Origin of the sequence: Viridibacillus arvi (assembly GCF_001274945.1) — a bacterium.
Classification (GTDB): Bacteria; Bacillota; Bacilli; order Bacillales_A; family Planococcaceae; genus Viridibacillus; species Viridibacillus arvi.
In genome coordinates this window covers 1,098,312-1,155,982 of the sequence record NZ_LILB01000005.1, presented here as the reverse complement: position 1 = coordinate 1,155,982, position 57,671 = coordinate 1,098,312, and the positions used below count along the sequence as shown (strand labels likewise).

Genomic DNA, 57,671 nt, shown 5'->3' with positions numbered 1-57,671 from the left:
GCTCAAGGAAAAAAAGTAGATGCCGATGGTAACATAATCGGTGGTGCTAGTGCATTAACAGACGATTTAACGGAATTCCAAGCATTTACTGGTTTTGGTGTTTCAGATTTAGTTAATGTTAAAGATGCGAAAAATTTACAGCCAAATCAATTTGGTGCAAAAGCAATTGATGTAGCTCAGTTGAAAAGTGCTGGCGGGAAGATGATTTCTCTTGCCCATTCATATGGCTATCAAGATGGTACAAATACTGTACCAAAAGGTGAATATCCAAGCACTTTACAAGACATAAGTAAACTCGCTAAAGCGTTTGTAAGTGCGTTTAATCAGATTCATAAAGAAGGATATCAATTGAATAGCAATACAAAAGGTGAAGACTTCTTTGCAATTGATGCTGAAGGTAAAGTAACAGTTAAAATCACAGATCCATCACAAATTGCTGCATCTACTGCACCTGGTGAAGAGGGGAACGGTAAATTAGCTATTATTTTATCAAATTTGCAAACAACTTCTTTATCAAACGGTAAAGAAATTGACTTAGGTAATGGAACAAAAGTTACATTGACCTTCACAAAAGATTTAGATGACTTAGAAGGTGCTACAACTCAATCATTCTACCAGGGCCTAATAGGTAAAATAGGAGTAAATGCTAGAGAAGCAGAGAATTCGACAGTTAGCTCAGCAACAAATCAACTAAGCATTAGCAATCGTCGTGCTTCAGTAAGTTCAGTATCTTTGGATGAAGAAATGACAAATATGATCATGTTCCAACAAGCGTACAATGCTTCGGCACGTATGGTAACAGTAGTAGACGAAACATTAGATAAAATAATTAACGGTATGGGCCGTGTAGGGATATAGGAGGCTAATTAAATGCGTATAACACAATCAATGATGTCAAGCAATATGTTACGTAATTTGAGTAACAGTTATAATAAGATGGGCAAATTACAACAACAAATTTCTTCTGGTTCTAAGCTTACACGACCATCTGATGATCCAGTAGCAGCTATTAAAGGGATGGGTTATAGAACAGACTTATCAAAAGTATCTCAATTTACTCGTAATATGAATGAAGTTAACAGCTGGTTGGACTCGACAGATGAATCACTTAGTCAAGTGGGTGAAGCTTTAAAACGTGTACAAGAGCTAGTAACTCAAGCTGCCACTGATACACATACGGATGAGGATCGTCAAAAGATTAAAACTGAAATTGATCAAATACGTCAACAAATCCGTGATGTAGCGAACACACAAAGTGGAGAAAAATATATCTTTAGTGGTACAAAAACTTTAGAGCCTTTATTTTCAGATGCATCTGCGAATGCTGGTGCAACCGATCCACTTCCAACTCTTAATGGGAATAATGAGTCCGTTGATATTGAAGTGTACAACGGTGTGAAATTGGGAGTTAATATAAATGGTAAAGAACTTTTTGCAAATATTGATAAATTAATGCAAGACGTTCAAGTTGCATTAAACGACACAGATGCACTTAATGCTGGTACTACATCTGGTACAGCTATTGGGAACTTATTAGGTGATATTAGTAAGGGTCAAAATTCAATATTGGAATCCCTTGCTCAAGTTGGTGCAAAACAGAACCGTGTAGACATGATGACAGATCGCCTTTCTGCACAAGAATTAAATGTTACAAAACAATTATCTAAAAACGAAGATGTGGATTATGAAAAAGCTATTACACAATTAATAACAGAAGAGTCTATTCACCGCGCATCATTATCAGTAGGTGGTCGTATCATTCAGCCAACTTTAGTAGATTTTCTATAATTAATACTTAGCCAAAAGGCTCTCGCTACTTAGAGCGGGAGCCTTTTTCAAAGGAGTGAGATTACTATGAAACTGGATCAAATTCAAATTCGTACAATAGATGCTAAAGTAGGACTTAACATTATTGATTCTAATCAAATTATTAGGCAACCACGAGCGCAACAACAAATCGAACAGCCTGCAGCTATTTTACAAATAGATTCAGAACCAGCTAAACTACTTGTCGATTCATCTAGAGCATATCGTGATTTGGGGTTATATACAAATCGTGAATCTATTGAAAAATTTGCAAGTGATGGAAGACAAAAGGGCTTAGAAGGTATTGGCAGAAGAGCGAGTCAAGGACGCCAAATGATGAATATAGGTAAAGGAAAAAGTAGTGTTATACCTGATATTGCTAAAAATATAGCAAATCCTCCAGCTAAGGACATCGGAATCACATGGAAACCATCAGTAGGATCTGTGAAAATAAAATACGTTCCTGATCACCTTAATATCAACATTACTCGTCAAGACCCAAGAATAGATGTCCAGATAGGCAAAGTAGTTCATGATTACACACCAGGTGATGTAACTGGCACTATGCTACAATACCCATCAGTAGAAACTACAGTTATTAAAGGAGAATAAAGATGAAAATCGAAACAAAATTTTTAGGCTCTGTTGAAATTGAAGAAGAAAGTATACTTACATTTGAAGAGGGGATTCCTGGGTTTGAGAAATCTACAAAATTTGTCTTATTACCATTAGAAAAAGAATCGCCGTTCGTTATATTACAATCAATCCAACAAGTTGAAGTTGGATTCGTGGTTGCTTTCCCCTTCTTATTTAAAAAAGATTATGCATTTGATATATCAAAATCAGATAAAAAAGCAATACAAGTTAAATCAGAAACTGATATTATTACATACTCGATTGTGACATTAAAAGATCCATTTGAGGATTCAACATTAAATCTATTAGCACCAGTCCTTATTAACATCAAGGAGAAACTAGGAAAACAAATTGTCCTCAATGACAACGAGAAATACGCGCTACGCTATCCAATTGGCGAATTGGAAGGAAGTGTGAAATAATGCTAGTCCTAACTCGTAAAAAGGGAGAATCTATTATGATTGGTGACCAGATTGAGCTAAAGGTACTTTCAGTAGATGGTGATCAAGTCAAGCTAGGAATCGTTGCCCCGAAATCGGTGAAAGTGCACCGCTCAGAGGTTTATCAAGCCATTCAAGAGCAAAATAAAGAAGCGCTGAATATTCCACAATCATTATTAGAACAGCTCTCAAAAAAAACTTTTTAAAAAATCTAAAAAACTATTAAACATTTCTATAAAGGTACGATATAAGTATTGTAAGGCAGAAGGTAAGTGGAAACGAACCATCAGTCGAACACAGTCCACATGGATGTGGAACTAAAAAACAATTTCAAGGAGGAATCTCACAATGAGAATTCAACACAACATTTCAGCTTTAAACACACATCGTAACTTAGGTTTCAACAACGCACAATCATCTAAAAACTTAGAAAAATTATCTTCAGGTTTCAAAATCAACCGCGCTGGTGACGATGCTGCTGGTCTTGCTATCTCTGAAAAAATGCGTGGACAAATCCGCGGTCTTGATATGGCAACTAAAAATGCTCAAGATTCAATCTCTCTAATCCAAACTGCTGAGGGTGCTCTTAATGAAACTCACGCTATCCTACAACGTATGCGCGAATTATCAGTACAATCTGCGAACGATACTAACGTAGGTACAGACCGTGATGCTCTTCAACAAGAAATTACTGCTCTTCAATCAGAAATTACACGTATCTCAACTGATACTGAATTCAATACTCAAAAATTATTAAATGGTACATTCGGAACAGCTGGAACACCTGCAGCATCTGGTGTATCAGCAGTTGCAGCGCAAGGTAAAGTATTCCATATCGGTGCTAACCAAGGTCAAAATATTGAGTTAAGCATCGGTGATATGGGAGCTTCAGCAATTGGCATTAAAAATGTAAATATTAATACACAATCTGGTGCTGATAAAGCAATTACTACTATTGAATCTGCTCTAACTCAAGTTTCTAAACAACGTTCTGCACTAGGTGCTGTTCAAAACCGTCTAGAGCACACTATCAACAACTTAGGTGCAACTTCTGAAAACTTATCTGCTGCTGAATCTCGTATTCGTGATACAGATATGGCGAAAGAAATGATGGAATTCACTAAAAACAACATCTTAACTCAAGCTGCACAATCTATGTTAGCTCAAGCTAACCAACAACCACAAGGCGTTCTTCAATTATTACAATAATTGAGTAACATCTGAAATTAAAACCTCGTTTCTCTTTTACAGAGAACGGGGTTCTTTTGTTTATTCAAAAAATAAATAAATTACAGCCATATTTACATCTTAAAATTAGTTAGAAATTGACGATATGATTGTTGAGGTGGAGAATATGGAACGGACATATAAAATTGAAGAAATAGAAGCAAAAACAGGTCATGCTGTTATAAAAATAGACGGTTATCTTTTACATAGTAAATACAATCCCATTATTGAAGCGCAGAAATATGCTAAAGAACATTATACAATGCACCATTCGCATATAGTATTCGGATATGGTAGTGGTTATTTAATAGATGCACTTTTTGAACAATTAAAATACGGAGAAAAAATATTAATTATAGATCCATTAATCGAGCAAGGAATTATTAAAATCCATGAACGACACAACAAAGAACCTTTCTATTACTGGAATTCAACTAAAGTTGATCCACTTGGTATGTATATATCAGGGATAGCTACTTCTAAAGAATCAAAATTAAAAGTAATTTGTTCATATAATTACGATAAATTATTTCCTAATAACCTAAAATTAACTTTACAATTAATAAAGGACTATCAAGAAAAGAGCATTATTAATGAAAATACAATATTACTATTCGCTAAAAAATGGCAGAAAAATTTAGCGGAAAATACTATTTCCTTGGTGAATGATTATAGTTTAGAAATGATTAAAGGAAAATATAGTAAACCAGTTATAATAGCTTCAGGAGGGCCTTCACTAACCAAACAACTCCCGCTATTAAAAAAAATAAGAAAAAATGCCATCGTTATAGCTGCTGGTTCAACCATTAACTCTTTAATGGCAGCAAATATTGAACCTGATTTTGTTGTTTCCATTGATGGAGGAGAACCAAACTATCGTCATTTTAAGGACTTGGAGTTTAGACATGCAAGATTAATCTATTGTCCATTTAACCATCCAAAAATTCGATATTCCTTTAAGAAAAAAGCTTTCGCATTTATAACAAATCAAGAAGATGAAACTATAGCCTATTTTAATCGTAAGTTTAATTGTCATTTCCCGAAGATAGTTGGTGGTGGTTCAGTAGCCCATTATTCATTAAGTATCGCACAATATATTTCATCAGGTCCAATAGCAATGATTGGACAAGATTTAGCTTATACAGATAATAAGACACATGCATCCAATAATAAACACGAGAAAAAAATTACTGAGCAAGATATTGAAGAGCGTTCAATAATTAAAGCAGATGGATACTTTGGTGATAAAGTATCTACATCAAAAGTTTTATACTCTATGAAAACTACTTTTGAAGAAATGGAAAAGTTATATCCTGCAAAGAACCCAGTGTATAATTGTACAGAAGGTGGGTTGAAAATTAATGGGTATGAACAATTATCATTCCAAGAATTTTATGAAAAATATGCGAATGTGCAAAATGTTCAAGAAAAATTTGGTGTAGAAACCCTAAAAAAGGAAGAAATAGATACTCATATTTTTAATGAAATATTTGAAGATGAACTGACTATTTATAACAAAATTATAAGTAATCTATCAGAAGCTTTATTAATTTTAAAAAAGAATAAGCTAAAAATAGGGTTTGATAAAAAAGTATCTAAAAAACTAGATGTGATTGATGGAAAATTAGCGGAGTTATACCCAGATATACAAATGCAATTTATTGTTGGACCTATTGTATTAGAATCTAGACAATCTTTTTTGGAAAAAGAAAACGAGACAGCTGTAGAAACTTATCAACGTGTATATAGTCAAACTAAAACATTGTATGAAAACCTTTTAGAAGTAACGATAGAGTCAAGAGAAAATATAAATGCGACATTGAAAAAACTAAAAAGCGAGGAGAATTATTCAAAATGACAGAATACGTAGAAGATGTAATAGAAAGTTATAATAGTTATATAGAGGGGATTGGCAAAGGGAGTTTGTTAGTAGCTAAAATGCTAAAAGAAGATCGTACTTTAGAAGCATTTCAAATGATTACCGATTTTTCTGAAGGAGTTACTTGGTTAATCCAAGCTGCAAATTTACTTCGAAAAAACAATGTGCGTGTTGAGCTAGAGATTGCCAAAATGAATGAATTTTTATCAGAAATTAATAGTGGATTAGAAATTCAAGATTATGTATTAGTGGCTGATTTGTTTGAATATGAAATTACTCCATTTTTCGAAGAGTATAGACCAATAGAGAAATCAAAAGCTTAATGAATTGGGTCGTAGAACGAGCGAAGAATAATGTAAATACTATGCAACTGAATGGCATTTACTTGTATAGTAAATATAGACCTAAACAAGAGGTAGACAACTATATAAGAAAGGAAGTAAATGCTCAAACGTGAAATTTTATATTAGTTGGATTAGGGCTAGGTTATCATGCAGAAGCACTATTAATCCAAAGTAAAGAAACTACTATTTATATTGTGATAGCCGATGAAAAAGAATTAGACTTTTGTCATCAATATGGATCATCACATATATTAAAAAATGAGCGTATTCATATTGTTACAAGTAATAAGGGTTTGAAAAGTTTACAGATAGACCAGTTGCAAGTAATTATTCCATTACAATGGTTAAAGGCAATAGGAACCAAACATCCACTGTCGGCTCTGTTAGAAGATATTAAAATTAGGCAAATGTCCTATCGATCCTTTAGTGAAATAATGCAGGAGAATTTTATCGAAAATATTTCTAAAAATCATGCGGATATTGGATTACTTAAAGGAATTGCAAAGGGTTATAAAGGGGCTTTGGTCTCTTCGGGCCCTTCATTAAATGAAACCATTCATTCGTTAAAAAAGGTTAAAGATAACTTTTTTATATTAGCAGTAGTCTCTACTTTGAAAAACCTTATGTGAGAGGGTATTATAAATTATACCTGATGCGGTAATTATTAGTGATCCGTAAGATGCTGTTATTGAACAGATAGAGGGATCTAGCTTTAATGGTATTCTATTCTATTTTATTTAAGTACTGCAAATAAAAAATCAGTCGATATTCACAAGGGTCAAAAGGTAGTTTTGTATCAAGATGGATACCCATTAGCTATTAAAGAAGCAAAAAATAGAAGATTACCATTACTTGATACGGGTGGATCAGTAGCAACTCTAGGGCTTTCTTTGATGGTGTATTTTAATTTTGATTCGTATTATTTATTTGGTCAGGATTTGGGGTTCAGTGGTGAGCATACTCATGCTGAATATTCTACTTCAGGAATAGACGTGAAAAATAATCAGATCCTTAATAAAATTCTTGCAAATAATGGTGAATATATTTATTCGACGCCTAATCTACTAACATACCATAGATGGTTTGAGAGGAAAATTTCTTCTTACAATATAGAAATATATAATACAGCGTATTCGGGGGCTAGAATAATAGGAGTCTCATATATAGGTGAAAATGAATTATTCGAAAAATTCGATAATTTAAAAGTATGTAATTTGAGAAATCAACTGAAAAAATATATGACTCCCGTTTCTAAATAGAAGCGGGTTTTTCTTTATAATTTTTTGATATTGCCGATATAAAGTGTAGTATATATTGTTTTTTAAAAGTGATATAGTAAATAGTAACTATACATATAAAATGAAACGGGATAGGTGACACAACATGAATCAAAACCCACTACAAGGTAAAACTGTACTCGTGACAGGTGGAACAGGCTCTTTTGGTAAGAAATTTATTAAAAGTGCTTTAGCACTAGATGTCAAAAAAATAATAGTTTTCAGCCGTGACGAGTTGAAACAATATGAAATGGCACAAGAATTTACAGATTCACGTATTCGCTTCTTTATCGGTGATGTACGAGATAAAGATCGTTTGTATCGTGCTTTTGACGGTGTTGATATCGTTATTCATGCAGCGGCATTAAAACATGTAGGTGCATGTGAATATAATCCATTTGAAGCAATTAAAACAAATATCCATGGTGCACAAAATATTATCGAAGCAGCTATTGATAAAGGTGTTGATAAAGTAATCGCATTATCGACAGATAAAGCATGTAGTCCTGTTAATTTATATGGTGCGACAAAATTAGCTTCCGATAAATTATTTATTGCAGCTAACGCTTATGTGGGTGAAAAACATACAAAATTCTCTGTAGTTCGTTATGGTAACGTAGTAGGGAGTCGAGGAAGTGTTGTACCTTTCTTCAAAAAAATCCGTGAAACAGGTGTATTACCAGTTACAGATGAACGTATGACACGTTTCTGGATTACATTGGATAAAGGTGTTCAATTTGTTATTGATAATTTAACACGTATGCATGGTGGAGAATTATTTATTCCTAAAATTCCAAGTATGAAAGTAACTGATTTAGCGAAGGCAATTGGACCAGAATGTGAGATTAAATACATAGGTATTCGTCCAGGTGAAAAACTACATGAAGCGATGATTACAGAAGATGATGCTAGACATACAATAGAGTTTGATGACTATTATGTCATCCAACCCGAGTTTTCTTGGTGGTCAAAAGAGTTTTCTGAAGGAAGAAAAACTTTAGATGAAAGCTTCAGTTATACTAGTGATAATAATACAGAATGGCTATCTGTTGAACAATTGAGAGATTTAGTGGAGGTAATGTAGTCATTGATTACATTTTTTCTTTAAGGAGATATATAAGATGAGAGATACATATTTACCATACGGTAAGCAGATGTTAGATGATGCAGATATTGAAGCTGTGGTTAAAGTACTAAAAGGTGATTACTTAACAACTGGTCCAATGATTAATAAATTTGAGGAACGAATTGCTGAATATGTTGGAGCTAAATATGCTGTAGCTTTTACAAATGGAACTGCTGCATTACATGGTGCTTGTTTTGCTGCTGGAATTGGTGAAGGTGATGAAGTTATTACAAGTCCTATTACCTTTGCTGCGAGTGCTAACTGTGTCCTATATCAAGGTGGTACAGTTGTGTTTGCAGATATAGATCAACAATCATATAATATCGATCCACTAGAGATTCAGAAAAAAATTACGCCTAACACGAAAGCAATTATTCCTGTTCATTTCACAGGTCAACCGGTTTATCTTGATGCAATTCATAAATTAGCCAAAGAACATAATCTTGTCATCATTGAAGATGCAGCACATGCTCTGGGTGCTACTTATAAAGGTAAGAAAATTGGGGCTTTAAGCGATATGACGATGTTCAGCTTCCATCCTGTTAAGCATATTACGACAGGTGAAGGCGGAATAATTACGACGAATAGCAAAGAATATTATGAAAAGCTTATGCAATTTCGCTCACACGGGATTACGCGTAATCCGGAGCTATTAACTGAAAATCATGGCCCTTGGTACTATGAAATGCAATTTCTGGGCTATAACTACCGCATGACAGATATACAAGCAGCATTAGGCTACAGTCAATTAGAGAAATTAGATGGCTTTGTTCAAAGACGTAAAGAAATAGTTGCGAATTATAATGAAGTATTTAGAGATATATTAGAGGTGCAGACTCCGTATCAACACCCAGATACAGACTCTAGCTGGCATTTGTATATTTTAAAATTGAATCTGGATACTTTAGCTGTCTCTCGAAAAGTAGTTTTTGAAGAGTTACACAAGCTGAATATTGGTGTTAATGTACATTATATACCTGTTCATACGCTGTCATATTATCAAGAATTAGATTATAAGAAGGGCTCTTTACCAAAATCGGAGCAACTGTATGAAGAAATTATTTCATTACCTTTATTTCCATTAATGCAAGAACAGGATATACAGGATGTAATTGATGCAGTGAAATCCGTAATAAAGAAGGTAAGAAAATGACTGTAACAGCTATAATTCAAGCTAGAATGGGCTCAACACGTTTACCGGGTAAAATTCTAAAAGAGGTAAATGGCAAGCCGTTGTTAGCCTACCAATTAGAAAGAATAGCTCGTGCCAAGTATGTTGATAAGGTTGTGATTGCCACAACAGTAAATCAAAAAGATGATGTGATTGTGGAATTCTGTGATAACAATGATGTGGAGTATTATCGAGGATCGGAGAATGATGTACTGTCACGATATTATGAAGCAGCTGAACTTTATGAAGGTGATAGTATTGTTCGTTTAACTTCTGATTGTCCCATAATTGATCCTGTTATCTTAGATAAGACAATAAAATATTATGACGATAATGATTATGACTATGTATCCAATACAATTGAGAGAACATATCCTAGAGGTTTGGATACCGAGGTTTTTTCTAGAGCAGCTTTGGAGAAGGCCTACAAAGAGGCAACTTTATTAAGAGATAAAGAACATGTCACAGCTTATATGTATTCAAATCCTAAAAACTTCAAGTTAGGGTATATTACGAATGAGCAAGATTATAGTGAATATAGATGGACTGTTGATACAACAGAAGATTTTGAATTGATAGAGCTTATATTAAAAAAATTATATCAAGAAAATAACATGTTTTATATGAACGATGTAATCGAATTATTAAAACAAAATCCAGAATGGGTTGCAATAAATGCCCATATTGAACAAAAGAAATTGTAAGGTGGTCATATGCAAGTATTTATTAGAACAGACGCATCTATTCAAATTGGCTCTGGGCATGTTATGAGATGTTTAACATTGGCGAATCAGTTAAAGCAAAAAAATGTTTCGATAAAATTTATTTGTCGTGAGTTAAAAGGCAATATGATTGAATATATCCGTCAACAAGGTTTTGAAGTCTATACACTTAAAGGAATTGATGTAGTATCTCACTGGGATTGGACAACAGAGCATTGGCTAGAAGATGCCCAAGGCACAAATGATTTTTTGCAAAATGAAAATCAGCTTATAAATTTACTTATTGTTGATCACTATTCACTTGATATGAAATGGGAGGAAAAGATTCGACCATTTGTAAGGGAAATAATGGTCATTGATGATTTGGCTGATAGAAATCATGATTGTGATTTATTGTTGGATCAAAATTATTACGTAAATATGGAAAGTCGCTATAAGGATTTAGTTTCTGAAAAATGTATGCAATTTTTAGGTCCTAACTTTGCATTACTTCGTGATGAGTTTTTAGTTATTGATCCGACTACCATTTTGAGAGACGGCGAGATACATAATATATTTATTTTCTTTGGTGGAACCGACTCCTCGGGTGAAACATTAAAAGCACTTTATGCTATTGAGAGACTATTACATGATGATTTAAAAGTAAATGTAGTTGTAGGGGCATCTAATCCATATAAATCAAAAATTAAAGAATTCTGTGATGGTTACAAGAATATTCAGTTACATTGTCAAATTGATTATATGGCAAATTTAATGTTAGAGGCAGATATTGCAATTGGTGCTGGAGGATCAGCTTCATGGGAAAGAATCTACGTGAAATTACCATCTATTGTTGAAATTGTCGCAGATAATCAAAAAGAATTAACTGAAGCTTTGGAAACTACTAATGCGATTTATTCATTGGGAAAGTATTCAGATGTTAAGGAACATGATATTTATCACCAGTTAAAATTATTACTGATCAATCCTAAGAAAGTTAAAAAAATGGTTGAACAATGTAATTATGTAATGGATTCATCTGTATTACGTGAGAAGAAGTTAGCATCTCAAATACTGAAGGCAATATTTTGAACTCAAAAAATAATGCTTATATAAAAGATATATAGCAGTTGACGTGCTATTAATATTAAATGTGAAATCAGGAATAGATAGGAATTGTTGAAAGCCGGAAATATCAAAAGTTGCATTTGAAAATGCGATTATCAAGATCTAGAGGTGTCATGGTGAAAATTTTATATTTAGGACCTGAATGTATACGCATATTAGAGCATTTGCAAAGTTTTGGGGATGGAGTGTATAGAACTGAAGGGAAATTGACCATTCCCGAATTTATAGAATCTAACTATGATTTTATTATTAGCTATGGTTATAGATATATAATCCCGAGCTCTGTTACAGATCACTACGATAAAAGAATCTTAAATTTACATATATCTTATCTTCCGTGGAATAGAGGTGCAGATCCGAATTTTTGGAGTATTATTGAAGATACTCCAAAGGGGGTTACCATTCACTTTGTAGATGAAGGGTTAGATACTGGAGATATAATAATTCAAAAAAAGATTGAATTAGAGGAAACAGATACTCTACGTACTTCCTATAAAAAATTATCCGATGCTATTGAAAATTTATTTTTAAGCAATTGGAATAAAATAAGAACTGGGGAAGTTATTCCTAAAAAACAAATAGGTGAAGGATCTTTTCATTATTCGAAAAATAAAGAGACCTATGAATATCTTTTGAGTAATGGATGGGATACTTTAATTAGTGAGTTGGAGAGAAGACGATGAAGGACATTAAAATTTTAAATAAAAGTATAGGTTTCAGCAATAAGCCTTTTATTATTGCTGAAATGTCGGGAAATCATAACCAATCGTTAGAAAGAGCTTTAGAAATTGTTGAAGCAGCCGCTAGAGCGGGTGCAGATGCTTTGAAAATACAAACATATACAGCAGATACATTGACATTAAATCTAGATACCCCCGATTTCGTTATCTCTGATCCAGAGAGTTTATGGGGAAATCGAAGTTTATATGATTTATATAATGAAGCTTATACACCTTGGGAATGGCACAAACCCATCTTTGATCGTGCAAAAGAACTAGGAATGATTGCATTTAGTACCCCTTTCGATGATACAGCTGTAGATTTTTTAGAAGAGCTAGATGTCCCACTTTATAAAATTGCATCTTTTGAAAATACGGATTTACCATTAATTAAAAAGGTTGCGTCTACTGGTAAACCAATGATTGTATCTACTGGAATGGCGACGGTAGCTGAATTAGATGACCTAGTACGTACTGCAAAAGAAGCGGGCTGTAATGATTTAATCTTATTAAAATGTACAAGTACATATCCAGCAACTCCTGAAAATACGAATATCTCGACAATCCCTCATATGCGAGAGTTATTTAATGTGCAGGTAGGGTTATCCGACCATACAATGGGGACAGGTGTAGCAGTTGCAAGCGTTGCCTTTGGCGCAACAGTAATTGAAAAGCACTTCACATTATCTCGAGAAGATGGTGGAGTCGATTCAGTATTTTCAATGGAACCAGAGGAAATGAGAGCACTTGTCGTTGAGACAGAACGTGCATGGCAAGCAGTAGGTAACATAACTTATGGTCCCACACAAAAGGAAAAAGCATCTCTCAAATTCCGTCGTTCTATTTATGTTTCTAAAGATATTAAAGCTGGGGAGAAGTTCACAACTAAGAATATTAAAATTGTTCGCCCGGGATATGGTTTAGAACCGAAGTATTTTGATAGAATTTTAGGCAAAGTAGCTACAAAGGAATTTAAAAAGGGTACGCCGGTTACCTTTGAACATATATTTAATGATAGATAATAGCATATTTCAAAAAAATTCATGTCAATGGTAATTAAAAAATAAAAAATTAATTTCTGAATTTTAGAAAGTACTAACCTTCAAGGTGTCATAGATTTATATGGAAAAATCGTATTGATTCTCTAAATAGATAAGAAGTTAGTTATAAAATACTCGAATTATAGCAAATAATAAAGTATTAAATGAATACGTTTAAAGAGTTGGCTATTCGTAAAGCTCAGGCTATAGTACACGAAGCAATGAAGTTATAAATTTGTATGTAATGAATAATTGTTATCTTTTTTAGCAATAATTTTATTTGAATAATGATAGTGGCCTATGTTTACAGAACTATATTTTCTAGCTGAAAATTTTAAAAATTGTAAGTGAGGGCTGATATTAAAATAGTAGTGTAAAGGAAGATAAATAATGATTAAAGAAAAATTAAATAGAATAGAGGGCTTATATGAGAAATATAAATCGGCTCTTGAAAATAATTTAGACTTGGCTATGAATATAACTAGGATCTATGGTGAAAATGTTAAAGATGCAAGATATTTTAGTATGTTGGCAACAATATATTATATGAAGGGAAGTGTCGATAAAGGAATCTCCACAATTAAGGAAGGTTTAGGAACTAACCCTTTTAATGTTGACTTACATATGAATATTGCTTTTTTATATGAAATGGCCCAAAACTATACAAGTGCATTGGAACATTATATGATTTCATCTGAATATTCAGGAAATAAAAATGATAATGAGATTAATGAAAATATCTATAGATTATTAAGAGAAGTATCTATAATTTTGAATGAAAATGAACTATATAATAAACTCCAATTTAAAGTAAAAAAAGCCGACGGTAGGAATTATCCACTAGACGAAAATGGAGAAAGTTTAATAAGGAAAGCATCAGAGAATAACCCTTTTTTAGTTAATTTAACTAGCCAATTTACGAATGTAAATATAGACAATGCTTCTAGATTATTTTTTAAAACGGAATTAGTATCAGGTGAAAAAATTACTTCCGAATTTAAATATACCAATAATAAGCCGTGTATAATACCGATATCATTAATTGAACTCAATACTGAAATTACTGTTATTCAAAATTCCAATACATATGAATTTAATTCTCAAACTTTAAGTATTAATAAATATGAATATTTAAAGTTTAGCCAAACAGGGACAATTATCATTAAAACGAATAACCCGATTTTTGTTGGCAAACCAATTACAGATAGTTTTAAAAATGAAAAACCAAAACTTGTAATGAAACTTTTTATTGATGGTTTATCGTATAAGTTTATTGAAAGTAAGGGCTTTAAAGAACTAATGCCAAATGCATATCAATTCTTTTCAAAAGGATTTATCTCAAAAAATTGTTTTATAAATAGTGAGTGGACTTTACCGAGCAAGGCATCTATTAATACAGGGAATTACGCATCAAGACATAAATTATTGCATCCCGAATTGGTTTATAATTTCGAAAAAAGTAATAAATTATTAGCAGAATACTTTTCTGAAGAAGGTTACTACACGGCAAGATTCGATTCGAATTGGAGAACAACTCCAAGGTTTGGGTATTATAAAGGTGTAGATAAGATAATATATCAAAATTATCTTGGAGGAATGGATTGTAAAGCAGTAATTATGGAGGCTATAGAACATATATCATCTTTCAAAAATACAAATAATTTTATTGCATTATCATTTATGGATTTACATGATGTCGCTGATGAATTCGATCAGCATCTGCATTCTTCTTTGAATACGGATATTTCAATGAAAAAGTCCAAAATTAATAAGGGTGTAACATCAGTATTAACAAATTACGATCCTGTTAAAGTATATAAATACGAAAATGAAATTAAGAGGCTAGATGTTTTTTTAGGTATCCTCCTAGATTATATTCAAAAAAATTATCATGAGGATGAGTATATAGTAATATTACATTCTGATCATGGTCAAACTTTTTTGAGTCCAGAAAATAGTCTGTATCAAGAAGAAAGAATAAAAATTCCATTTATGATGAGGGGGAAAGGTGTACCAAACATAGAAAGTGATGAATTAATTGAAAGTGTAGATATTTTGCCTGCTATTCTTACTCTAACAGGTTTTAATACACCCCAAAATATTGATGGTAAATTACCTAAGTGTTTAGGGGGGAATACAGCTAAAAAACATACATTCATGCAAATAATCCATCCTAATCAACCTTATAGAGCCATAATAACAGATCAACATCACACTTTTATATTGGAATCAATAAATAATGTTAGTAGAGATTTATCTATATTTTTGAATGATTTCACAATTTCATTAGTTAATAAAATTACTAAAAATGAAGAAAAGCAATATTTCGAAGAAAAAATAGAAGAATATGAAAATCTGATATTTGATAATATTTCTACGTTTTTGAAATGGAATTAAAGAATTTAGCATGAGATGGGGACGTAATGAATGGGAAAAATTATAGAATTTACAGGAGAAAAAGAGAATCAAACATATTGGAATCAATTTTATAAAACTGTAAAAATAGATGGAGAGTCTACTTTTTGTTCATTCGTTAAAACATATATTAATAATGAATATATAGTAGTAGATATTGGGTGTGGATCAGGAAGAGATACCAAAGCCTTTGCTATGAATGGAATTGAAGTTTTTGGAATAGACCAATCTGAAGAGGCAATAGAAACTAACACCTTACTTTCCGAAAGTGAAGAGTTAATAAACTTTATAAAAGTAGATGTCTCAAACTTTGCTGAATTAAATAGCTTCTTTGAAGGTATAAAAGAAAAGCGTAGTAATAAAAAATTATTAATATATAGTCGCTTTTTTGTACATTCTATTGAAGAATCTACACAAAAAAATTTAATGAAAGTTCTAGAATCGAGTCTATTAGGCGGAGATTATGTAGCATTAGAATTTAGAACAAAAGAAGATGAAGAACTACATAAAATATTTGATAACCATTATAGAAGATATATCGATTCTGAAAAGTTTGTTGAAGAAATTACTAATGAATACACTTTTATGGAAATTTATTATTATAAAGGGAGGGGATTATCTGTTTTCAAAGATGAAGACCCATATTTAGCAAGAATTATATTTGAAAAAAAGTGATTTAGAATTCCTCTATTTATAGATATTTTTACAACCATGGTCTATTTGCTAAATAAATGTTAATTTTAGAGGGCAAAGTTGTGGTTAGTGGTCATAGATGAATTAATAAAACATAAAATATTTAGTACCAAAGTTAGGCAAAGAATAAAAAATCCTTTAGCAAATTTTGCTAAAGGATTTTTCTTTATTTAAACAAATCCAATACTGCTTGTACATTACGATTCGTATTTTGAATCAGCAATTCGTCGCCTTTTTGAACAATGTTTTGTTTCACTAAATCCATCATCTCAAGCGCTAAGTCTGGATCGCGAATAAGTGATTCAGATTTTTGTAAGCTTTCCTCAGCACGACCAACATTTTCATGATGTGAAGATAATGCATTATAATCCGAGCCAACATTAGCTAAATCTCTTGAAATTCGTTCGAGTGCTTTGTCTATTTTTCCTATTAAAGCATCTGCGTTTTCACGGGTTTCCAAGTTTACATTTTCAAGCCCTAACGCTTTTGTACTCACATCAACTGTATCAATTGCTAATTTTTGCCCGGAATTTGAACCGACCTGGATAAATAATGGGCGAATTTCTCCTAGAATACGTTGTGTGTTGAATTCTAAGTCATCAGCTGTGTCATTGATTGATTCCATTAGTTGGTTAAGCTCTTTTTGAGCTGCACTTCTATCGTCTTCTGTAAGTGTAGCATTTGCGGCCTGAACCGCTAATTCACGGCTACGATGTAAAGCTGTATCAACACCTTGTAAACCAGAATCCGTTACTTCCAAAACAGATAGTCCATCCTGCATATTATGTTGTGCACGAGATAAGCCTTTAATCTGTGAACGCATCGTTTCTGAGATACTGAGTCCAGAAGCATTTAATGCTGCCCTAACAATTTTATCTCCACCTGATAACTTTTCAAGTGTTTTCGTGATTGAAGATTGATTCTTTTGAACACGGTTATTTGCAAAGGTCGTCCATGCCTTATCTTGTATCCTCAATCTATTCACCTCCATGTGAAATATTTGATTCAAATGTAATATCGGCAGAAACTTGTGAAATTTTTAGATTTGCTGAAAGTTTCCTAGATGTCTCCGATAATAACAGTAAGAAATATTGTGCACGTAGGAGGATTGAGTTAAATGCGAATATCGTCACAAACAGCCATGGAGAATTCAACTACTACTGTTGTACCACAAGCTAAGGCATCCGCTGTCGAAGGAAAAGACATGGAGAAAATGATAAAAGTACAACAGCATTCACAACAAGAAGAACAACCAACTAAAGAAACGTTAGAAAGAGCAGTAAATGCCCTTAATGAATTTATGGAGTTTCACAACAAAAGTTCTAAATTTGTGTTACATGATGGGCTAAATCGCTATTTTGTCCAAGTAGTAGACGCTAAAACAGATGAGGTGGTACGTGAAATCCCACCGAAAAAATTGTTAGATGCCTATTACACAATGCAAAAATATTTAGGAATGGTAGTAGATGAAACAATATAAAAAAGATTACTAGGAGGAAATATAAATGGTAAATCGTGTAGGTGGATTAGCATCAGGAATGAATATTGATGCATTAGTAGAAAAGTTAATGACAGCAGAACGTGTACCACTAGACAAATTAAATCAAAAGAAAACAACATATGAGTGGCAACGTGATGCTTATCGCGGTATAAATACAAAAATGAAAACATTTAGTGATTATTTATTTGATAATTTTTTATTATCAAGCAATTTTGTGAAAAACAAAGTTAATGTATCAAATAGTAAGGCTATTTCTGTATCTGCAGGTTCAGGTGCTAGTGGTACTTTAAATATTCAAGGGATAGGGAAATTGGCAACTGCAGCAACTTCGAAAGTTACAACTACTGCTACTCTATCTAAAAATGCGCTCAGTAGTGAAGATAAATTGTCGGATTTTGGTGTGGCAACTTCTGGAGAATTGAAAATTAAGGTTAATGGTGAAGAAAAAACACTAGTATTAAATGAAGGCACAACACTTTCAGATTTGCAAACTACATTAGGATCCGGGGTTTTAAAGGTATCAGGCGGTAAATTAACGTTTGGAAATTCAAACGTAGTAGTGGATGATGCAAATACAAAAAATCAATTAAAGAATTTAGGCGTATCATTTAGCGATACTTTTGATGTTGGTGGTTCAAAAAAAATAGATATAGCTAATACTGCAGACCTTGCTTCTTTAGGGATTAATGGAACTTTGACTTTTAAAGTAGGAGATACTACTAAGTCATTAACTGTTGGTCCTGATAATTCAGATCCAGATACAATTACAACAGTTCAAGATTTAATGAATAAATTAGGCAGTGATTTTAAATTATCCCTGAAGGATGGAAAGTTTTCTTTTGGCAAAAGTGAGATTAGTGTTACAGATGACAATACTAAGGAAGCATTAGAAAAACTTGGTTTTGATGTAGGGAATAAAGTTGCTTCAACAGAGTTAAAGTATGCTACTGGTGGTAGTAAAGGAACTTTAACAGATAAATCTCTTCTAGGAGAGTTAGGGATAACTAACGGTAAATTAGAATTAGAAGTAATTGGTAGTAATGGGAAAATGACTTCTTCAACTGTTTCATATAACGAATCAGATACAATTGAATCATTTATGAAAAAGTTAAATGGTGCAGGATTAACAGCTCTTGTAACAGAGGACGGGAAAATGTCCATCACAGCTAACTCTACTGGACAGGGAATAGATGGGGCAGCAATCCGTATAAAATCTGAAAAAACTGATGAAGAAATTCCGACTGAAAAAGATGCTAACGAGGGGGTACTTAAAAAGTTAGGATTTAGTACAGGTAACGATGGTAAAACGATTGCAGACGGAACTGATTCTGAATATATGGTAAATGGTTTAAAGATGACAAGTAAATCAAATACAGTTACAATTTCTGGTTATTCAGTGACCTTAAACGAAACTTATAATGCTACAGTTGATGGTACGGGTAATATACTATACGGTAGTGAATCTGCAATTTCTGTTTCAGCAGACAAAGACATCGATTCAATGGTAGACAAAATAAAAGAGTTCGTCTCTAAATACAACGAGTTAATCTCAGGAATAAATGATCAATTAAAAGAAACAAAATATCGTGCTTATGCACCATTAACTACTGAACAAAGGAAAGACATGACCGAAAGTGAACAAAAGCTTTGGGATGAAAAGGCTATGAGTGGACTTTTACGAGGCGATTCAATTTTACGTAGTGGTTTAGGTGACATGCGTAATGCTATTTATAGCCAAGTTAATGGTCTTGGCGATAAAGTTATCGACACAATGTTTGAAATGGGGATTACGACTTCAAGTACAATAAGTGACGGAGGAAAGCTAGTAATTAACGAAACAAAATTACGTAAGGCATTAGAGGAAGACCCGGATCGCGTTGTTAAAACATTAACACAAACTGGTAGTAAAACAGATGCTGACGGAGATACACGTGGTATTGTAAAACGCTTACGTGACTCAATGGAGGATTTCACGAAAAACATTGAGAAAAAAGCGGGACGTGCTACAATGACTGACAGCCAATACACAATTGGTAAAAGCTTAATCAGTTTTGAAGACCGTATCACTGCTCTTACAGCGCGCCTAAAAGACGTAGAAACACGCTATTGGAAGCAATTCTCTGCAATGGAGACAGCAATCAACAAAGCAAATTCACAATCGTCAATTTTCGCCCAATTTGGCGGACAATAACTGGTATAATAGTAGTAAACATTTTGAAGGAGTTGTATGATTTTGGCAGCACAATCAGCGCATCAAGCCTATAAACAAAATAGTGTGACGACGGCATCCCCTGGTGAGCTTACATTAATGCTTTATAATGGATGTATTAAGTTTTTACATAAAGGTAAACTTGCAATTGAGACTAAAGATGTAGAATTGAAGAATACGAATCTATTAAAAGCACAAGCAATTATCTCTGAATTAATGTCGACGTTGAACATGGATATTGAGATTTCAAAACAAATGTTGAATTTATATGAATATATGAATCGTCGTTTAGTAGAAGCGAATATCAAAAATGATGTAGCAATCATTGATGAGGTTGAGGGCTATGTTGTAGAATTCCGTGATACATGGAAAGAAGTTATACGTTTAAATCGTCAACAACAATTCACAGGTGATCAGATTTGATGGGTAACGTACAGCAATTATTGATTGCCTCTGAACAGCTTTATTCACACTTAACTAATTTACCAGATGATAAAGACCGTGATGCTTTTATCGAGAAGATAGATACCCTATTGGATGCTCGTGGAGCCATCATAGATGATTTGCAGGTTAACGAACCGGATGCATTGAATAATCATCCACTTTTAAAGAACCTTATTGAATTGGATAAAGGAATTCAAGAACGTCTTTTGAAAGTTAAAAACTTGATTAAAGCTGATATGCAGCAACTCCAAACAACTAAAACTTCGGAGCAAAAGTACACAAATCCATATGCATCTGTACGTACGATGGATGGCATGTATTATGACCGTAAAAAATAACTTCAACCCTCCTCACCAAATGAGGAGGGTTTTATAATCACTTATACCTATGCATTACTAATATAAATAATTTATTTATAATGAAATTACATAAAAAGAGAAGGTGAGTTCTGATGAAATATAATCGCTTGGAGTCGTTTCGCCATATTCTTCAAGAGCCTGTGAAAGCTGAATTTCGTTTGTGTATGGATGGCAAAGAACAGGGTAAATTATCGAGTAAAGTTGACTGTTTGATTTTAGAAATGAGCCCAAGTGGCTTGAGGTTATCAACACCTTTAAATTTGCCTGCGGAGAATTATTTAATTCGAATGGAGTTAATATTTGTTCTTTTTTCGAAGCCTATACGTACAATAGGTGAAGTGAAATGGAAAAAATCAGGTAATGGCTCGTATGTATATGGCATTGATTTAGAAGAAGATGAAGCGGTTGAAGAGATGATTATTTCAGAACTCAAAGCGAGACGACGCACTGAAGTACTTACTAATAAAACGTCTTCTGATAATTGAGTGTTCAATATTTCGACAAAATTCTGCAGAATCCCTAAATTTTTTAAAAGTTTTTTACGGTTTAAGAAGGAGTTTTTAGGGAAATGTAGAATTAGTAAGACATGGTTGAAATAAAGGAGGAGTTTACATGCTAACATTTAACATTCGTGGTGAAAACATTGAGGTGACTCCAGCAATTCGAGAGTACGTTGAAAACAAGATTCAAAAAATGGAGCGTTATTTCAACGAAGATTTCGAAGCAACAGCTAACGTTAACTTGAAGCTTTACAATGATAAGCAAACTAAAGTTGAAGTAACTATTCCTATGAAAAACCTAACATTACGTGCTGAAGAGCGCAATGCAGATTTGTATGCAGGGATTGATTTAATTATAAACAAACTTGAGCGACAAATTCGTAAGCACAAAACAAAAGTGAACCGAAAATTCCGTGAGCGTGAAGGTGTAGGTTATTACTTTGCTACTCAGTCACCTACTGCAGCAGCTGTCACTGAAGAAGAGGACGAATTAACAATTGTGCGTACTAAACAATTCTCGTTAAAACCAATGGATCATGAGGAAGCTGTTCTTCAAATGAACCTACTTGGTCATGACTTCTTCATCTTTACAGATGCAGAAACAGATGGTACGAACATAGTCTATAAACGTAGCGACGGGAAATACGGCTTAATTGAAACTAACTAACCAATAAACATTACACCCTTCCTTTATCAGGAGGGGTGTTTTTTTACGTCAAAAAATGAATTTAGTAAAACTGTATAAATTGAAAATTACTTTAATTTTCCAATTAGATATTTGTATTGCAATATTTTTTCCATGTAATAAAATAGTTATAGATTAGTTCTTATGTATTATTAGGAGAGGTGTGTTAGTGGTTAAAAAGTTTTGGTTGAATGAAATAAGCTTTACTTGGAAAGTTTTGGTACCTATGTTAATCGTCGTACTTTCTTTTTTTATACTTACTGCAACTTATACATATTCGAATACAAAGAAAATACAATTACAACAATTGGAAAAGGAGCTTTCACTGGAAATACAAAGTATTGAGAAGCAATTTTCAAATGAGTTATTTCAGAAAAGGTTGATTGCCGAGCGTATTGGTGAAAAGGATGAAGTAGTAACGTACTTACAAAAAGCGTATACACGTGACAATGTGAATTTTAATGACTCAAATAATTCTGTACAGAAATTATTAGATGACGCTAAAAGTAAGAGTAGTTATATTGATCTAATGTGGATTACTGATGCTGATGGAGAATTTATGATAGGAAATTCAGGATTATTGGCTGAGGATATGATTGGTATAAAAAATCGTCCTTGGTTAACAATAGCTAAAAAAAATGAAGGAGTTATTAATTCAAAACCCTATCAAGATGAACATACGAAAACGCGTACAATCAGCGTAATTTATCCAGTTACCACAAATGGTAAGAGATTAGGCTATATAGCCATTGATATGGCTCTAAATAATATTTTACCTACCGCTAAAGCAGGTGGTATTACGGGTCAAAATATCCTTCTCTTCTCTTCAGATTGGCAAGTATTATTCGACGAGAATCAAATGTGGCCATTATTAAAAAAAGAGCATATTTCATTGAACATAAGCACACCGGTCTCTATTGATAAAGGGAAGTATTATGTCGAATTACGTAAAGTGAGTAATAGTGATTGGAAGATGGGTGTTTATGTTCCTGAAGAGAAAGTTTTAGCCCCTTTAAAAGATTTCCAAAAGAGAATTGTTTTTTTCTGGTTGGTCGCTATTCTTTTTTTACTTTTTGTCATTAAGACCGTGATGACTTATTCAATGAAAGATTTTAATTCCGTAGTTGACCAGTTAAAGCAAATTGAAAAAGGAGACTATACAAAAAAATTCAAAATTCAACGCCGAGATGAAGTAGGAAGAATAGCGGATGCAGCGGAACATTTGGGTAAACAAATACATAAGCAGATGGAAATTTTGAATTTTCAAGCAAGCTTTGATATGCTAACTAAACTACCAAATCGCTCTTCCATTGAGCGTCGAATAGATGTCGGAATTCGTCATTGTCGCTTGCAAAATGAAGAAATGACTGTCGCTTTTATTGATGTTGATAATTTCAAAGATGTAAATGATACGCATGGTCATGCTTATGGTGATGAGTTATTAATTCAAGTTGGGAAACGAGTTCAAACGAGGCTAAGTAAAAGTAGTTATCTAGGTCGCTTCGGCGGTGACGAATTTATTTTATTACTTAAAGCAAATTGTGAAGCTAGTCAACAAAATCTAAATGAAATACTGCTACTATTCAATGAACCATTCCATTTGAATGGTCATGATATATACGTTACTGCATCTATAGGTGTTGCCATATATCCGAGAGATAGCAAATCAAGAGCAGGGTTATTAGCGAAGGCAGATACAGCTCTCTATGAAGCGAAGAAACAAGGTCGGAACCGGATTGAATTTTTCCAAGGTGAGATGCAGGAAAGTTTTGAAAAAAAGATGCGTTTAGAGGCGGGGTTACGGACCGCACTTGAAAATAATGAATTTGAGTTATTTTTTCAACCGCAGTTAAATGTTTCTTTAGGGTATATGGCGAGCGCTGAGGCCTTAATACGCTGGAATCATCCAGAATGGGGAATAGTGCCACCTGATGAATTCATCCCTTTAGCGGAGAGTTCTGGCCATATACGTTCAATTGGTGCGTGGGTCATTGATGAAGGTATTAAGATGGCGAAGACGTTAAAACAGCATTATCCAAGATTACATCGTATTGGTTTAAATGTTAGTTCGGTGCAACTAAGAGAACGGAATTTTGTAGAGCAAGTAAAAACTGCAATTGCAAAATACAATATTGATCCTTCTTTAATTGAGCTAGAAATTACAGAATCGGTTGTCATCGATCGTTTAGAGGAAACTATTGAAAAACTTACAGCGTTAAAAAAATTAGGAATTGCTCTTGCTTTAGATGATTTTGGGACAGGTTATTCGTCACTAAATTATTTACGTCGTTTGCCAATTGACAGAGTAAAGCTAGATCGATCATTTATTCAAGAAATGGATGAAGATCCTAAAATGGCAACAATGGTGCATTATATTATTGAAATGGCGCATAGTTTAGGACTGAAAGTTGTGGCGGAAGGTGTCGAAACAGAGAAACAAATGCAGATGTTAAATATGCTACAAGTGGACAAGATACAAGGCTATTTTTATAGTAGACCTATAACACAAGAAGGACTTTTCACATTTGTAGATGAAAAATATGGAGAAATTCAATTGTAAAATAACTAGGGTTCATTTGCACTAAGTATCAAATCAGTGTTAAAATGAGCTTTGAGACTATATGGGATGTGAAGATAAATGCTTGGCATATTAAATAAAGTTTTCGATTTTAATAAACGTGAAATTAAACACTTATCAAAAGTTGCAGATGCTGTTGAAGCGTTTGCTGGACAAATAGAGAAATTATCTGATGAAGAACTGAAAGCAAAAACAGAAGAATTTAAAGAACGCTATGCAAATGGTGAAGATTTAGATTCGCTTCGTCCTGAGGCATTTGCTGTTGTTCGTGAAGGAGCTCGCCGTGTTTTAGGTATGTTCCCATTCCGCGTACAGCTTATGGGGGGCGCTACTCTTCATGAAGGTAATATCGCCGAGATGAAAACGGGTGAAGGTAAAACGTTAACTTCTACTTTACCTGTGTATTTAAATGCAATCACTGGTAAAGGTGTTCATGTAATTACAGTCAACGAATACCTGGCAAGTCGTGATGCTGCAGAAATGGGTAAATTATATGAATTCCTTGGTTTAACTGTAGGTTTGAACTTAAACAGTTTGTCTAAAGATGAAAAACGAGAAGCATATAATTGTGATATTACTTATAGTACAAACAATGAGTTAGGGTTCGATTACTTACGCGACAACATGGTTCTTTATAAAGAAGAGCGCGTGCAACGTCCACTTTACTATGCTGTAATTGATGAAATTGACTCCATCTTAATTGATGAAGCGCGTACGCCTTTGATCATTTCTGGACAAGCTGGAAAATCAGCTCAACTATATAAACAATCAAATGCATTTGTACGTACTTTAAAAATTGAAGAAGATTATACGTATGAAGAACAAACAAAAGGTGTTACGTTAACCGAGAAAGGTATTGAAAAAGCTGAAAGTGCATTCAATATCGACAACCTTTTTGATTTAACACATGTAGGTTTAAACCATGCTATTAACCAATCGTTAAAAGCACACGCTTCAATGCATCTTGATGTAGACTATGTCGTTCAAGATGGGGAAATTGTGATCGTTGATTCGTTCACTGGTCGTTTAATGGATGGCCGCCGTTATAGCGATGGTCTTCACCAAGCGATTGAGGCGAAGGAAGGTCTTGAGATTCAAAATGAATCCATGACAATGGCAACAATTACGTTCCAAAACTACTTCCGTATGTATGAAAAGTTATCTGGTATGACAGGTACAGCGAAAACAGAGGAAGAGGAATTCCGCAACATTTACAATATGCAAGTTGTGACAATTCCAACAAATAAACCGATTGCTCGTGATGACCGTCCAGATTTAATTTATGCTTCTATGAAAGGCAAGTTTGAAGCTGTAGCAGATGATATTGCTGAACGCCATAGAAATAAACAACCAGTTCTAGTAGGTACAGTTGCTATTGAAACATCTGAATTGATTTCGAATTTACTAACAAAACGTGGCATTCCTCATGAAGTATTAAATGCAAAAAACCATGAACGTGAAGCTGAAATTATTGCTGAAGCAGGTTCAAAAGGATCAGTTACAATTGCAACAAACATGGCTGGTCGTGGTACAGATATTAAATTAGCAGATGGCGTATTAGATATCGGTGGTTTAGCAGTAATTGGTACTGAACGTCATGAGTCTCGTCGTATTGATAATCAATTACGTGGTCGTGCTGGTCGTCAAGGTGACCCTGGTGTGACTCAGTTCTATCTTTCTCTTGAAGATGAATTAATGCGTCGTTTCGGTTCTGATAATATGAAGAATATGATGACTAAATTAGGCATGGATGATTCTCAACCAATTCAATCTAGTATGGTATCTCGTGCTGTAGAATCAGCGCAAAAACGTGTTGAAGGTAACAACTTCGACTCTCGTAAGCGTTTATTACAATATGATGATGTTATGCGTCAACAACGTGAAATTATCTACAAAGAACGTTACGAAGTACTTGAAACAGATAATATGCGTGATTTAGTTGAAACGATGATTGATGAAGTGTTAGTGAACACAGTAAATGCTTATACTGCATCAGATTCGGCAACTGATTGGAACTTAAAAGCAATTGAAGACTTCGTTGCAGCGAATTTATTACCTGAAGGGGTTATTACTGTTGAAGATTTACAAGGTAAATCTGTTGATGATATCCTAGATGAAATTCGCAAAGAAATTAAAGCGCATTATGATGAAAAAGAAGCAGAACTTTCACCAGAGCGTATGCGTGAGTTTGAGAAAGTAATTTTACTTCGTGCAATTGACTCTAAATGGATCGATCATATCGATGCTATGGACCAATTACGTCAAGGTATCCATTTACGTGCATACGGTCAAACTGATCCACTTCGCGAATACCAACAAGAAGGTTTCGAAATGTTCGATGCTATGGTTGAAGCAATCCGCGTAGATGTTGCAAAATATGCGATGAAAGCCGAAATCCGCAGCAATCTAGAACGTGAAGAAGTGGCGAAAGGCCAAGCTGTTAACCCTAAAGAAGACGGCGAAAAAGTGAAGAAAAAACCAGTCCGCAGCAAAGATGCAAACATTGGTCGTAATGATTTATGTCCATGTGGTAGCGGTAAAAAATATAAAAACTGCCATGGTGCAGTATAATAAAGCCTAATTGTATGATTAAATGAATAGGTGGCAATTAATAAAACATGGGGGGATTTTATCCTCTCATGTTTTATGCCGTCCTAAGGGGTAATCATTTAGGCAAAGATTATTGTGAAATAATCAAACCAAATTTGGAGGAATACAAAAAATGTTTGAATTAGCAGACGTGCGTAACGAGTTAGACAATTCAGCTAAGAAATTAGCGGACTTCAGGGGGTCTCTTTGACTTAGAAAACAAAGAGGCACGAATACAAGAATTTGACGAATTAATGCTTGAACCAGAATTCTGGAACAATCAACAACAAGCACAAAATGTTATTAACGAGTCAAAAGGCTTAAAAGAAGTTGTGAATGAATATAAAGAATTAGAAGATACACAAGAAAACTTAGAAATGACATTAGAATTATTACGTGAAGAACCTGATGAAGAATTACAAGAAGATTTAGCTGGGGAGTTAAAAGAATTCGTAGCACGTTTAAAAGAATTCGAACTACAGTTATTATTAAGTGAACCGTATGATAAGAACAACGCAATCTTGGAACTTCACCCGGGCGCTGGTGGTACCGAGTCACAAGATTGGGGTTCGATGTTATTACGTATGTATACACGTTGGGCTGAAAAACGAGGCTTTAAAGTTGAAACAATGGATTATTTACCAGGCGATGAGGCCGGCATTAAGTCGGTTACATTGGCTATCAAAGGGCATAATGCATATGGCTATTTAAAAGCTGAAAAAGGTGTTCACCGACTTGTACGTATTTCACCTTTCGATTCATCAGGTCGTCGTCATACTTCATTCGTATCATGTGACGTGATGCCAGAATTCAACGACGAAATTGAAATTGATATTCGCACAGAAGACTTGAAAATTGATACGTATCGTGCAACTGGTGCAGGTGGTCAGCATATTAACACTACTGACTCCGCTGTTCGTATTACACACACACCAACAGGTACGGTTGTTCAATGTCAGGCTGAACGTTCACAAATTAAAAACCGTGAAAAAGCAATGGGTATGTTAAAAGCGAAGTTGTATCAATTGAAAATTGATGAACAACAAGCGGAATTGGATGAAATTCGTGGAGAACAAAAAGAAATTGGCTGGGGTAGTCAAATTCGTTCATACGTATTCCACCCATACTCAATGGTAAAAGACCACCGCACAAGTGCTGAAACAGGAAACGTGCAAAATGTTATGGATGGTGACATTGATCAATTTATCAATGCTTACTTACGATCTAAACTTTAATTTAACTATGAAAAGCCATTCGACGGAGTAATTCGTTGAATGGCTTTTTTGCATGTAAAAAGGGTATACTTCCTACTTGCAATTTCTTATAAACGTAGTAAAATACAAAGTAAGAACAAATGTTCCTATTTTGGAGGTGGAAGCATGTCGCGTATCCCAAATGAAGCTCTTGTAGTGCTTGAAACAGTTATTTACTTACCAATGGTACTATCCATTTTCGAAAGAGACTGTAAAGCATTTGAACAAGGAACATTCAAATTGAAGCGGCCATATATCGATTTAGTGCATGAAGCGATGAAACAGGTGCAAAGTGAATTACATGCAGCTCATCAATATTTGCAAAAAAACCGGCTTAAAATTATGCGAGGAAATCGTGATGAGTTATTTTCGGAATACATTTTTATTTACAATGATAATGAAGAACATCGTCGGTATTCTAATATTCGATTACGTAACCGAGTAGAAGAATTGTTGTCAATTTATTTAACACGAGTTCAATTTAAAAAAGAGAAGGACGTTTAATCTCAAAACGTTGTTGTAAAAAGTATGCCATTGCTAGTTGAGTTCTCATTGTGATAACTGATACGTCTACTTCGACATCCTGTCCATTTTTAAAAGACACAAGACTTTTTGATGGACCAGCATCTTCAAAAAACTCAATTGCATGCATAGCAAACCACACATTATAATGCGAACTAGGCGATAAAGTGGGCATGAAAATACAAGGTGTACCATAATCATATGCAACAACAATCGGTAGTTTATGGCGTGCGCCAAGATATTCTTTTGACTTGTTAGTAGCAAGCTTAAAAGAAGTACCATAGTCAGAGCAAGATTTATGTATTACTCGAGATGGCCTTGCATCTACAAGAAATTCTCTCTCCTTTTCAACTACTCTTGTGTAAATATGATTACCCTCAAAAACTGGCATAAGGGCAAATGTACTAAAAGACAATGTAAAATTAGATAATTTTGTCAGTTTTTCATCCAATACTTGTTCCTCCCTTCGAAAATAATCGAAATTAGTATAATTTCACTATCATTTTAACTATAATTGGTATAAAGTGCAATGATAAAATGGAATATATAATTAAAATTCCCTATATATTACCTTTGCTATAAATTAAGATTGCTTATTTTTCTGAAATTTCTTATAATAGAAAAAAGGCATTCGAGGTGAGATCGTTGGATAAATATTATTCCTATACCGATTTTCTAAAAGCTCTTGGACGAACTGACAACACGAATAATGCTGAAAAATTATTAGATACGATCTATTTAGATTTGTTCTTAAACCATGTACATCGTGCACAAACGGAAGAGTATCTATTAGCTTGCATTGACTCAGCCCTAGATGAAAGAAATGAAGCCGCCTTTAATAAATACGTAAAAGAATTAGAGAAATTGCAAACGACTGCCGGATAAGCATTGTTAAACGATTAATGATAATAGAAATACTCGTATAAGTTTCGAACTTATACATAGAGAATTTACAGTATAAAAAAATCGTTCCTAAATGGGAACGGTTTTTTTTTGATAAAAATATTGGGAAAATAAAAAGTAACATGAGCACAGATAGAATCTTGTTTTTAATTTGAAATTAATGATAGTAAAAGAAGTGAATAAATTCTAAATAACAAATGCCTTGGGAGTACAATAATTGGCAAAACAACGAAACTAGTTTAAAAAACATATGTTCGCTTATCGCTCGATAATTCCAATTTGCTATGGTAAAATATATGTAATTAGTAACAAGGAGGACGTGGCTATGGTTCAGGCATTTGATTTACATTCACCATACAAGCCAAATGGCGATCAGCCAGCTGCAATAGTAGAGCTTGTAGAAGGTGTTCGTCAAGGTAAACAACACCAAACCTTACTAGGAGCAACTGGTACAGGTAAAACATTTACAATTTCCAATGTAATAAAAGAAGTCAAAAAGCCGACTCTTGTTATTGCGCATAATAAGACACTCGCGGGTCAATTATATAGTGAATTTAAAGAATTCTTTCCAAATAATGCAGTAGAATATTTCGTCAGTTATTATGACTACTATCAGCCAGAAGCTTATGTACCACAAACCGATACATATATCGAGAAGGACTCTAGTATTAATGATGAAATTGATAAGCTACGACATTCGGCAACATCTTCATTATTTGAAAGAGAAGATGTCATCGTCATAGCATCTGTTTCTTGCATTTATGGTCTTGGTTCACCAGAAGAATATCGAGAAATGGTGTTATCCATCCGAACAGGGATGGAAATCGAAAGGAATCAATTGTTACGTAAACTTGTAGATATTCAGTATGAACGTAATGATATTAATTTCACCCGCGGAACATTTAGAGTACGCGGTGATGTTGTCGAAATTTTCCCAGTATCTCGAGATGAGAGATGCTTACGTGTAGAATTTTTCGGTGATGAAGTAGAGCGTATTCGGGAAGTAGATGCGTTAACAGGAGAAATTATCGGCGAACGTGAACATGTCGCTATCTTCCCAGCATCCCACTTCGTTACGCGAGAAGAAAAAATGGTCAAAGCCATTGAGAATATTAAAGATGAATTGAAGGAACAACTAGAGAAACTTCGTGAGGAAGATAAATTACTAGAGGCACAACGCTTAGAACAAAGAACAAATTATGATTTAGAAATGATGAGCGAAGTGGGCTTCTGTTCAGGCGTAGAGAACTATTCTCGCCATTTAACGCTAAGACCAGCAGGTGCAACACCTTACACATTATTAGATTACTTCCCAGAAGACTTTTTGCTAGTGGTAGATGAAAGCCATGTTACATTACCACAAATACGTGGAATGTATAACGGTGACCAAGCGCGCAAAGGTGTTTTAGTTGATCATGGATTCCGTTTACCATCAGCACTTGATAATAGACCGTTAAAATTTGAAGAATTTGAGAAACATGTTCATAACGCGATTTTTGTTTCTGCTACACCAGGTCCTTATGAATTGGAACATACACCTGATATGGTAGAGCAAATTATTCGTCCAACTGGTCTTCTTGATCCTGAGATTGAAGTACGACCAATTGAAGGTCAAATCGATGACTTAATCCATGAAATCAATTTACGGACTGAAAAAAATGAGCGTGTATTAATTACAACATTAACAAAAAAAATGTCAGAAGATTTAACGGATTATTTAAAAGAAATTGGGATTAAAGTACAGTACTTACACTCAGAAGTGAAAACATTAGAGCGAATAGAAATCATTCGTGAATTACGGATGGGAGTATACGACGTATTAATCGGTATTAACTTACTACGTGAAGGTATCGATATTCCAGAAGTATCTTTAGTTGCCATACTGGATGCAGATAAGGAAGGATTCCTACGTTCAGAGCGTTCGCTCATCCAAACAATTGGACGTGCAGCGCGTAATTCGAACGGTCACGTTATTATGTATGCAGATCGTATGACGGATTCGATGACAAAAGCAATCGACGAAACAAATCGTCGTCGTACAATTCAAGCTGCCTACAATGAAGAGCATGGGATTACGCCAAGAACCATTCAGAAGGAAATTCGCGATGTAATTCGGGCAACACAGGCAGCGGAAGAACCAGAAACATATGTAACGAAAGTATTGAAGGGTAAAAAGCTAACAAAGCAAGAAAGAGAAACACTTTTACTTTCATTAGAAAAAGAAATGAAGGATGCAGCAAAAGCGCTCGACTTCGAACGTGCTGCAGAGCTTCGTGATACAATCCTGGAACTGAAAGCGGAAGGATGAAGGAATTGAAAAACCAAGAAATTATCGTTCAAGGTGCACGTGCAAATAATTTAAAAAATGTAGATGTTAAAATTCCGCGAGATCAGCTAGTTGTTATAACTGGATTATCGGGTTCTGGAAAATCATCTCTAGCATTCGATACAATCTATGCAGAAGGTCAAAGACGTTATGTGGAGTCCTTATCTGCATATGCTCGCCAATTTCTAGGGCAAATGGACAAACCAGATGTAGATGCTATCGAAGGTCTCTCACCAGCTATTTCTATTGACCAAAAAACAACAAGTCGCAATCCACGTTCAACGGTTGGAACAGTCACAGAAATATATGACTATTTACGCTTGTTATATGCGCGTGTGGGCAAACCAATTTGTCCAAATCACGGCATAGAAATTACGTCACAGACTGTGGAACAAATGGTTGATCGTCTTGTGCAATATCCTGAACGTACGAAAATGCAATTGTTGGCTCCAATGGTTTCAGGGCGTAAAGGGACACATGTGAAACTTCTTGAAGACTTGAAAAAGCAAGGATATGTCCGCGTTCGAGTTGACGGAGAGTTGCGTGATTTAGATGATAATATTGAATTAGACAAAAATAAAAAGCATAGTATTGAAGTGGTCATTGACCGTGTTGTGTTAAAAGAAGGCGTGGAAGCTCGTTTAAGTGATTCTCTTGAGACAGCACTTAGATTGGCAGAAGGCCGTGTAATGGTTGATGTAATGGAACATGAGGAGCTACTATTCAGTGAACATCACGCTTGTCCAATCTGTGGTTTTTCAATTGGTGAGTTGGAACCGAGAATGTTCTCCTTCAACAGTCCTTTTGGTGCTTGTACAAAATGTGATGGCTTAGGAACAAAATTAGAAGTTGATCCAACGCTTGTAATACCTGAGTGGAGTCGCACATTAAATGATGGTGCAATTGCACCTTGGGAACCAACGAGCTCGCAATATTATCCTCAACTATTAAAAGCAGTTTGTGATCATTACGACATCGATATGGATATGCCAGTTGAAGACATACCGAAAGATAAAATGGATAAAATTTTAAACGGTTCAGGTACGGACAAAATCCATTTCCATTATGAGAATGACTTCGGAAATGTTCGTGACCAAGATATTGTTTTTGAAGGTGTTCTACGTAATATTGAAAGACGCTTTCGTGAAACAACTTCTGATTATATCCGCGAGCAAATGGAAAAGTATATGGCACAGCAACATTGCCCATCTTGTAAAGGGTACCGCTTAAAACCTGAGACATTGGCGGTTAAAATTGATAGCAAACATATTGGAGAAGTGACGGATTATTCTATTAAGGTTGCATACGACTTCTTCTCGACGCTATCGCTTTCAGAGAAAGATATGCAAATTGCCCGATTGATTTTACGCGAAATACTTGAACGTCTAGGATTCCTCATTAATGTTGGACTTGATTATTTAACATTAAATCGAGCTGCGGGAACATTATCAGGTGGGGAAGCGCAGCGTATTCGCTTAGCAACTCAAATTGGCTCTCGTTTAACCGGTGTTCTGTATATTCTTGATGAGCCATCCATTGGCTTGCATCAACGGGATAATGACCGTTTGATTGATACACTAAAAAACATGCGTGATATCGGTAACACATTGATTGTAGTCGAGCATGATGAGGACACAATGCTTGCGGCTGATTATTTAATTGATGTTGGTCCAGGAGCTGGTGTACATGGTGGAGAAATCGTCGCTGCTGGAACACCTGCTCAAGTTATGAAAAACAAAAATTCATTGACAGGGCAATATTTAAGTGGCAAAAAATTCATTCCACTCCCATCAGAACGTCGTAAGCCAGATGGACGTTTCATTACGATTAAAGGTGCTAAAGAAAATAATTTAAAAAATGTTAAAGCAGATATTCCACTTGGTTTATTTATAGCTGTAACTGGAGTTTCAGGATCAGGGAAAAGTACGTTAATTAATGAAATTCTATATAAATCGTTAGCGCAAAAACTGAACCGTTCAAAGGTGAAACCAGGTGAAGTGAAAGAAATTACAGGTATCGAACAGCTTGAGAAGGTAATTGATATCGACCAATCGCCAATCGGCCGTACACCGCGTTCAAACCCTGCGACATATACAGGTGTCTTTGATGACATTCGTGATGTATTTGCAACAACGAATGAGGCAAAAGTACGTGGCTATAAAAAGGGTCGCTTTAGTTTTAATGTTAAAGGTGGACGTTGTGAGGCTTGTCGTGGTGATGGAATTATTAAAATTGAAATGCATTTCTTGCCTGATGTTTATGTGCCATGTGAAGTATGTCATGGAAAGCGTTATAATCGTGAAACATTAGAAGTAAAATATAAAGATAAGAGTATCGCCGATGTTTTGAAAATGACCGTAGAAGATGCAGTGGAATTTTTCACAAACATTCCTAAAATATCACGCAAGTTACAAACGATAGTTGATGTCGGTTTAGGATATATGGAACTTGGCCAGCCTGCTACAACATTATCAGGTGGGGAAGCGCAGCGAGTAAAATTAGCGTCTGAGTTGCATAAACGCTCAAATGGTAAGTCCATTTATATATTGGACGAACCGACAACTGGTTTGCATGCAGAAGATATCGCTCGATTATTAAAAGTATTACAACGCCTAGTTGAAAGTGGTGATACTGTGTTGGTAATTGAACATAATCTAGATGTCATTAAAACAGCGGATCATATAATTGATTTAGGTCCAGAAGGTGGCGATAAAGGCGGTATGATTATTGCAACTGGAACACCTGAAGAGGTAATTAAAGTGAAGGAATCTTACACAGGACATTATTTGAAGCCGATTATAGAACGCGATCGAGCACGTATGGATAAAGTATTGACAACAGCTACAAATAAGTAGAGTCAAATTTTCTGTGTATGTGAAACTTTTTCCATGAACTTTCGTAAATATTAGTAATAAGTAGAAGGAGGCCGAAAAATGCAAAGTGAGCGCAAACGCATTTTAACATTGCTTGAAAATGGCACCATTACAGCACAAGAGGCAATATTACTACTAGAAGCATTGGAAAAAAAATCAGCTACAAACACATCAACTGGAGCGAATTCTACAAGTTCCAGCCAAACTGAAATGAATCAAGAAGTAGGGCAATCACAACCTGAAAGAGAACAGAAACAAACAAATTATGATGACTTCTTTGAGAAAAAAGAAGAACCAAAACAACAGTCTTCTAAACAAAAAACTAGTTCAGAGCAAGAATTCTTTGAAGAAATTAAACAAGATTTCTCGCAATTTAGTACAAAGTTTATGGACTTTATGAATTCTGCTGTTTCAAAAGTGAAAGACATGGATTTTGACTTTTCATTTGGTGAAAAAAACGCATTCGAACAACGTTTTGATCTAGATAATGCGGACTTTTCTCATATTAGTGTTGATATTCCGAATGGTCAATTGCATATTAAACCTTCTGTTGATGCAACTGTACATGCTGAATGTCGCGTACGCCCTACAATGGTTCGTTCGGGTGAAGATATACAGAAAGAATTTCTCAATAAATTTATCTTCACGAACGATCAAGGGAAACTACGCATTATTAGTGATTTGAAATCAATACGTGTTGATATTGTTCTATATGTACCGATAAGAAAATACGAAGCAATTTCAGCGAACTTGTTTAATGGTAGTTTTGTATTAACTGATTTGGATGTCAGTAAACTGAAGGTTAAGACAAAAAATGGTCTGATCGATTGTGAAAGATTCGCATTTAAGAGTGCTGAGTTAGAAACAGCTAACGGTGCTATTAAAGTGAAGGATGTAGCAGGAGAAGACCTTGAAGCTGAGACGTTAAATGGCCAAGTGTATATTGACGGTGCAATTCGAGATATAGAAGCAAAATCTGTCAGTGGTCATGTTGTAGTGACTACTCGTGCAATTGATGCGACAAGAATGAAGGCACAAACCGTTGCAGGTGCTGTGGAACTTTATATTCCAAGTACATTGTCACTAGAAGGAGAAGTTTCTTCTAACCTAGGTAAGATGGATGTTCAATTGTCAGACGTTCAATATCGCAATGAGCATGATCAGTTTTTACAAAAATCGGTGCGCTTCTCTAAAAAGTTACTAGATGTTTCAACATTAACGATTGATGGTGAAACTAAAACAGGATCTGTCGTTGTTCGATATAATCTGTAATATAAAATAATTTTTAGCGAAGGAGATTCTATCTCCTTCGCTTTTTTAATACAAATTTTTGATTAATTCGCTATGACAGCAAATTTTTTTTGTAATAAGCTAGAATTGAAATTTCAATTTAATTGAAATGAAATTGTAATAGTAGACTGGCTATTCAATGATATAATAGCTTTATAATAGAGTTGGGTTTATAGAAAATAGGTGGTAAAAAAATGATCGAAATGAAGAATGTTTACAAGAAATATCCGAATGGAATAGTAGCAGCAAATGGATTAAGTATTAAGTTTAATCAAGGCGAATTTGCTTACATTGTAGGACCTAGTGGTGCTGGAAAGTCGACATTTATCAAAATGATGTATCGAGAAGAACGAGCTACATCTGGAGATGTTATCGTAAACGGTATGAATTTGACGACATTAAAAAACAAAGAAATACCTTATCTCCGTCGACAAATTGGCGTGGTTTTCCAAGATTTTAAATTATTACCGATGCTAAATGTCTATGAAAATGTTGCATTTGCTTTGGAAGTTATTGAAGAACAACCAGCTACGATACGTAAACGTGTCATGGAAGTGTTAGATTTAGTTGGATTAAAACATAAAGCTCGAATGTTTCCGAATGAATTATCGGGCGGAGAGCAACAACGTGTGTCAATTGCGCGCTCGATTGTAAACGTGCCGAAAGTTGTTATTGCTGATGAGCCTACTGGAAACTTGGATCCTGAGACATCTTGGGATATTATGAATCTTTTTGAGGAAATAAATGCACGTGGAACAACAATTATTATGGCAACACATAACAAAGAAATTGTTAATACAATAAGACGTCGTGTTATCGCTATTGAGGGCGGATTGATTGTTCGTGATGAAAATGGAGGTAGTTACGGCTATGAAATCTAGAACTATAAGTCGCCATTTCCGTGAAAGTATAAAATCGATTGGTCGTAATAGTTGGATGACAGTTGCTTCTGTCTCAGCAGTAACGGTCACTCTATTAATAGTTGGCGTATTTATCATGATAATGATGAACTTGAATAAAATTGCAACAGATTTAGAAAATGATGTCGAAATTAAGGTGCTTATTGATTTAGAAGCGGATCAAAAAGCTGAAGATGCTTTACAGAAACAAATTAAAGAATTATCGGGTGTAGATTCCTTCAAGTATTCAACAAAAGAGGAAGAACTTAATCATCTTGTGAAAGATTTTGGAGAAGACTTAAGTCTATTTAAACAGAGTAATCCGTTACGAAACGTTATCTATGTAAAGGCTAGTGACCCGCAGAAAACTGCAACAGTAGCTGAGGCGATAGACAAGCTCGATAATACATATGAGGTATTATACGGTAAAGGTAAGATTGAAAAGCTATTTAACTTTTTAAATATTAGTCGAAACGTAGGTATTGGTTTAATCGTAGCGTTGCTATTTACAGCAATGTTCCTAATCTCAAATACAATTAAAATCACAATTGTAGCAAGAAGAAAAGAAATAGAGATTATGAAATTAGTAGGTGCAACAAACTGGTTTGTACGTATTCCGTTTATTCTGGAAGGTATGTGGTTAGGCCTATTAGGTTCTATCATTCCTATTACGGTTGTAACAATTTCATATGTGAAATTACATAGTGTATTGCAACCAAAATTACAAGGTGAAATGTTCCAGCTATTAGATGTAACACCATTTATTATCCAAGTTGATTTATTAATTTTAATAATGGGTGTATTTATCGGTGTTTGGGGAAGTTTCATGTCCGTACGCAAATTCTTAAAAGTATAAGTAATCGAGATATATTAATAGGAAAGAGGGGGTTATTAGTTGAAAAAGCAGTTTAAAAATATTTTATATGTCATTACAGCTACGGTATCTTTATCATTGGTTGTTCAACCAATAGCGAATGCTGAATCACTAAGCGATTTAAAGTCTAAACAGCAAGAATTAGATCAAAAGAAATCGAAACTGAATTCTAATATAAATGAAAAATCAAGTAAGATTAAGTACAACAAATCAAAGCAAGAGAAAATCAACAAACAAATCCAAAAGCTTGATAAGAAGATTATCAAAACAGATGAGAAAATTAGTATTGTAAAATCAACAATTGCTCAAACAACTAGTGAAATTGAGGACTTACAAACTTCTATCAAAGATTTAGAAAAGAAAATTGCAGAACGTGATGCATTATTGCAAGAACGTGCGCGCGCCATTCAAGAAGGTGGCGGTTCAATTAATTATGTTGACGTTCTATTTGGTGCTAGTAGTTTTGGAGATTTAATTGACCGTTTTTCTGCAGTAAACACTTTGTTAGATGCGGATCGTAAAATTTTGCAAGAACAAGCAGATGATAAAAAAAGCTTAGAAGAGCAACAGAAGAAACTTGAAGAAAAACGTAAAAAACAAATTGAAAATCGTGATCGATTAGAAGACCTTAAGAAATCTTTGGACTCACAAAAGTCAAGTAAAAATAAGTTAATAGATGCTTTAGAGCGTGAGCAATCAAAACTGAAATCTCAAAAGAAATCACTTCAAAAAGAGTATTCAGAAGCGATTAAAGTAAGTAAAAAAGTGCAGAAAGAAATTCAAAATGAGCAAGCGCGCCTAGCTGAACGAGCACGTAAAGAAGCTGCAGCGAAAGCAAAAGCGAAATCTAAATCAGCATATGTTTCAAATGTTGGAGAATCAGGTGATATTCCAACTGTTTCAAGTGGTACTTGGACAAGACCTACAACTGGTAGGGTTACATCAAATTTCGGCTGGCGTGATATAGGTTCAGGTCCAGAAATTGATTACGGTATCGATATTGCAAACAGTGTAGGTACGCCAATCGTAGCCGCAGCTGATGGAGTAGTTTTCCGTGCAAGCCCTCTATCTACATACGGTAATGTAATTATGATCACTCACTCAATTGAGGGTAAAACATTTACAACTGTTTATGCTCACTTAAGTGGTTATAAAGCAAGTGCTGGACAATCTGTTTCTAAAGGTGAAGTAATCGGTTATATGGGGCAAACGGGTCGAGCATTCGGAAGTCACTTACACTTCGAACTTCATACAACAGCTTGGCAAGGACAAAAGGTTGGGGCAGTTGACCCACGTCGTTATATTTCATTCTAATCAGGTTAAATAGAAGTCGTCTGGAAATCGGTAAATTCACCGACTACAGGCGACTTTTTTTAGGGATAAAAATGATTTTAATTAGAGCTTTAAGCTGTAAAAATCAATCGAGACATCAATTAGTAAAACAAAAATCTTGTATTCTACAATGACACCCTTTAACATACGGTGTAGGGTATATTAGTGGGAGAAGGTGTGAACTTTGCCAGTAACAGAATGGTATACTATACGCGGAGTGACATTACCGACATCATGGGTTTCAGTTCTTATCGCGTTTACTTTGGTAGGAATTATTCTATGGTGGCGTTATGGAAAAAAAGAAGCAAGTGTATATGCGGATCATGCTATATTTTTCATTTTAGTTTGGAAATTTAGTGTGATTGTCACAGATTTGTCGTTGGTAATAAAACAGCCTTTAATTATACTATTCTTTAACGGTGGGACGGTGGGCTTTTACATAGCGATAGTTGCAACTTGCATTTCTATATTCCGTCAATTTAAAAAGAATGCATTTGCAGCTTCTCAATTACGTACATTAACAATGGCTATTATTATAATGCAAAGCTTGTATCAAATTGCAATGGCCTTGCAAAATGAAGGTCTAGCTTGGCAAAGGTGGCTGACGGTTGTAGCCTTTTTCATTTGGCTACTCATAGCGATAAAAAATGGTCTCAATCAGGATATTTGGCGGAAGCAACTCATCATTTTATTTAGCTTATCGCATATTTTTATCGCATTATTACAGCCCGGTGGTTTTTGGCAAAAATCACTAATGGCAACTTTCATATTTAGTTTGTTTGTGTTATTTGTCCATTTCTCAAAAGATAACAGTCGTAAACAGATGGAGGCTACCTCATGAAGAAAAAAATATTTGCGTTGCTAATAATTGCAGCGATGATTGGAATTGCTGTTACAAATTTTGTGAAAACAAAAGTTGCTGAAGAGCAAAAAGTGGATACGAGAGCAACAATTGTTGAGGACACATTAGGTGTTAAAAGTGGCTTAGCTATTGGTGAGTTGGCACCAGATTTTGAATTAGAAACATTAGATGGAAAAAAAGTAAAGCTATCTGATTTTCGAGGGAAAAAGGTTATTTTAAATTTCTGGGCAACTTGGTGTCCACCTTGTAAGGCAGAAATTCCTCATATGCAAAAGTATTACGAGAAATTTGCAAAAGAAGATAATTTTGAAATCGTGGCAGTGAACTTAACGAGTCAACAAGAGAAAGTAAAGTATGTGAAAAAATTTGTGAAAACATATGAGATGACTTTCCCGGTGTTATTAGATACTGAGGGAGAACAAATGAGAACATATGAAATTTACACGATTCCAACAACTTACTTCCTTGATACGAAAGGAATCATTCAGAAGAAAGTAATTGGTCCTGTCGATCAAGATAGTATGCGCGAAAGTGTAAAAGCATTAAATTAATAAAGAAAAATCCACTTTTTAATAGTGTTAATCCTAAGAAATCATTCATAAACTGAATGGATATGAAAGGGGTAGACATTATGCGGAAACGTTGGATTTTTCTTTTTTTTATAGTATTGCTAGGCGCTACAGGATTGTATGCAGTATCAAAAATGCAAGGAACGGAGCCTTCAAGTGCAAAAGTGAGTAAACTAGAAAAAATTGATGAAGCTTTTAAACTAATAAGAAAAGAATCAGTGCATGAGACTTCTGAGGAACAGTTAGTCGAAGGAGCAATTAAAGGAATGGCGAGTTCATTGGGTGACCCATATAGCACTTATTACACAAAAGAAGAAGCTAGAATGCATAAGGAGTCGTTGTCTGATTCCCGTGTAGGTATTGGGGCAGAAATTACAGCAAGTGATGGCAAATTTATTATTGTTTCACCTGTAAAGGCATCTCCAGCAGAAAAAGCAGGATTAAAACCCTATGATGAAATTGTACAAGTAAATAAAGAACGATTAGAAGGTAAATCGATGGCACAGCTCTTAGCTCTTATTCAAGGAGAAGAGGGTACAACAGTAAAAATGACTATATTTAGACCATCAGAAGACCGTCATATTGAGGTTTCAATGACAAGATCAGCGATTTCCATGGAAACGGTGCATAGTGAAATTTTACAAGCTGATGATCAGCTAATCGGATATGTATCTATTTCACTATTTGGTGAAAAAACTGCTGAAGAATGGCAAAAACATACGTCTTCATTAATGAAACAAAAAATCTCTGGTCTTATTATTGATGTGCGTAGTAATCCAGGTGGCTATTTACGAAGTGTTGAACAAGTTATAGCAAGTATTGTAAAACCAGGCTCTACATATGCTTTTATGCAAAATGCCAAGGGGGAGCTTGAGCCGTTAGTAACCGATGAAAAGAAAAACAAATTAAATTTTGAGGCACAATTAAAATCGTTACCGATTGTATTACTTCAAGATGAAGGAAGTGCTTCTGCAAGTGAAGTTTTAAGTGGGGCATTAAAAGAATTAGATCGAGCTACTATAGCAGGTGTAAAAAGTTTTGGAAAAGGCACAGTACAAGAAACCTGGCCATTGCTAAATGGTGGAGAATTAAAGTTATCAACGCATAAATGGCTTACACCAGATAAGAAATGGATTCACGGTAAAGGAATAGAAGCAACTTTACATGTAGAACAGGATGATTTATATCATATGGAATTGCCACCATTAACGGGAAGCTTTGAAGAAGGGGATTTCAATGAGCAGGTAAGATATGTACAAGAATTATTATCGAAAATGGACTATAAATTAGAACGAACAGATGGCTATTTTGATCGCCAAACAGCTGAAGCAGTACTGTTATATAGAAAGACAAAGAAATTAGCACAAGAACCTATTATTAATGAAGCATTCTTTTCAGCAATACATAAAGAAATGGTAGAATATAAGGATAGCAATGAAAATGACCATCAATTACAAATGGCTATCGGGTATATGCTGAAAAATTTAAAATGATGAATTAACAAACAATTTGTTTTTTGAAAGTACTTAAAAAGAGTTGTAGTCTTATAATTTTGAGAAATGGTCACGCCTTTACAAGCTTTTTTCTAATATTCCAACCAAAATATGCTCTAATGGCTCTAATTTTGAAATTTAATCCAAATACTACTACGTTTTCAAACAGTCGTTTGATACAATTAATAAATAGACAAACTACTAGATACACTACGGAAGGTGATACGGAAAATGTACTTAGATATAATAGTTGAGCTGGTTAAAGGCATTGGCCGTTTCTTTTTAAATCCAATTCTATACATTGCCATTATTTTTGCTGTTTTACTAGGCTATCGACGCGTAATTACAGAACGCAGATCCTTCAACACTAGGATTCGATGGGGCTGGACAGAAACGCTTTTCTTATTAAAAGACGGATGGCTATTAGCACTCGGCATATCGATAGTAAGCATTGCAATTGGATTAGTTGTACCATTTGAATACTTAGTGTTATTCAGTTGCGCAAGTATCATATGTATTTTAACTTTTTATTATTATACAGCTTCAGCGGTTTATCCTTTAGCCATAGCTTTCGGTGTTATTTGGTATTTATATACGAATGACAAGTCTTTTGATTTTTTAGGGTGGACGTTTTCTGGAGGATCGATAGACGAAGGGTTATATGTAGTGATACCAGCATTTATCGGTTTACTCTTATTAGCAGAAGGTATACTTATTTATAAGCATGCATCGAATTTTGCTTCACCAAGATTAGAAAAGTCTGATCGAGGTATGCAGGCAACTACATATTTAGTGAAACGATTGTGGTTATTGCCGATTTTCTTCGTTATTCCTGGTGGATTAATTCAAGAATATATTCCATATTGGCCACGATTTACGATGTTCAATACTACGTTTTCAATAATATTAGTACCAGTTGTGATTGGATTTCAGCAGCGCACACGTAAAACATTGCCCGTTCACTTTTATCCTCGAATGGGGAAAACAATTATCTTACTAGCTCTAATTGTGTTAATAGGAGCAGGTATTGCTTACAATGTAACTGTTCTTGGTTATATTGCTGTTTGTATCGCTGTATGTGGGCGTATATTAATTTCTATTACGTATGTTTGGACTGAGCGAAATGCAGGCTATGCGGTAACGCCAAACAATTCTGGGGTGGTCATAGCTGCTGTTTTACCAGGATCTCCTGCACAGGCGATGGGATTACAGGTGGGGGAATGTATCCGTAAGGTGAATGGTATTGAAGTGCAAACAGAAGAAGAATTATATGAAGCTTTGCAAATAAATGCCGCACATTGTCGTATTGAAGTATTAAATCATGAAGGCGAAGTTCGTCTGCGACAACATGTTATTCATCGACATGATCATTACAAAATCGGCCTACTCGTTGTAAGATAAAGGAGAAAAAATAGAATCTATGGTTACTAAAGTAATTTTAGCGCTGTTCATTCCAGGATTACTCGTTGTATTATTTACACGCATCACATTTAGTCATTATGTAGCTTTAGTGTTATCTGTAGCGCTTATTGCAGCTTCAGTTTATGCTGGCTTTACACATACAACTTTTTTATATGTTATTGATGCGTTATCATTAACAGTTGGATTCTGGTATGCCACACGTATGATGAATCGCAATAAAGAACAATAAAAATACAAAAGAAAGCCCGATTCGTCGAATGAGACAATCGGGCTTTTGCTTTTCCAGGAAATGACCTGAATGGATGTGACCTACGAATGAGTAGTATTCATAAAAATATTGCTCGAATGAGAGCGGAAACAATAGTTGTTACAAATGAGTAACAAATGATATGACTGTACTCGAATGAGAGTGAATGATTAGATTATCTCGCAAATGGGCGATACTCAAATGAGAGTTTCTTAGCAGACAATTGATATCATCAACTTTCTTTATTGAACGAAAAGAGCCTATTGCTCCTTTACCAGAAAGAAAACAATAGGCTCTCAAATATATACGAACCATCTCGTTCTCATCTTTCAAGCAAATGATGCTTGTAGGAATTGGCACAGTGTTCATACGTGAATCTGTTGCCGAGACTTCATAGGGCCTGTCCCTCAGTCTCTCTGGATAAGAAAGTGATATTACTATGTAATTGTTGTAAGAATTATATATTACTATATACTTCATTGGGAGAAAAGTCAAATAATTTTAAAAAAATCAAAAAAACAAACTGTAAATTGATAAAATAGCAATAGAACCAATTACAACAATAATCACATTAGCGCCTGCAAGTGCGATGGCAAAAGCAGTTACAGTTCCTACTAAGCCGAATAAAATATCGCCTTCTTTAATCAGCAATATTGCTGGGAAGATCATTGCACCTAAGATTGCGTAAGGAATATTTTGTAAAACTCCTGAAATAATAGGGGGTAATTCTTTGCCCTCTAAAAAAGTTAACGGAATTGCGCGTGGAATATAAGTCACAAGTGCCATACCAATAAGCATCCACCAGTACCAAGAACCCATTACACAAAGCCCCCTTTACGTTTTGCACGATTTGCGTAAACAATTTCAACTGTTATTGAAGAAACCAGAGCAGCAACTAATAATGCCCAGCCAGTTGATAAAATTTGTGTCCAGTAGAAAAAGCAATTAATAACTGCAGCGAGTAAAGCGAGCATAACTACTTTGCGATTACCCTTCATAGAAGGAACTAACAGGCCGACGAACATAGCATATAGAGCAATCCCCATAGCTACTTGCAAAAATGCTGGTAAATTTGCACCTATTAAATGACCGACTGCTGTGAAAACAACCCAACTCCCATATGCAATGAGCATTACACCGACACCAAATGAAGTAGGTAGCTTTTCTTCTTTTCGTGTTGCAAGTACAGAAAAAGATTCATCAGTTACCCAAAAAGCATAGATGGATTTTTTCCATTTTTTTTCGGATTGCATCTTTTCATTAAGTGATGCCGTCATTAAAAAGTGACGGATATTGACGACAAAAGTATTAAGGACAATCAGTAAAGGATCTGTCCCTGTTGTCAATAAATTTAAAGCTATATACTGTGAAGCCCCAGCATAAACGAGTATACTCATAGCCGTTGCTTCAAGCATTGACAGACCAGTTGTTTTTGCGAGCAAACCAAATGTCAGTGCAATTGGAAAGTAGCCGATCGCAATACTAGAACCTGCCTTCATACCAGCTGAAAAGCCAAGTTTTTTCATGTGTAGGTCCTCCATTGAAATGTTTAATAAAGTATACAACTGTATGATAAAATATACAAGAGGTGAAATTTATGGAAGAAATAAGCCGTAATTTAGGGAAACAATTGAAGAAAATCCGTCATCAACGCTTGCTTAGCTTAGATGATATGGCTAAATTAACTGATGTTAGTAAAGGTCAGTTAGCACAAATGGAAAAAGGAGAATCCAATCCAACTGTGTCGACGATGTGGAAAATTGCTACCGGTTTACGAATTTCATTTTCAACGTTATTACAACCACCGAAGGAGCAATTTTTAAAAATAAATAGTGCAGAAATGCCATTTGTCACTGAGAACGAAGGAAAATATCGAGTATATTCAATTATTCCTTATGACCCTGAACGGGGTTGGGAACTCTTTAAAGTAGAAATGGATCCTGGATGTAGTCATAAGAGTGATGCACATACTGATGGTGTAGAAGAAACTATAACGGCTATAAAAGGACAAGTAGTTGTCGAAACTGGTGATATGAGTGAAACCTTAAATGTTGGTGAAACGCTCGTATTTAAAGGACATCAAATTCATCAATATACGAATACAGCAGATGAAATGACTGTCCTGCACTTTATTTTACAATATAAACAGTAACTTTTAAGTAGCGCTCATTTCTCAATTGGGATGCCGACAAGACGCTATTTTTTAGAGAGGGAGAAACATATGCCTGACTGGTTAACGTTAGAAAATTTTCATGCATTAGCAAAAGAATATCGATTATTTGGCACGCTTTTAGGTATATTCCTACCATTTGTTGAAGCTTTCCTACCATTTCTCCCACTAGCCGCATTTGTCGTCGCAAATGCCAGTGCATATGGACTCTGGATTGGTTTTCTACTTTCTTGGAGCGGAGCTGTGTTAGGTTCTTATTGTGTATTTTTGATCGTACGAAAATATGGGCAAAGTCGATTATTGAACTACGTGACAAATCGTGCTACGGTGAAAAGATTAATACATTGGGTTGAAATGAAAGGGTTTACTCCATTATTTCTATTACTATGTTTTCCTTTTACACCATCAGCGCTCGTTAATATTGTTGCAGGCTTATCTAATTTAAAGCGCCATCATTACTTATTTACAGTAATGGCTTCAAAACTTGTTATGATATTCGTTATTAGCTGGATTGGCTCAGATTTAAGAGCCTTGATAACAGATCCTATTCGTACTGGTATAATCATAATATTGATAGGAATTATGTGGTGGGGCGGAAAAATGGTTGAAGGACACTTAAATGCAAAAGTAGAAGAAGATATGAGAAAAGCTTCCCGAATGAATAAAAAGTGAAGTAATTTGCCACTGTTCTATTTTTAATATAAAATAGGAACAAATGTTCTTTCGGTAAGGGTCTACATATTTTTGAACATAAAAAGTAAAAGTGGTTAGAATTTTTATCGTGATTAAAAGAGGGGGAGTTAGAATGTCGCTGCGTATCGTTTCTGGAAGGTCAGGATCTGGAAAATCGACGCTTATTCATCATGAAATAGTTGATATTATAAAGGAACAGCCGATAGGAGCACCAATATTCCTGCTTGTTCCAGACCAAATGTCATTTTCTTCTGAATATGATTTAACACATCGCTATGGTGTATCAGGGCTTATTCGAGCGCAGGTTACGACGTTTAAGCGTTTAGCATGGCGCGTTTTGCAAGAAACTGGTGGCATTAGCCGACAAGAGATTAATGGCTTTGGCTATCGAATGCTAATCAAACGTTTGTTAGAGGATAATAAAGAACAGTTTTCATTGTTCCGTCAAGCAGCTGGAAAACGAGGTTTTACAGATGAGATGGAAACTTTGTTAAAGGAATTTAATCGCTATAGTTTAGATAGCAAAACATTAGAACTGCTTCTATCAGATTTTGAAGGTATGAATGCGCCGCAAACATTGCGTGATAAGGCACATGATCTTCAGTTACTATTGTCAGCTTTAGAAGAGCGATTAGGTACTACATATATTGATAGTGAAGGTTATTTTCCCTTGCTAACAGCACAGCTAAAGGATTCGGATATTATTCAATCTGCGGATATTTATATTGATGGATTTACAGCATTCACAACACGAGAATTTGAACTAGTGCAAGAATTATTAAAAGTAGCGCGTCGAGTAACGATTGTTTTACCTATGGAGTCAGATGCTGATGCAGACGATGAACAAGCGTTATTTTATCAATCCGCTCGGACAAGTGTACGCTTAAAAGAATTAGCATTTGAAGAAGGTATTGAAGTAGAGCCAACAGTACATTGTCAAACAACATTCCGTTTTCAAAATAATGATTTGAAATGTATCGAAGAAAAGTTTGATTCACGTTCACATGAAGAAGCAACGTGCAACTCATCGGATGATTTTGAGGTTATTGAAGCAGTCAATCGTCGTGCAGAAGTACATGCGATTGCAAGGAAAATAAGAGAGTTTATGCAAAATGACGCAATTCGCTATCGTGAAATGGCTATTTTGTATCGCCAGGCAGATGTTTATGATCCACTGTTTGCGACAATTTTCCCTCAATACGATATTCCTGTTTTCGTAAGTCAAAAAAAACCAATGCTTCATCATCCGTTAATTGAACTAAGTCGCTCGGCTCTGGAGGCTATCCAATCTGATTGGAAGTACGAGCCTATTTTCCGTGCAGTTAAAACGGATCTGTTTTTCCCGGTAGATGCAGATTTACAAGTTTGGCGGGAGCGCGCAGACCGTCTAGAAAACTTTGTTATATCACAAGGGATCTATAGTGAGCGCTGGTTTGATGAGAATCGTTGGCTATATAAAAAATATCGTGGACTGGAATTTTTAACAAAAAATCAAACAGATGAAGAGCGCGCCTTCCAACAAGAAATTGAAGCAGCGCGTAGTAAAGTAAGAGAACCTTTAAAAGAGTTAGAAAATCAATTAGCTAGCTGTAAAACGGGGCGTGACATCGCAACAGCGCTGTTTAAATTTATTGAAAATCTAGAAGTTTATGAAAAACTACAAGCTTTAAAAGATAAAGAAATAGACAAAGGCCAACTGTTAGCTGCAAGTGAACATGAACAAGCGTGGAATCAATGGGTAGACGTACTTGATCAGTTCGTCATGATGTTTGGTGAACAAGAAATGACGCTAGAAGAAGCGCTGCACACGTTAGAAGAAGGGTTCGATACATTAGAATTTTCACGTATCCCACCGTCATTAGATCAAGTAACCATTGCAACAGCAGATTTGTCTCGTTTAACGAATATGAAAGCAGTTTTTGTAATCGGTATGAATGAAGGTGTATATCCGCAAAGAATGGACCATGAAGGATTACTTTCGGATGCAGAACGTGAATGGTTTATGCAACTTGGGATGGAGCTGGCACCAACTTCTAAAACGAGATTGTTAGAAGAATCATTCATTACTTATAGAGCCTTAACCATGGCTTCTGAAAAGCTCGTTGTTAGTTATGCCATTGCGGATGAGGAAAGTAAGGCATTATTACCATCTCTATATGTGAAGAAGTTACAGCAACTTATTCCCAATGCACCATTTACAAGAGCGTTAATAGATCCAACAGAGGCTTTATCAGAGCTCTCGAATCTCCCTTATATTAACCACCCTAATACGTCTTTAGCTTATTTAATGATGCAACTTAGACAAGTAGAGCATGGAAAAGAGCTGACACCCGAATGGCGTGCTTTACAGGCGTATTATGAAGAGGATCCTTATTGGTCGGATATTCTAGAGCGTTTAATGCGCCCATTAAAAGTGCTGAATAAAGCAGAACAACTTACACCTGATATTACTGATGCATTGTATGGTTCAACTCTTACCTCAAGTGTTTCACGTATTGAGAAGTTCTATGGTTGTCCATTTTCGCATTTTTCAACTTATGGTTTACGTCTTGAGGAGCGTCCGGAATATCGACTTGAAACACCGACAATCGGAGACTTATTCCATGCAGCGCTAAAATGGATTTCAGAGGAAACTCATGAGAAGAATCTAAAATGGGGTCAGTTGACGCATGAGCAATGTGCTGATTTAGCAAAACGAGCAGTAGATAAGATTTCTCCACTGTTGTATCACCAAATACTAATGAGTACATCTCGTTATCGTTACATTCAACGAAAACTGACATTGATCGTACAAAGAACGATGCTTTCTTTAAGTCAACATGCACGTGTATCAAACTTCAAACCGATTGCTTTAGAAGCTGCATTTGGACCGGGGGAACCCTTACCACCATTAATGATCAAATTAGATGGAGGTAAGAAAATGCAAATGCGCGGTCGAATTGACCGAGTAGATGCAACTACAATCAATGATAAACCATATATTCGCGTTGTAGATTATAAATCTTCTGCGAAAAAGCTAGATTTAAATGATGTGTATTATGGTCTATCTTTACAAATGTTAACTTATTTAGATGTTGCTGTTGAGAATTCGGAAGCCTGGTTACCGTTGCATTCAGAAGCTGGTGGTGTGTTATATATACATGTCCACAATCCAATGTTAAAGCCACATGATAATTTGGATGGCCAACAAGCGGAGATGGAGCGATTAAAAGAATTTAAGATGAAGGGTCTTTTATTAGATGATCGAGAGACCTTGATTGATATGGATGAGGCACTTGAAGAAGGGGGCCATTCACAAGTAGTACCAGTTTATGTAGGTAAGAAGGATGGTACCGTTTCACCGAAAATGTCTTCTGTTATCTCGACACAGGATATGGGGCATCTCCGAAATTTTGTACGACACAAGCATCAACAGGCTGGTGAGGGCATTTTAGCAGGTCATACCGATATAAGTCCATACCGTATGAAAACACGTACAGCTTGCGAGTATTGTTCATTTAAGAGCGTATGTCAGTTTGATACAACAGATGCCAATCAACATTATCGATACTTACAACCAATCGGTAAAAAAGAAGATGTTATTGAGCAAATTCGAAAGGAGACTAAAGCAGATGAAGGAAATTCCTTTGAAGCCGGCGACAGCAACTTGGACTGATGAGCAGTGGAAAGCAATTTGGACTACTGGACAAGATACTTTAGTTTCGGCAGCAGCGGGCTCAGGGAAAACAGCCGTATTGATCAATCGTATGATTGAAAAGGTTATCTCATCGGATAATCCAATAGATGTTGATGAGTTGTTAGTCGTAACATTTACCAATGCGTCTGCAGCTGAAATGCGTCATCGTATGGCAGAAGCACTTGAAAAAGCGATTACCAATCAGCCAGAATCAAAACATCTTAGAAGACAATTAAGTTTATTAAATAAAGCACAAATTTCTACATTACACTCATTTTGTTTAAATATTGTTCGACAATATGCTTATCTATTAGACATTGATCCAGGCTTCCGTATTGCAAATGATACTGAAGCAGCACTTTTAAAAGATGATACGTTAGCAGAAGTACTAGAAGAAGCTTATAACAGTGACCAAGTTGACGATGTATATCGATTAGTTGATAGTTTTACATCTGACCGTGATGACCAAGCAATTGAGACATTAATTGAAAAATTATACGAAATGTCACGTGTTAATCCAGAGCCGATGAAATGGCTAGAATCACTACCAGATCAATATGACCTTGAAGGTATTACATCAATTGATGAGTTGCCAATTAGTAAAATAATTAAGCGTTCGGTTAGTCATGCTATTGAAGCTGCCTACGCGCTTATTAAAGATATGCGAGAGTTAAGCCTAGAACCAAACGGCCCGTCAGCTTATGGTGAAACAGCTGAGAAGGATTTTATTTTATTAACTGAAGCACGTGCATTTCTACACGAACGTTCATGGGAAGAGGCATATGAATATTTTAATGCAGTTAGCTGGGCTAGAATTTCTACGAAGAAGATGGATTGTGATTTAGAATTAAAAGCTTTAGCTCAAAACAAACGTAAGCAAGCAAAGGAATTATTTGATACGGCTAAAAAACAATATTTCACAAGAAGACCAGAACGATTGCTAGAAGAGATTCGTTTAATGAAGCCAATACTTTTAACACTAGTGAAAATTGCTGCAAGTTTCAGTGAAAAATATGCAGCTGCAAAAAATGAAAAAGGTCTTGTAGATTTCTCTGACTTAGAGCATTTTGCTCTGCAAATTCTAACGGATGAAAAAGACGGAGAACTTGTTCCATCAGCTGTAGCACTTAGCTATAGAGAAAAGTTCAATGAAGTACTTGTTGATGAATATCAAGATACTAATAGGCTTCAAGAAACCATTTTACAGCTAGTGAAAAGTGGTGGGGAAGCAGATGGCAATATGTTTATGGTTGGTGATGTGAAACAATCTATTTACCGATTCAGATTGGCAGAGCCGACACTGTTTTTAAACAAATATTTGGCGTTTGAAGAAGAACCAACAAATACAGGTATGAAAATTGACTTAAATGCAAACTTCCGAAGTCGTCAAGAAGTATTGCACGGTACAAACTATATTTTCTCACAGATAATGGGCGAAGAAGTCGGAGAAATCAAATACGATGAAGCAGCAGCATTAAAACCACAAGCTCCTTATAATGAAAAAGATGCCCCTATTGAATTGACAGTTTTATATACAGATCAAACTGAAGAGGAAGAGTCTAAAGAAACTGATGATGGTGAAGCGGGTGTCAGTTCTGAACTACAAGCTGAAGAAGAATTAAAAAAATCTCAGCAAGAGGCACGCTATATAATTGAGAAAATAAAGCAATTAATGGATTCTGGACAAATGGTTTATGATACAAAAAAAGGCACCGAACGACCTTTAGAATATCGTGATATTGTCATTTTAATGCGCTCGATGACTTGGTCAGGTGATTTAGCAGAAGAGTTTAAGCTAGCAGGGATTCCGTTATATGCAGAGTTGTCTAAAGGATATTTTGAAGCCCTTGAAGTAATGATAATGATAAATACGTTGAGAATTATTGATAACCCATATCAAGATATTCCATTAGCTTCTGTATTAAGAGCGCCATTTGTTGGATTAACGGAGAATGAGCTAGCGAAAATTCGTTTAGCTGACCCGAAAGCACCCTTTTATGATGCTTTGAAACAATTTGTACGCATCGAAGGTACGGGTCTAAAATCTAGTACTGCTGAAAAGTTACAACGTTTCTTACTGCACTTTGAAGATTGGCGTGATTTAGCTCGTAGGGGTTCCCTAGCAGACTTAATTTGGCGAGTATATATTGATACGAATTATTATGAAATGGTTGGTGCAATGCCTAACGGCAAACAGCGTCAAGCAAATTTACGTGCACTTCATGATCGTGCGTTATCGTATGAAAAAACATCATTCCGAGGGCTTTTCAGATTTTTGAGATTCGTAGATCGTATGAGATTACGTGGAGATGATTTAGGAACTGCACGCGCTATTAGCGAAACGGAAAATGTTGTACGTTTAATGACAATACATTCATCTAAAGGATTAGAGTTCCCTTATGTTTTTGTAGCTGGATTAGGCCGAGAGTTCAACAAAATGGATTTTAATTTGCCGTATTTATTCGACCAACAATTTGGTTTGGCGGTGAAAATGATTGATCCTGAGAAACGTATTCAATATACCTCTTTGCCATTCCTTGCGATGCAGGAGAAAAAGAAGCTTGAGTTAAAGGCAGAAGAGATGCGTGTTCTTTATGTTGCGATGACACGTGCAAAAGAACATCTTTATCTAGTTGGTACAGTGAAAAACTGGGATAAGACAAAAGCTGTTTGGGAAGATGCAAAACTATTACCTGCAGGTGAAATGCTACCTGATCATGTTCGAGCTTTAGCAAAAAGCTATTTAGATTGGATTGGTCCAGCTCTAGCTAGACACCCAGACTATGACCGATGTCTAAATGATGAAACTCAGTTCGCTACTAACGAATTATCAAGATGGAAAGTTCAAGTGATAGGTGCAGAACATTTTAAAGCTCCATTAGAAGTGGCGGAAATAGAGGAAGAGGTTATTGAGGATACGAAAAAATCTACTCTTGTTGATGAGGGTTTATTAACAACTATCAAAAAGCGTTTTGATACAGCATATGTGTACGATAGAGCGATAGCAAAACGCTCTAAAACATCTGTTAGTGAACTAAAACGTCTGCAAACTTTAGAACAATCCGAGCAACCTGAATTTTTTTGGAATGCGCCTAAAAAACAACAGCAAGTGGCAAAAAGACCTAGCTTTTTACAACAACGTTCGTTAACTGCAGCTGAAATTGGAACAGCAATGCATACGGTAATGCAACATATACCGCAGTCAGGCTTGCATTCAATTGAAGAGGTTGATGTGTTTGTGCAAGGACTTGTTGACCGTCAACTTTTGACGAAGGAAGAGGGAGCAGCTGTGCATGCACCTAAAATTGTAGGCTTCTTTGCAACACCTGCGGGTCAGCGCTTTATGAATGCAGTGGAACTTTATCGAGAAACGCCATTTACTTTTAGTATTATTGATGACGACGGTGACTCCCAAATCGTACAAGGGATTGTCGATTGTCTATTTAAAGACGCAGATGGTAATTGGATTCTACTGGACTATAAAACCGACCGAATTAAAGAAACGATGAAAACAGATGAAGGCTTACAAAAGGAAATGAAAGAACGTTACGATGTACAGTTGACGCTATATAAAAAGGCGATAGAAGAGACTTTAAAAATCAACGTTGCAGAAAAATTAATATATGCATTTGACGCACAGCGCTCAATTGAATTATAGGAGGAAAAGCTTTTGAATTTAACACCAACACCTATGCAAAAAAGGATTGAAACGCTTGATATTATACGGGGTTTTAGTTTGCTAGGTATTTTTTTAGTAAATATGTTTGCATTTAGTACACCTTCGCCACATATTGATTTAAAAACTTGGTTCGAGTCGCCACTAGATAAACAATATCATCAGTGGCTAGATATTTTTGTGCAAGGAAGCTTTTATCCACTATTTTCAATGTTATTTGGATACGGTTTAGCGATGCAATTTACGAAAGCAACCCAGTTAGGTGATAACTTCTATAAGATTGGATCGAAGCGTTTAGGTGTGTTATTTGGCATTGGTGTGTTACATGCCTTTCTCATTTGGTGGGGAGACATTCTAATGACGTATGCATTTTGTGGTTTCTTTTTATTAATACTGTTACGTTTGAAACCAGTTTGGTTAATAACAATTGGTGGCGTATTATATGGAATTGTCCATGGCTTTTTAGTGGTATTAATGGGATTAGTGTCCTTAGTGGAAGAGTCCACTGATTATTCAGAGTTTGTTGATATAGCAGCTATCGAAAGTGCAATCGCTGCATACGGTTCCGGTTCGTGGACAGAGGCTTTCATGCAGCGTCTAGCAGATTTACAAGTACAGGCATCCCCGAGTATGTGGATTGTGGCGTTGTTTACGATTTTACCTTATATGTTATTAGGGGCTGCTGCATCAAAATGGCAACTAGTTGAACGTGCAAAGGAAAAACGAGTATTTTGGATTACTTTAACTGTTATTACTATACCGGTTGGAGTTGCACTTAAAATGTTGCCATATAATTTAGAACGAAATTATTTCCTTGATTATGTACAAGTTTCTTTCGGTGGTCCAATACTAGCGATAGGGTATGCGGGTCTAATCGTCCTATTATGTCAAATTCCTAAATTCACAAAAATATTGTCGCCTGTTGCAAAGGCAGGACGCATGTCGATGACAATATATTTAATGCAGTCTATTATTGGAACATTCATTTTCTATCACTATGGATTAGGATTATATGGTAAAATCGGTGTCGATACCGTTACGTGGTTAGCTGTCGGGATTTTTGTTCTGCAGATAGTATTTGCTGAGCTTTGGTTCCTGAAATTTAAGCAAGGACCGGTTGAAGCAGTGTGGAAACGACTAACTTACGGAAAAATGTTACAGAAAAAAGAGGAAATTACTCGATAATTAATGTATCATTGAAAAAAAAGAAGGAGTGCCAATATTCATGAAAATTTTATCATTTCGTTATAACGATGTAGTAAGTTTTGGTCCGAAAGTAAAAAAAGAAGAAGCTGTATGGGATGTTTTAGCAATCCAAGAAGCTCTTCAAGTACTACCTTCTTTCGCTACAACAATTGTAGAGGGGATGACAGCTGGTTTCGAATTTGTAGAACAATCTCGTAAACTTGTAGAAGCTGCACAGAATTCAGAAAACCCAGAGCAATTTAAATATGCATTTACGGATATTGAGTGGTTAGCACCAATTCCACGTACAACGAAAAATATTATTTGTGTTGGTAAAAACTATCAAGATCACGCCAAAGAAATGGGCGCTGAATCTGCTCCAGAAAATTTAATGATCTTTACAAAAGCACCAACTTCAATTGCTGCAGATGGGCAAACAATCTCTGCACATGCAGACGTCACTTCAGCACTTGATTATGAAGGTGAATTAGCAGTTGTTATTGGTAAAAAGGGTAAGAACATCCCTACAAAACTAGCGTATGATTATGTATTTGGTTATACAATTGCCAATGACATTACTGCACGTGATTTACAAGCAAAACATAAGCAATTCTTCTTAGGAAAGAGCCTAGATGGCGCTTGTCCAATGGGGCCATACTTAGTAACAAAAGATGAAATTCCAAATCCACATTCTTTATCTATCGTTACAAAAGTGAATGATGAAATTCGTCAAAATGGTTCAACAAAAGATATGATCTTCACGATTGAAGAAATCATTTCTGAGATTTCTAGATTAGTAACTTTAGAGCCTGGTGACGTGATTTTAACGGGTACTCCAGCTGGCGTTGGTAAAGGTATGAACCCACCAACATACTTAGCATCTGGTGATGTAGTAAAAGTTTCAATAGAGGGTATTGGAACTCTAGTAAACCGCTTCGAATAAGCTTTTTAGCATTTTATAGATAATACTACAGACCGATGGATGATTTTCCATCGGTCTGTTATATTTGTATAGTTTTCCACCTCGTGATAGGATATTAATGATTATTAAAACTATATAAGGTGGGATAATTAATGGATTTTTTAGCTAGCACCCATTTACACATTACAACTTGGGTAATCGCAATTATCTTGTTCCTAGTTTCTGCTGCTATGCAAAGTGGTACTAAAGGACAAAAAGTAACGCATATGATTTTACGAGTATTCTATATTTTAATCATCATTACTGGTGGCGCATTATTCGCGGATGGTATGCATTTTAATATGGGTATGCTTTATGGCTTTAAACTTATTGGTGGTATTTTAGTTATCGGTATGATGGAAATGGTTTTAGTGAGAAAAGCAAAAGGCAAACCAACAACTATGTTCTGGATTCTATTTGCAGTATTCTTATTAATCACTATGTTCCTAGGATTTAAATTACCAATGGGTATGCATTTCTTAGCTTAATAACTGGCATGAGAAACAGCCACATGACGATTTTCGTTGTGTGGTTTTTTTTTGTTAGATAAAGATGGTGTTTTATTAGAGTAATTCGTACTTTTAGGACGTGAATATTCTGCTAAATAACAATGAAGGCAGTTAGCGCAACAAACATCGGCTTTAGCGCAATAATCAAAGGAGATAGCGCAACAAACAGGGATTTGCGCTTTCGGTATGTCATACTGGGAAAAATATAGGTAATTACTGGGTGGTTAATGCTTTTAGGACGTGAATATTCTGCTAAATAACAAAGAGGGCAGTTAGCGCAACAAAGGAGCCGTTTAGCGCAACAAACGATGAAGTTAGTGCAACAAAGGAGCCACTTAGCGCAACAATCAAAGGAGTTAGTGCAACAAACAGGAAATCCCACCTTCAGCATCTAAGATATCCAGCTTCAAGCGCTAGACTCTCGGGTCGTTTCGGTCTCTCGGCATAAGACAAAAAGCGTCTTGTGTTC

49 protein-coding genes, 1 pseudogene and 1 riboswitch (1 of these 51 only partly in view) are annotated in these 57,671 nt (G+C 35.2%); of the genes and pseudogenes, 46 read left to right on the top strand and 4 right to left on the bottom strand.

Translation table 11 applies throughout. From position 1 onward, the window contains the following. The 17 genes and pseudogenes from flgK to AMD00_RS14770 form a co-directional block, all read left to right on the top strand. Window positions 1-858: the 3' portion of a flagellar hook-associated protein FlgK gene (gene flgK, locus AMD00_RS14855; RefSeq protein WP_053417782.1), read on the top strand. 792 nt of this gene lie to the left of the window's left edge; only the last 858 of its 1,650 coding nucleotides appear in the window; its start codon lies off the left edge, out of view; it ends in the stop codon at window positions 856-858. A gap of 12 nt (window positions 859-870) precedes the next feature. Beyond that, window positions 871-1,788, top strand: a complete 918-nt coding sequence (gene flgL, locus AMD00_RS14850) for a flagellar hook-associated protein FlgL (RefSeq protein WP_053417781.1) — start codon at window positions 871-873, stop codon at window positions 1,786-1,788. A 66-nt stretch (window positions 1,789-1,854) separates the two neighbouring features. Then, window positions 1,855-2,418 carry a DUF6470 family protein gene (locus AMD00_RS14845; RefSeq protein WP_053417780.1) on the top strand — a complete coding sequence of 188 codons (564 nt, stop codon included), beginning with the start codon at window positions 1,855-1,857 and terminating at the stop codon, window positions 2,416-2,418. A gap of 2 nt (window positions 2,419-2,420) precedes the next feature. Then, window positions 2,421-2,864 carry a flagellar assembly protein FliW gene (gene fliW, locus AMD00_RS14840; protein ID WP_053417779.1) on the top strand — a complete coding sequence of 148 codons (444 nt, stop codon included), beginning with the start codon at window positions 2,421-2,423 and terminating at the stop codon, window positions 2,862-2,864. Further along, window positions 2,864-3,088: a carbon storage regulator CsrA gene (csrA, locus tag AMD00_RS14835; RefSeq protein ID WP_053417778.1), complete on the top strand. Its 225-nt coding sequence runs from the start codon at window positions 2,864-2,866 to the stop codon at window positions 3,086-3,088. The genes fliW and csrA overlap by 1 nt, the downstream gene beginning before the upstream one ends. Before the next feature lie 142 nt (window positions 3,089-3,230). Then, the gene (locus tag AMD00_RS14830; RefSeq protein WP_053417777.1) at window positions 3,231-4,091 is read left to right on the top strand and encodes a flagellin N-terminal helical domain-containing protein; all 861 of its coding nucleotides are present in this window, start codon (window positions 3,231-3,233) and stop codon (window positions 4,089-4,091) included. A gap of 145 nt (window positions 4,092-4,236) precedes the next feature. Then, on the top strand, window positions 4,237-5,967 hold the full coding sequence (locus AMD00_RS14825; protein ID WP_169786363.1) for a motility associated factor glycosyltransferase family protein: 1,731 nt from the start codon (window positions 4,237-4,239) through the stop codon (window positions 5,965-5,967). Continuing rightward, a complete protein-coding gene (locus tag AMD00_RS14820; protein WP_053417776.1) occupies window positions 5,964-6,311 on the top strand; it encodes a hypothetical protein in 348 nt (115 codons plus the stop codon). The genes AMD00_RS14825 and AMD00_RS14820 overlap by 4 nt, the downstream gene beginning before the upstream one ends. A gap of 428 nt (window positions 6,312-6,739) precedes the next feature. Next, window positions 6,740-7,591 (top strand): annotated as a pseudogene (locus tag AMD00_RS24015) (6-hydroxymethylpterin diphosphokinase MptE-like protein). Window positions 7,592-7,715: 124 nt separating this feature from the next. Further along, on the top strand, window positions 7,716-8,693 hold the full coding sequence (gene pseB / locus AMD00_RS14805) for a UDP-N-acetylglucosamine 4,6-dehydratase (inverting) (protein ID WP_053417773.1): 978 nt from the start codon (window positions 7,716-7,718) through the stop codon (window positions 8,691-8,693). Window positions 8,694-8,730: 37 nt separating this feature from the next. Next, window positions 8,731-9,888, top strand: a complete 1,158-nt coding sequence (gene pseC, locus AMD00_RS14800) for a UDP-4-amino-4,6-dideoxy-N-acetyl-beta-L-altrosamine transaminase (protein ID WP_053417772.1) — start codon at window positions 8,731-8,733, stop codon at window positions 9,886-9,888. Further along, the gene (locus tag AMD00_RS14795; protein WP_053417771.1) at window positions 9,885-10,610 is read left to right on the top strand and encodes a cytidylyltransferase domain-containing protein; all 726 of its coding nucleotides are present in this window, start codon (window positions 9,885-9,887) and stop codon (window positions 10,608-10,610) included. Before pseC ends, AMD00_RS14795 begins: the two co-directional genes overlap by 4 nt. 9 nt (window positions 10,611-10,619) lie before the next feature. Continuing rightward, window positions 10,620-11,699: a UDP-2,4-diacetamido-2,4,6-trideoxy-beta-L-altropyranose hydrolase gene (gene pseG / locus AMD00_RS14790; RefSeq protein ID WP_053417770.1), complete on the top strand. Its 1,080-nt coding sequence runs from the start codon at window positions 10,620-10,622 to the stop codon at window positions 11,697-11,699. A 149-nt stretch (window positions 11,700-11,848) separates the two neighbouring features. Continuing rightward, window positions 11,849-12,418 (top strand): formyltransferase family protein, encoded by a 570-nt coding sequence (locus tag AMD00_RS14785; protein ID WP_245639529.1) that lies wholly within the window; start codon window positions 11,849-11,851, stop codon window positions 12,416-12,418. Beyond that, complete coding sequence (gene pseI / locus AMD00_RS14780; RefSeq protein WP_053417768.1) at window positions 12,415-13,476, top strand: pseudaminic acid synthase; 1,062 nt, start codon at window positions 12,415-12,417, stop codon at window positions 13,474-13,476. The genes AMD00_RS14785 and pseI overlap by 4 nt, the downstream gene beginning before the upstream one ends. A gap of 408 nt (window positions 13,477-13,884) precedes the next feature. Next, a complete protein-coding gene (locus AMD00_RS14775) occupies window positions 13,885-15,891 on the top strand; it encodes a sulfatase-like hydrolase/transferase (protein WP_053417767.1) in 2,007 nt (668 codons plus the stop codon). A 30-nt stretch (window positions 15,892-15,921) separates the two neighbouring features. Next, window positions 15,922-16,584, top strand: coding sequence for a class I SAM-dependent methyltransferase (locus tag AMD00_RS14770; protein ID WP_053417766.1), 663 nt, complete (start codon window positions 15,922-15,924; stop codon window positions 16,582-16,584). A gap of 184 nt (window positions 16,585-16,768) precedes the next feature. Here the strand turns inward: AMD00_RS14770 and AMD00_RS14765 are convergent, their stop codons facing one another. Continuing rightward, on the bottom strand, window positions 16,769-17,587 hold the full coding sequence (locus AMD00_RS14765) for a flagellin (RefSeq protein ID WP_245639528.1): 819 nt from the start codon (window positions 17,585-17,587) through the stop codon (window positions 16,769-16,771). Between the two features lie 132 nt (window positions 17,588-17,719). Here AMD00_RS14765 and AMD00_RS14760 point away from each other — a divergent pair, with 132 nt between their 5' ends. From AMD00_RS14760 to AMD00_RS14715, 10 genes are all read left to right on the top strand, one after another. After that, window positions 17,720-18,082 carry a flagellar protein FlaG gene (locus tag AMD00_RS14760; protein ID WP_083446239.1) on the top strand — a complete coding sequence of 121 codons (363 nt, stop codon included), beginning with the start codon at window positions 17,720-17,722 and terminating at the stop codon, window positions 18,080-18,082. Window positions 18,083-18,107: 25 nt separating this feature from the next. Beyond that, window positions 18,108-20,294, top strand: a complete 2,187-nt coding sequence (gene fliD / locus AMD00_RS14755) for a flagellar filament capping protein FliD (RefSeq protein WP_053417764.1) — start codon at window positions 18,108-18,110, stop codon at window positions 20,292-20,294. Window positions 20,295-20,330: 36 nt separating this feature from the next. Beyond that, entirely contained in the window at window positions 20,331-20,735 is a 405-nt protein-coding gene (gene fliS / locus AMD00_RS14750; protein WP_053417763.1) for a flagellar export chaperone FliS, read from the top strand. Beyond that, complete coding sequence (locus AMD00_RS14745; RefSeq protein ID WP_053417762.1) at window positions 20,735-21,094, top strand: flagellar protein FliT; 360 nt, start codon at window positions 20,735-20,737, stop codon at window positions 21,092-21,094. The genes fliS and AMD00_RS14745 overlap by 1 nt, the downstream gene beginning before the upstream one ends. Before the next feature lie 113 nt (window positions 21,095-21,207). Beyond that, window positions 21,208-21,600: a PilZ domain-containing protein gene (locus AMD00_RS14740; protein WP_053417761.1), complete on the top strand. Its 393-nt coding sequence runs from the start codon at window positions 21,208-21,210 to the stop codon at window positions 21,598-21,600. Between the two features lie 127 nt (window positions 21,601-21,727). Further along, a complete protein-coding gene (hpf, locus tag AMD00_RS14735; RefSeq protein ID WP_053417760.1) occupies window positions 21,728-22,282 on the top strand; it encodes a ribosome hibernation-promoting factor, HPF/YfiA family in 555 nt (184 codons plus the stop codon). Between the two features lie 187 nt (window positions 22,283-22,469). Then, entirely contained in the window at window positions 22,470-24,860 is a 2,391-nt protein-coding gene (locus AMD00_RS14730; protein ID WP_053417759.1) for an EAL domain-containing protein, read from the top strand. A gap of 78 nt (window positions 24,861-24,938) precedes the next feature. Continuing rightward, the gene (secA, locus tag AMD00_RS14725; RefSeq protein WP_053417758.1) at window positions 24,939-27,449 is read left to right on the top strand and encodes a preprotein translocase subunit SecA; all 2,511 of its coding nucleotides are present in this window, start codon (window positions 24,939-24,941) and stop codon (window positions 27,447-27,449) included. A 151-nt stretch (window positions 27,450-27,600) separates the two neighbouring features. Then, window positions 27,601-28,702 (top strand): peptide chain release factor 2 gene (gene prfB, locus AMD00_RS14720; RefSeq protein ID WP_157059256.1). Its coding sequence is split into 2 segments (ribosomal slippage): window positions 27,601-27,675 and window positions 27,677-28,702, totalling 1,101 coding nucleotides; the frame shifts between segments, so codons are not numbered across the junction. 144 nt (window positions 28,703-28,846) lie between these two features. After that, window positions 28,847-29,224, top strand: a complete 378-nt coding sequence (locus AMD00_RS14715; protein ID WP_053417756.1) for a hypothetical protein — start codon at window positions 28,847-28,849, stop codon at window positions 29,222-29,224. Here AMD00_RS14715 and AMD00_RS14710 read toward each other — a convergent pair. Then, window positions 29,202-29,693 (bottom strand): competence protein ComK, encoded by a 492-nt coding sequence (locus AMD00_RS14710; RefSeq protein ID WP_053417755.1) that lies wholly within the window; start codon window positions 29,691-29,693, stop codon window positions 29,202-29,204. The two genes, AMD00_RS14715 and AMD00_RS14710, sit on opposite strands and share 23 nt — an antisense overlap. A gap of 185 nt (window positions 29,694-29,878) precedes the next feature. On the opposite strand from AMD00_RS14710, the gene AMD00_RS14705 reads away from it, so the two are divergent. From AMD00_RS14705 to AMD00_RS14650, 12 genes are all read left to right on the top strand, one after another. Continuing rightward, the gene (locus tag AMD00_RS14705) at window positions 29,879-30,127 is read left to right on the top strand and encodes an IDEAL domain-containing protein (protein ID WP_390391801.1); all 249 of its coding nucleotides are present in this window, start codon (window positions 29,879-29,881) and stop codon (window positions 30,125-30,127) included. A gap of 343 nt (window positions 30,128-30,470) precedes the next feature. After that, complete coding sequence (uvrB, locus tag AMD00_RS14700) at window positions 30,471-32,453, top strand: excinuclease ABC subunit UvrB (RefSeq protein ID WP_053417753.1); 1,983 nt, start codon at window positions 30,471-30,473, stop codon at window positions 32,451-32,453. A 5-nt stretch (window positions 32,454-32,458) separates the two neighbouring features. Then, window positions 32,459-35,326, top strand: coding sequence for an excinuclease ABC subunit UvrA (uvrA, locus tag AMD00_RS14695; RefSeq protein WP_053418313.1), 2,868 nt, complete (start codon window positions 32,459-32,461; stop codon window positions 35,324-35,326). Between the two features lie 78 nt (window positions 35,327-35,404). Continuing rightward, entirely contained in the window at window positions 35,405-36,616 is a 1,212-nt protein-coding gene (locus tag AMD00_RS14690) for a DUF4097 family beta strand repeat-containing protein (RefSeq protein WP_053417752.1), read from the top strand. 212 nt (window positions 36,617-36,828) lie between these two features. Next, a complete protein-coding gene (gene ftsE / locus AMD00_RS14685) occupies window positions 36,829-37,515 on the top strand; it encodes a cell division ATP-binding protein FtsE (protein ID WP_038179675.1) in 687 nt (228 codons plus the stop codon). Then, on the top strand, window positions 37,505-38,389 hold the full coding sequence (ftsX, locus tag AMD00_RS14680; protein WP_053417751.1) for a permease-like cell division protein FtsX: 885 nt from the start codon (window positions 37,505-37,507) through the stop codon (window positions 38,387-38,389). Before ftsE ends, ftsX begins: the two co-directional genes overlap by 11 nt. A 39-nt stretch (window positions 38,390-38,428) precedes the next feature. Then, window positions 38,429-39,721, top strand: coding sequence for a murein hydrolase activator EnvC family protein (locus AMD00_RS14675; protein WP_053417750.1), 1,293 nt, complete (start codon window positions 38,429-38,431; stop codon window positions 39,719-39,721). A gap of 202 nt (window positions 39,722-39,923) precedes the next feature. Continuing rightward, on the top strand, window positions 39,924-40,580 hold the full coding sequence (locus tag AMD00_RS14670; RefSeq protein WP_053417749.1) for a hypothetical protein: 657 nt from the start codon (window positions 39,924-39,926) through the stop codon (window positions 40,578-40,580). Further along, a complete protein-coding gene (locus AMD00_RS14665; protein ID WP_053417748.1) occupies window positions 40,577-41,152 on the top strand; it encodes a peroxiredoxin family protein in 576 nt (191 codons plus the stop codon). Before AMD00_RS14670 ends, AMD00_RS14665 begins: the two co-directional genes overlap by 4 nt. Before the next feature lie 80 nt (window positions 41,153-41,232). After that, window positions 41,233-42,663, top strand: a complete 1,431-nt coding sequence (locus AMD00_RS14660; RefSeq protein ID WP_053417747.1) for a S41 family peptidase — start codon at window positions 41,233-41,235, stop codon at window positions 42,661-42,663. 231 nt (window positions 42,664-42,894) lie between these two features. Continuing rightward, the gene (locus AMD00_RS14655) at window positions 42,895-44,064 is read left to right on the top strand and encodes a PDZ domain-containing protein (RefSeq protein WP_053417746.1); all 1,170 of its coding nucleotides are present in this window, start codon (window positions 42,895-42,897) and stop codon (window positions 44,062-44,064) included. Window positions 44,065-44,074: 10 nt separating this feature from the next. Then, window positions 44,075-44,314 (top strand): CsbA family protein, encoded by a 240-nt coding sequence (locus AMD00_RS14650; protein WP_053417745.1) that lies wholly within the window; start codon window positions 44,075-44,077, stop codon window positions 44,312-44,314. Window positions 44,315-44,651: 337 nt separating this feature from the next. Further along, window positions 44,652-44,759: riboswitch (SAM riboswitch) on the bottom strand. 83 nt (window positions 44,760-44,842) lie between these two features. On the opposite strand, the gene AMD00_RS14645 is transcribed toward AMD00_RS14650, so the two are convergent. Further along, on the bottom strand, window positions 44,843-45,151 hold the full coding sequence (locus tag AMD00_RS14645; RefSeq protein WP_053417744.1) for an AzlD domain-containing protein: 309 nt from the start codon (window positions 45,149-45,151) through the stop codon (window positions 44,843-44,845). After that, window positions 45,151-45,858: an AzlC family ABC transporter permease gene (locus tag AMD00_RS14640; protein WP_083446238.1), complete on the bottom strand. Its 708-nt coding sequence runs from the start codon at window positions 45,856-45,858 to the stop codon at window positions 45,151-45,153. Before AMD00_RS14640 ends, AMD00_RS14645 begins: the two co-directional genes overlap by 1 nt. 71 nt (window positions 45,859-45,929) lie before the next feature. Here AMD00_RS14640 and AMD00_RS14635 point away from each other — a divergent pair, with 71 nt between their 5' ends. From AMD00_RS14635 to AMD00_RS14605, 7 genes are all read left to right on the top strand, one after another. Then, complete coding sequence (locus AMD00_RS14635) at window positions 45,930-46,484, top strand: helix-turn-helix domain-containing protein (protein WP_053417742.1); 555 nt, start codon at window positions 45,930-45,932, stop codon at window positions 46,482-46,484. A gap of 69 nt (window positions 46,485-46,553) precedes the next feature. Further along, entirely contained in the window at window positions 46,554-47,174 is a 621-nt protein-coding gene (locus AMD00_RS14630) for a TVP38/TMEM64 family protein (RefSeq protein WP_053417741.1), read from the top strand. Between the two features lie 133 nt (window positions 47,175-47,307). After that, window positions 47,308-50,850 (top strand): helicase-exonuclease AddAB subunit AddB, encoded by a 3,543-nt coding sequence (addB, locus tag AMD00_RS14625; protein WP_053417740.1) that lies wholly within the window; start codon window positions 47,308-47,310, stop codon window positions 50,848-50,850. Then, window positions 50,807-54,529: a helicase-exonuclease AddAB subunit AddA gene (gene addA, locus AMD00_RS14620; protein WP_053417739.1), complete on the top strand. Its 3,723-nt coding sequence runs from the start codon at window positions 50,807-50,809 to the stop codon at window positions 54,527-54,529. Before addB ends, addA begins: the two co-directional genes overlap by 44 nt. A gap of 12 nt (window positions 54,530-54,541) precedes the next feature. Further along, on the top strand, window positions 54,542-55,732 hold the full coding sequence (locus AMD00_RS14615) for a DUF418 domain-containing protein (RefSeq protein ID WP_245639527.1): 1,191 nt from the start codon (window positions 54,542-54,544) through the stop codon (window positions 55,730-55,732). 40 nt (window positions 55,733-55,772) lie between these two features. After that, the gene (locus AMD00_RS14610) at window positions 55,773-56,675 is read left to right on the top strand and encodes a fumarylacetoacetate hydrolase family protein (RefSeq protein WP_053417738.1); all 903 of its coding nucleotides are present in this window, start codon (window positions 55,773-55,775) and stop codon (window positions 56,673-56,675) included. A 131-nt stretch (window positions 56,676-56,806) separates the two neighbouring features. Then, window positions 56,807-57,181, top strand: a complete 375-nt coding sequence (locus tag AMD00_RS14605) for a YisL family protein (protein WP_053417737.1) — start codon at window positions 56,807-56,809, stop codon at window positions 57,179-57,181. Window positions 57,182-57,671: the final 490 nt, after the last annotated feature.

Bases quoted from the DNA above. Each gene is read 5' to 3' on its own strand.
- flgL (WP_053417781.1), top strand. From the start codon at position 871: ATGCGTATAACACAATCAATGATGTCAAGCAATATGTTACGTAATTTG.
- AMD00_RS14845 (WP_053417780.1), top strand. From the start codon at position 1,855: ATGAAACTGGATCAAATTCAAATTCGTACAATAGATGCTAAAGTAGGA.
- fliW (WP_053417779.1), top strand. From the start codon at position 2,421: ATGAAAATCGAAACAAAATTTTTAGGCTCTGTTGAAATTGAAGAAGAA.
- csrA (WP_053417778.1), top strand. From the start codon at position 2,864: ATGCTAGTCCTAACTCGTAAAAAGGGAGAATCTATTATGATTGGTGAC.
- AMD00_RS14830 (WP_053417777.1), top strand. From the start codon at position 3,231: ATGAGAATTCAACACAACATTTCAGCTTTAAACACACATCGTAACTTA.
- AMD00_RS14825 (WP_169786363.1), top strand. From the start codon at position 4,237: ATGGAACGGACATATAAAATTGAAGAAATAGAAGCAAAAACAGGTCAT.
- AMD00_RS14820 (WP_053417776.1), top strand. From the start codon at position 5,964: ATGACAGAATACGTAGAAGATGTAATAGAAAGTTATAATAGTTATATA.
- pseB (WP_053417773.1), top strand. From the start codon at position 7,716: ATGAATCAAAACCCACTACAAGGTAAAACTGTACTCGTGACAGGTGGA.
- pseC (WP_053417772.1), top strand. From the start codon at position 8,731: ATGAGAGATACATATTTACCATACGGTAAGCAGATGTTAGATGATGCA.
- AMD00_RS14795 (WP_053417771.1), top strand. From the start codon at position 9,885: ATGACTGTAACAGCTATAATTCAAGCTAGAATGGGCTCAACACGTTTA.
- pseG (WP_053417770.1), top strand. From the start codon at position 10,620: ATGCAAGTATTTATTAGAACAGACGCATCTATTCAAATTGGCTCTGGG.
- AMD00_RS14785 (WP_245639529.1), top strand. From the start codon at position 11,849: ATGGTGAAAATTTTATATTTAGGACCTGAATGTATACGCATATTAGAG.
- pseI (WP_053417768.1), top strand. From the start codon at position 12,415: ATGAAGGACATTAAAATTTTAAATAAAAGTATAGGTTTCAGCAATAAG.
- AMD00_RS14775 (WP_053417767.1), top strand. From the start codon at position 13,885: ATGATTAAAGAAAAATTAAATAGAATAGAGGGCTTATATGAGAAATAT.
- AMD00_RS14770 (WP_053417766.1), top strand. From the start codon at position 15,922: ATGGGAAAAATTATAGAATTTACAGGAGAAAAAGAGAATCAAACATAT.
- AMD00_RS14760 (WP_083446239.1), top strand. From the start codon at position 17,720: ATGCGAATATCGTCACAAACAGCCATGGAGAATTCAACTACTACTGTT.
- fliD (WP_053417764.1), top strand. From the start codon at position 18,108: ATGGTAAATCGTGTAGGTGGATTAGCATCAGGAATGAATATTGATGCA.
- fliS (WP_053417763.1), top strand. From the start codon at position 20,331: ATGATTTTGGCAGCACAATCAGCGCATCAAGCCTATAAACAAAATAGT.
- AMD00_RS14745 (WP_053417762.1), top strand. From the start codon at position 20,735: ATGGGTAACGTACAGCAATTATTGATTGCCTCTGAACAGCTTTATTCA.
- AMD00_RS14740 (WP_053417761.1), top strand. From the start codon at position 21,208: ATGAAATATAATCGCTTGGAGTCGTTTCGCCATATTCTTCAAGAGCCT.
- hpf (WP_053417760.1), top strand. From the start codon at position 21,728: ATGCTAACATTTAACATTCGTGGTGAAAACATTGAGGTGACTCCAGCA.
- secA (WP_053417758.1), top strand. From the start codon at position 24,939: ATGCTTGGCATATTAAATAAAGTTTTCGATTTTAATAAACGTGAAATT.
- AMD00_RS14715 (WP_053417756.1), top strand. From the start codon at position 28,847: ATGTCGCGTATCCCAAATGAAGCTCTTGTAGTGCTTGAAACAGTTATT.
- uvrB (WP_053417753.1), top strand. From the start codon at position 30,471: ATGGTTCAGGCATTTGATTTACATTCACCATACAAGCCAAATGGCGAT.
- AMD00_RS14690 (WP_053417752.1), top strand. From the start codon at position 35,405: ATGCAAAGTGAGCGCAAACGCATTTTAACATTGCTTGAAAATGGCACC.
- ftsE (WP_038179675.1), top strand. From the start codon at position 36,829: ATGATCGAAATGAAGAATGTTTACAAGAAATATCCGAATGGAATAGTA.
- ftsX (WP_053417751.1), top strand. From the start codon at position 37,505: ATGAAATCTAGAACTATAAGTCGCCATTTCCGTGAAAGTATAAAATCG.
- AMD00_RS14665 (WP_053417748.1), top strand. From the start codon at position 40,577: ATGAAGAAAAAAATATTTGCGTTGCTAATAATTGCAGCGATGATTGGA.
- AMD00_RS14660 (WP_053417747.1), top strand. From the start codon at position 41,233: ATGCGGAAACGTTGGATTTTTCTTTTTTTTATAGTATTGCTAGGCGCT.
- AMD00_RS14655 (WP_053417746.1), top strand. From the start codon at position 42,895: ATGTACTTAGATATAATAGTTGAGCTGGTTAAAGGCATTGGCCGTTTC.
- AMD00_RS14645 (WP_053417744.1), bottom strand. From the start codon at position 45,151: ATGGGTTCTTGGTACTGGTGGATGCTTATTGGTATGGCACTTGTGACT.
- AMD00_RS14640 (WP_083446238.1), bottom strand. From the start codon at position 45,858: ATGAAAAAACTTGGCTTTTCAGCTGGTATGAAGGCAGGTTCTAGTATT.
- AMD00_RS14635 (WP_053417742.1), top strand. From the start codon at position 45,930: ATGGAAGAAATAAGCCGTAATTTAGGGAAACAATTGAAGAAAATCCGT.
- AMD00_RS14630 (WP_053417741.1), top strand. From the start codon at position 46,554: ATGCCTGACTGGTTAACGTTAGAAAATTTTCATGCATTAGCAAAAGAA.
- addB (WP_053417740.1), top strand. From the start codon at position 47,308: ATGTCGCTGCGTATCGTTTCTGGAAGGTCAGGATCTGGAAAATCGACG.
- addA (WP_053417739.1), top strand. From the start codon at position 50,807: ATGAAGGAAATTCCTTTGAAGCCGGCGACAGCAACTTGGACTGATGAG.
- AMD00_RS14610 (WP_053417738.1), top strand. From the start codon at position 55,773: ATGAAAATTTTATCATTTCGTTATAACGATGTAGTAAGTTTTGGTCCG.
- AMD00_RS14605 (WP_053417737.1), top strand. From the start codon at position 56,807: ATGGATTTTTTAGCTAGCACCCATTTACACATTACAACTTGGGTAATC.